51 protein-coding genes and 1 pseudogene (1 of these 52 only partly in view) are annotated in these 57,671 nt (G+C 34.4%); 35 read left to right on the forward strand and 17 right to left on the reverse strand.

The annotated features are described in order from the left end of the window. Together AC3B6D_RS06175 and dcuC are read left to right on the forward strand one after the other, a co-directional pair. Positions 1-1,084 carry the 3' portion of an adenine deaminase C-terminal domain-containing protein gene (locus tag AC3B6D_RS06175; RefSeq protein ID WP_489775176.1) on the forward strand. 602 nt of this gene lie to the left of the window's left edge, so 1,084 of the gene's 1,686 nt are visible here — the last part of the coding sequence; the start codon falls outside the window, past its left edge; it ends in the stop codon at positions 1,082-1,084. A 32-nt stretch (positions 1,085-1,116) separates the two neighbouring features. Beyond that, entirely contained in the window at positions 1,117-2,526 is a 1,410-nt protein-coding gene (gene dcuC / locus AC3B6D_RS06180; protein ID WP_489775177.1) for a C4-dicarboxylate transporter DcuC, read from the forward strand. A 111-nt stretch (positions 2,527-2,637) separates the two neighbouring features. Here dcuC and AC3B6D_RS06185 read toward each other — a convergent pair whose 3' ends face one another. From AC3B6D_RS06185 to AC3B6D_RS06220, 8 genes are all read right to left on the reverse strand, one after another. Then, a complete protein-coding gene (locus tag AC3B6D_RS06185; protein ID WP_489775178.1) occupies positions 2,638-3,720 on the reverse strand; it encodes a M42 family metallopeptidase in 1,083 nt (360 codons plus the stop codon). Positions 3,721-3,735: 15 nt separating this feature from the next. Beyond that, positions 3,736-4,578 (reverse strand): M55 family metallopeptidase, encoded by an 843-nt coding sequence (locus AC3B6D_RS06190; RefSeq protein WP_489775179.1) that lies wholly within the window; start codon positions 4,576-4,578, stop codon positions 3,736-3,738. Between the two features lie 28 nt (positions 4,579-4,606). Beyond that, positions 4,607-6,211: a peptide ABC transporter substrate-binding protein gene (locus AC3B6D_RS06195; protein WP_489775180.1), complete on the reverse strand. Its 1,605-nt coding sequence runs from the start codon at positions 6,209-6,211 to the stop codon at positions 4,607-4,609. Between the two features lie 356 nt (positions 6,212-6,567). Next, entirely contained in the window at positions 6,568-7,002 is a 435-nt protein-coding gene (locus tag AC3B6D_RS06200; protein WP_489775181.1) for a hypothetical protein, read from the reverse strand. Between the two features lie 40 nt (positions 7,003-7,042). Further along, positions 7,043-8,173: a peptide ABC transporter substrate-binding protein gene (locus AC3B6D_RS06205; protein WP_489775182.1), complete on the reverse strand. Its 1,131-nt coding sequence runs from the start codon at positions 8,171-8,173 to the stop codon at positions 7,043-7,045. A 215-nt stretch (positions 8,174-8,388) separates the two neighbouring features. Next, positions 8,389-9,507 (reverse strand): iron-containing alcohol dehydrogenase, encoded by a 1,119-nt coding sequence (locus AC3B6D_RS06210; RefSeq protein WP_489775183.1) that lies wholly within the window; start codon positions 9,505-9,507, stop codon positions 8,389-8,391. 24 nt (positions 9,508-9,531) lie between these two features. After that, the gene (locus tag AC3B6D_RS06215; protein WP_489769588.1) at positions 9,532-11,175 is read right to left on the reverse strand and encodes an acetolactate synthase large subunit; all 1,644 of its coding nucleotides are present in this window, start codon (positions 11,173-11,175) and stop codon (positions 9,532-9,534) included. Positions 11,176-11,201: 26 nt separating this feature from the next. Further along, entirely contained in the window at positions 11,202-12,125 is a 924-nt protein-coding gene (locus AC3B6D_RS06220; protein WP_489775184.1) for an AEC family transporter, read from the reverse strand. 291 nt (positions 12,126-12,416) lie between these two features. On the opposite strand from AC3B6D_RS06220, the gene AC3B6D_RS06225 reads away from it, so the two are divergent. Next, positions 12,417-12,866, forward strand: coding sequence for a MarR family winged helix-turn-helix transcriptional regulator (locus AC3B6D_RS06225; RefSeq protein WP_489775185.1), 450 nt, complete (start codon positions 12,417-12,419; stop codon positions 12,864-12,866). Between the two features lie 84 nt (positions 12,867-12,950). Here the strand turns inward: AC3B6D_RS06225 and AC3B6D_RS06230 are convergent, their stop codons facing one another. Continuing rightward, positions 12,951-13,910: a LacI family DNA-binding transcriptional regulator gene (locus AC3B6D_RS06230; protein WP_489775186.1), complete on the reverse strand. Its 960-nt coding sequence runs from the start codon at positions 13,908-13,910 to the stop codon at positions 12,951-12,953. Positions 13,911-14,238: 328 nt separating this feature from the next. On the opposite strand from AC3B6D_RS06230, the gene AC3B6D_RS06235 reads away from it, so the two are divergent. The 15 genes from AC3B6D_RS06235 to AC3B6D_RS06305 all read left to right on the forward strand — a co-directional run bounded on the left by AC3B6D_RS06235 (position 14,239) and on the right by AC3B6D_RS06305 (position 27,871). After that, positions 14,239-14,994, forward strand: coding sequence for a sugar phosphate isomerase/epimerase family protein (locus tag AC3B6D_RS06235; protein ID WP_489775187.1), 756 nt, complete (start codon positions 14,239-14,241; stop codon positions 14,992-14,994). Then, the gene (locus AC3B6D_RS06240) at positions 14,991-16,286 is read left to right on the forward strand and encodes a gluconate:proton symporter (RefSeq protein WP_489775189.1); all 1,296 of its coding nucleotides are present in this window, start codon (positions 14,991-14,993) and stop codon (positions 16,284-16,286) included. The genes AC3B6D_RS06235 and AC3B6D_RS06240 overlap by 4 nt, the downstream gene beginning before the upstream one ends. Positions 16,287-16,309: 23 nt before the next feature. Further along, positions 16,310-17,272 (forward strand): sugar kinase, encoded by a 963-nt coding sequence (locus AC3B6D_RS06245; protein ID WP_489775190.1) that lies wholly within the window; start codon positions 16,310-16,312, stop codon positions 17,270-17,272. Beyond that, positions 17,272-17,895: an orotidine 5'-phosphate decarboxylase / HUMPS family protein gene (locus AC3B6D_RS06250; protein ID WP_489775191.1), complete on the forward strand. Its 624-nt coding sequence runs from the start codon at positions 17,272-17,274 to the stop codon at positions 17,893-17,895. Before AC3B6D_RS06245 ends, AC3B6D_RS06250 begins: the two co-directional genes overlap by 1 nt. Beyond that, complete coding sequence (hxlB, locus tag AC3B6D_RS06255; RefSeq protein ID WP_489775192.1) at positions 17,892-18,434, forward strand: 6-phospho-3-hexuloisomerase; 543 nt, start codon at positions 17,892-17,894, stop codon at positions 18,432-18,434. Before AC3B6D_RS06250 ends, hxlB begins: the two co-directional genes overlap by 4 nt. A 19-nt stretch (positions 18,435-18,453) precedes the next feature. After that, complete coding sequence (locus AC3B6D_RS06260; RefSeq protein WP_489775314.1) at positions 18,454-19,101, forward strand: bifunctional 4-hydroxy-2-oxoglutarate aldolase/2-dehydro-3-deoxy-phosphogluconate aldolase; 648 nt, start codon at positions 18,454-18,456, stop codon at positions 19,099-19,101. Positions 19,102-19,341: 240 nt separating this feature from the next. Further along, positions 19,342-20,184, forward strand: a complete 843-nt coding sequence (locus AC3B6D_RS06265) for a class II aldolase (protein ID WP_489775193.1) — start codon at positions 19,342-19,344, stop codon at positions 20,182-20,184. Beyond that, positions 20,185-22,080: a BglG family transcription antiterminator gene (locus tag AC3B6D_RS06270; protein WP_489775194.1), complete on the forward strand. Its 1,896-nt coding sequence runs from the start codon at positions 20,185-20,187 to the stop codon at positions 22,078-22,080. It begins immediately after the preceding gene. Between the two features lie 16 nt (positions 22,081-22,096). Beyond that, positions 22,097-22,513 carry a PTS sugar transporter subunit IIA gene (locus tag AC3B6D_RS06275; protein ID WP_489775195.1) on the forward strand — a complete coding sequence of 139 codons (417 nt, stop codon included), beginning with the start codon at positions 22,097-22,099 and terminating at the stop codon, positions 22,511-22,513. A gap of 14 nt (positions 22,514-22,527) precedes the next feature. Further along, entirely contained in the window at positions 22,528-23,007 is a 480-nt protein-coding gene (locus AC3B6D_RS06280) for a PTS sugar transporter subunit IIB (protein WP_489775196.1), read from the forward strand. A gap of 113 nt (positions 23,008-23,120) precedes the next feature. Continuing rightward, positions 23,121-23,936 carry a PTS mannose/fructose/sorbose/N-acetylgalactosamine transporter subunit IIC gene (locus tag AC3B6D_RS06285; RefSeq protein ID WP_489775197.1) on the forward strand — a complete coding sequence of 272 codons (816 nt, stop codon included), beginning with the start codon at positions 23,121-23,123 and terminating at the stop codon, positions 23,934-23,936. Continuing rightward, complete coding sequence (locus tag AC3B6D_RS06290) at positions 23,929-24,777, forward strand: PTS system mannose/fructose/sorbose family transporter subunit IID (protein WP_489775198.1); 849 nt, start codon at positions 23,929-23,931, stop codon at positions 24,775-24,777. Before AC3B6D_RS06285 ends, AC3B6D_RS06290 begins: the two co-directional genes overlap by 8 nt. A gap of 25 nt (positions 24,778-24,802) precedes the next feature. After that, entirely contained in the window at positions 24,803-25,846 is a 1,044-nt protein-coding gene (locus tag AC3B6D_RS06295; protein ID WP_489775199.1) for a zinc-dependent alcohol dehydrogenase, read from the forward strand. 9 nt (positions 25,847-25,855) lie between these two features. Further along, complete coding sequence (locus tag AC3B6D_RS06300) at positions 25,856-27,316, forward strand: xylulokinase (RefSeq protein WP_489775200.1); 1,461 nt, start codon at positions 25,856-25,858, stop codon at positions 27,314-27,316. A 15-nt stretch (positions 27,317-27,331) separates the two neighbouring features. Continuing rightward, the gene (locus tag AC3B6D_RS06305) at positions 27,332-27,871 is read left to right on the forward strand and encodes a DUF4428 domain-containing protein (protein ID WP_489775201.1); all 540 of its coding nucleotides are present in this window, start codon (positions 27,332-27,334) and stop codon (positions 27,869-27,871) included. A gap of 144 nt (positions 27,872-28,015) precedes the next feature. Here AC3B6D_RS06305 and AC3B6D_RS06310 read toward each other — a convergent pair whose 3' ends face one another. The 6 genes from AC3B6D_RS06310 to AC3B6D_RS06335 form a co-directional block, all read right to left on the reverse strand. Then, complete coding sequence (locus AC3B6D_RS06310) at positions 28,016-28,876, reverse strand: DUF8462 domain-containing protein (RefSeq protein ID WP_489775202.1); 861 nt, start codon at positions 28,874-28,876, stop codon at positions 28,016-28,018. 96 nt (positions 28,877-28,972) lie between these two features. After that, positions 28,973-29,134, reverse strand: coding sequence for a hypothetical protein (locus AC3B6D_RS06315; protein ID WP_489775203.1), 162 nt, complete (start codon positions 29,132-29,134; stop codon positions 28,973-28,975). A gap of 185 nt (positions 29,135-29,319) precedes the next feature. Beyond that, positions 29,320-30,321 (reverse strand): choloylglycine hydrolase family protein, encoded by a 1,002-nt coding sequence (locus AC3B6D_RS06320; protein WP_489769599.1) that lies wholly within the window; start codon positions 30,319-30,321, stop codon positions 29,320-29,322. Positions 30,322-30,463: 142 nt separating this feature from the next. Continuing rightward, positions 30,464-31,753, reverse strand: a complete 1,290-nt coding sequence (locus AC3B6D_RS06325) for a PTS sugar transporter subunit IIC (protein WP_489775204.1) — start codon at positions 31,751-31,753, stop codon at positions 30,464-30,466. After that, positions 31,750-33,159 carry a 6-phospho-beta-glucosidase gene (locus AC3B6D_RS06330; protein ID WP_489775315.1) on the reverse strand — a complete coding sequence of 470 codons (1,410 nt, stop codon included), beginning with the start codon at positions 33,157-33,159 and terminating at the stop codon, positions 31,750-31,752. The genes AC3B6D_RS06325 and AC3B6D_RS06330 overlap by 4 nt, the downstream gene beginning before the upstream one ends. Beyond that, positions 33,159-34,001, reverse strand: coding sequence for a MurR/RpiR family transcriptional regulator (locus tag AC3B6D_RS06335; protein WP_489775205.1), 843 nt, complete (start codon positions 33,999-34,001; stop codon positions 33,159-33,161). Before AC3B6D_RS06335 ends, AC3B6D_RS06330 begins: the two co-directional genes overlap by 1 nt. A 1,192-nt stretch (positions 34,002-35,193) precedes the next feature. Here AC3B6D_RS06335 and AC3B6D_RS06340 point away from each other — a divergent pair. The 9 genes and pseudogenes from AC3B6D_RS06340 to AC3B6D_RS06380 all read left to right on the forward strand — a co-directional run bounded on the left by AC3B6D_RS06340 (position 35,194) and on the right by AC3B6D_RS06380 (position 47,444). Beyond that, complete coding sequence (locus AC3B6D_RS06340; protein WP_489775206.1) at positions 35,194-35,505, forward strand: transposase; 312 nt, start codon at positions 35,194-35,196, stop codon at positions 35,503-35,505. A 198-nt stretch (positions 35,506-35,703) separates the two neighbouring features. Continuing rightward, positions 35,704-35,895: a hypothetical protein gene (locus AC3B6D_RS06345; RefSeq protein ID WP_489775207.1), complete on the forward strand. Its 192-nt coding sequence runs from the start codon at positions 35,704-35,706 to the stop codon at positions 35,893-35,895. A gap of 173 nt (positions 35,896-36,068) precedes the next feature. Further along, the gene (locus AC3B6D_RS06350) at positions 36,069-37,871 is read left to right on the forward strand and encodes an AIPR family protein (RefSeq protein WP_489775208.1); all 1,803 of its coding nucleotides are present in this window, start codon (positions 36,069-36,071) and stop codon (positions 37,869-37,871) included. A gap of 395 nt (positions 37,872-38,266) precedes the next feature. Further along, positions 38,267-39,466 (forward strand): SIR2 family protein, encoded by a 1,200-nt coding sequence (locus AC3B6D_RS06355; RefSeq protein WP_489775209.1) that lies wholly within the window; start codon positions 38,267-38,269, stop codon positions 39,464-39,466. Beyond that, positions 39,447-41,357, forward strand: a complete 1,911-nt coding sequence (locus AC3B6D_RS06360; protein ID WP_489775210.1) for an ATP-binding protein — start codon at positions 39,447-39,449, stop codon at positions 41,355-41,357. The genes AC3B6D_RS06355 and AC3B6D_RS06360 overlap by 20 nt, the downstream gene beginning before the upstream one ends. Before the next feature lie 88 nt (positions 41,358-41,445). After that, positions 41,446-42,222 (forward strand): annotated as a pseudogene (locus AC3B6D_RS06365) (IS982 family transposase); the annotation flags it as partial. 130 nt (positions 42,223-42,352) lie between these two features. Beyond that, positions 42,353-43,129 (forward strand): DNA methyltransferase family protein, encoded by a 777-nt coding sequence (locus AC3B6D_RS06370; protein WP_489775211.1) that lies wholly within the window; start codon positions 42,353-42,355, stop codon positions 43,127-43,129. Further along, on the forward strand, positions 43,122-44,120 hold the full coding sequence (locus AC3B6D_RS06375) for an Eco57I restriction-modification methylase domain-containing protein (RefSeq protein ID WP_489775212.1): 999 nt from the start codon (positions 43,122-43,124) through the stop codon (positions 44,118-44,120). Before AC3B6D_RS06370 ends, AC3B6D_RS06375 begins: the two co-directional genes overlap by 8 nt. Then, the gene (locus AC3B6D_RS06380; protein ID WP_489775213.1) at positions 44,121-47,444 is read left to right on the forward strand and encodes a DEAD/DEAH box helicase family protein; all 3,324 of its coding nucleotides are present in this window, start codon (positions 44,121-44,123) and stop codon (positions 47,442-47,444) included. It abuts the gene before it with no gap. 686 nt (positions 47,445-48,130) lie between these two features. On the opposite strand, the gene AC3B6D_RS06385 is transcribed toward AC3B6D_RS06380, so the two are convergent. Then, positions 48,131-49,321, reverse strand: coding sequence for an AIPR family protein (locus tag AC3B6D_RS06385; RefSeq protein ID WP_489775214.1), 1,191 nt, complete (start codon positions 49,319-49,321; stop codon positions 48,131-48,133). 135 nt (positions 49,322-49,456) lie between these two features. Between AC3B6D_RS06385 and AC3B6D_RS06390 the strand changes: the two genes are divergently transcribed. Next, positions 49,457-49,708, forward strand: a complete 252-nt coding sequence (locus tag AC3B6D_RS06390; RefSeq protein WP_489775215.1) for a helix-turn-helix domain-containing protein — start codon at positions 49,457-49,459, stop codon at positions 49,706-49,708. 22 nt (positions 49,709-49,730) lie between these two features. On the opposite strand, the gene AC3B6D_RS06395 is transcribed toward AC3B6D_RS06390, so the two are convergent. Then, on the reverse strand, positions 49,731-50,567 hold the full coding sequence (locus AC3B6D_RS06395; protein WP_489775216.1) for a hypothetical protein: 837 nt from the start codon (positions 50,565-50,567) through the stop codon (positions 49,731-49,733). A 353-nt stretch (positions 50,568-50,920) separates the two neighbouring features. On the opposite strand from AC3B6D_RS06395, the gene AC3B6D_RS06400 reads away from it, so the two are divergent. The 7 genes from AC3B6D_RS06400 (at position 50,921) to AC3B6D_RS06430 (ending at position 57,636) form a co-directional block, all read left to right on the forward strand. Beyond that, entirely contained in the window at positions 50,921-51,379 is a 459-nt protein-coding gene (locus AC3B6D_RS06400) for a NanQ anomerase/TabA/YiaL family protein (RefSeq protein ID WP_489769607.1), read from the forward strand. A gap of 2 nt (positions 51,380-51,381) precedes the next feature. Beyond that, entirely contained in the window at positions 51,382-52,614 is a 1,233-nt protein-coding gene (locus AC3B6D_RS06405; protein WP_489758248.1) for an MFS transporter, read from the forward strand. 22 nt (positions 52,615-52,636) lie between these two features. Continuing rightward, positions 52,637-53,104 (forward strand): YhcH/YjgK/YiaL family protein, encoded by a 468-nt coding sequence (locus AC3B6D_RS06410; protein ID WP_489769609.1) that lies wholly within the window; start codon positions 52,637-52,639, stop codon positions 53,102-53,104. Between the two features lie 203 nt (positions 53,105-53,307). Then, a complete protein-coding gene (locus AC3B6D_RS06415; RefSeq protein ID WP_489775217.1) occupies positions 53,308-53,760 on the forward strand; it encodes a PTS sugar transporter subunit IIA in 453 nt (150 codons plus the stop codon). Between the two features lie 21 nt (positions 53,761-53,781). After that, on the forward strand, positions 53,782-55,182 hold the full coding sequence (locus tag AC3B6D_RS06420) for a PTS galactitol transporter subunit IIC (RefSeq protein ID WP_489758251.1): 1,401 nt from the start codon (positions 53,782-53,784) through the stop codon (positions 55,180-55,182). A gap of 24 nt (positions 55,183-55,206) precedes the next feature. Further along, positions 55,207-55,503, forward strand: a complete 297-nt coding sequence (locus tag AC3B6D_RS06425) for a PTS sugar transporter subunit IIB (protein ID WP_489758252.1) — start codon at positions 55,207-55,209, stop codon at positions 55,501-55,503. 33 nt (positions 55,504-55,536) lie between these two features. Continuing rightward, positions 55,537-57,636 carry a BglG family transcription antiterminator gene (locus AC3B6D_RS06430; protein ID WP_489775218.1) on the forward strand — a complete coding sequence of 700 codons (2,100 nt, stop codon included), beginning with the start codon at positions 55,537-55,539 and terminating at the stop codon, positions 57,634-57,636. Positions 57,637-57,671 lie beyond the last annotated feature (35 nt).

Consider the following 57,671-nt stretch of genomic DNA (forward strand, 5'->3'; position numbering starts at 1 on the left):
CTTTATTGCCGGTGGGATTACATCGGATCATACTCAGCAGACACCCACGGGGATGTTACAGCGCATTGCTAACGGAATGTTTGTGGAGATTCAGGCCAAGTCGTTGAAGCCGGAGATCATTCAAACGATTATTGATCAGCAACTGTACGAACATGTTTGTTTTGTAACCGATGATGTAATGGCTGATGATTTACGCGAAGGCCATTTAAATAAATTGGTGGCACAAGCAATTAGTTATGGTCTCAGTCCAGAAATGGCTATTTATATGGCAACTTATACACCTGCTCGTCGCATGGGACTATGGGATCGAGGTGCGATTGCCCCGGGCCGGGTGGCCGATTTAATCGTTTTAGACGACTTAGCAACTTTTAAAATTAATTCAGTGTATAAAAATGGTCGCTTGGTTCAAGATATTAAACCCCAACCAGTGCATTTTAGTGAACAATTAAGCCATTCAGTACAAGCTAGTCCCTTAACGGTCAAGGATTTAGATTTAACAGTTGCCCAAGAAAATGGGCAAGTAACGGCCAATGTCATTGCAATTGAACCAACCAGTACCTTTACCAAATGTGAACCCACTACCCTCACAGTCAAAAACCATCACGTACAATGGCAAGCGGCTGGTTTAGCTTTATTAGTAGTCCAAGAGCGTTATGGGCACCATTATCCATTACAATTTGCTCTGATCAAAGGTGCTATTAATCACCCCGGCGCAATTGGAACCACATGGGCACATGATCACCACAATTTATTAGTTTTGGGCACTGATTTAAAAGATATGGTCGTAGCACAAAATCAATTAGTACAACAGCAAGGCGGTTATGTAGTAGCTAAAAATCAGCAGATCATTGCTAACGCGCCACTACCAATTGGTGGGGTGGTATCTAATGCTCCGATTCCAGAACTGGGGCAACAATTAGCGGAGGTGCGTCAAGGAATGCAAAGCTTAGGCTATCATCATTTTAATGAAATTATGTCTTTGTCGACGTTATCGCTCTTGGTTTCACCGGCATTAAAGATTTCTGATCAAGGAATGTTCGATGTTAAATCACAACAACCAGTACCGTTATTTCCAGCTGAATGATTGATATTTAGTTTTTATGGGGGATAGACTTAATGCAAACTATTCTAATCTTGTTAATTAGTTTAATCGCAGTCAGTATTTTAGTTTATATGTTGATTAAGAAGAACGATATTAAAATGACACTATTATTGTTGGGGCTAATTTTGATGTATGTTGCCCTTATATTGGGACAAAAAGTCAAAGTTACTGTGCCAACGGGAAATGTGTGGCTCAATCCGTTTCAATCATTAGCTGATCAATTTAGTAACACTTTGGTGGGTCCAGGATTTGTGATTTTGTTATTGGGTGGCTATAGTTCTTATATGAACCAAATCCAAGCTAATCAAGTAACTGTTGATGCCTTAAGTAAGCCCATTAAAAAGATTAAATCTGTGTATATCTTAGTGCCAATTGTCTTTTTATTAGGCACCCTCATGTCCTTAGTTATTCCCAGTGCTGCTAATTTAGCCATTATTCTGTTAGCAACTTTATATCCAGTTTTAAGAACTGCGGGCATGTCCAGGTTTAGCGCGGCGGCTGTGATTGCTACTTCTGCGACCATTGTCCCCACGCCCTTAGGGGCCGATAATGTGGCTGTAGCAGCTCAGTTGCACTTACCGGTTAGTACCTATGTCTTTAAGTACCATGCTATTATCTCTATTCCGACTATTTTAGCGATGGCAGTCGTGCATTACTTTTGGCAAAAATATCAGGATAAAAAGTATCCAGAAAATTTATCTTATTCAGCGGAATTGGCGCAAAGATCAGACCCCAATCAGGTCAAAGAGGTTCAACAAGTTCCAGATTATTCTGGGGGCTGGCGCTTGATTTATGGAATCTTACCATTATTGCCAATTATTTTATTATTAGTTGTCTTTTTTATCAATTTAGGACTGAAACACCAATTGACTTTAAGTGTTCAGGTCGTCTCAATTATGAGTTTTATAATTGCGGTCTTTGTTGAATTTTGTAAAAAGCGGCAAATAAAAAGTGTGCTCAAGGAAACTAATGCGTTCTTTAATGGGATGGGCAACGTAATGGGTGTGGTAGCTCTGTTAGTATCAGCACAGGTCTTTGTCCAAGGTTTGACTTCTATGGGCTTAATCAATCTGATCCAAACGATGATGCACCATTTAACAGGAGCTGGTTTTATCCTGCCAGTCATTATGGTTATTTTTACAGCAGTAATTGTTTTACTAAGTGGCAGTGGTATGGCCTTAATCTTTGCGATGATTCCCTTAATTGTGCCATTAGCTAAAGCCGCTGGGATTGCGCCAATGGCATTATCGGTACCGATGCAATTAGCAGGCAATTTGTTTCGAGCAGTTTCGCCCGTAGCGGCAGTAGTCTTGATTGTTGCAGGTGAAACTCAGTTGGCACCTTTACAAATTATTAGACGCACTTGGGTACCAATGATTTTTGGTGTAATAATGATGTTGATTTTGTCGTTAATCATCTTGTAAAGCAATAATTGGAACAATTACAAATAAAAAATATCCATTAATTGAAGCTCATTAGTATTAACTAACTCAGAACATTCAATCATGGATATTTTTTTAGAGGTATCTTACAATTTATTCGCCCTTAAAACTGTTAATCGTTGGTTCGTCAATTGATTCAATAATCTTGACGGCTAGTTTAACGGCGTTTTCAAAATCATCAAGATTTGCCCAGTTGAAAGCTGTGTGTTCATAGCGCACTGGAATGCCAATGACAATAGTTGGAGCTCCGCGATAGTATAAAATCGGAGCGCCATTAACACCGCCGCCGGTCCGGACCGAACGAGTATGCGGAATATGATTTTTGGTAGCTAAATCATCAGCGTATTGTTCAAATAATGGATTAGCAATAAAGGATGTATCCATATCACGGAGCATTGGTCCGCGTTTGAGACCAGTTTGCGCTAACCAATCAGGCGTAAAAGTATCATCACATGGACAACCTTCAAAGACAATTGACAAGTCAGGGTCAATGTTACGCACAGTAACTTCAGCTCCGCGCGTTCCAACTTCTTCTTGAGTTGACAAAGCCATGGTTAAATCAACATTTAAATCTTGATCAGCTAAATCAGATAAAGTGGCAACTAAAGCAGCGGCACCAACGCGATTATCAAAGTCTTTGCCGAAGAACATGCGGGTGGTGTCAAAGTATTCGCAATCAGCATCCACCACAATCGGACAACCAGTGTTAATTTTGAAGTCATTAATAGTTTCTTCACGACTAGTGGAACCAACATCAACCGATAAGTCGGCAATTTGGGGCACAGCGTTACGTTCGGCGTCAGTCATAAAATGTGGTGGCTTAGTGGCTACGACACCTTTAATATATTGACCGTCTTGATTGCGAACCCGCACCCGCATGGCTGGAATATTAGTTGGAGCCCAACCGCCTAACGGTACGAATTTAATTAAGCCGTTTGGTCGGATGGCTTGAACAATAAAACCGACCGAATCGGCATGTGCATCCATTTGAATCATTGGGCGTTTGCCAGTATTTTGCTGGCGACTGACGTAACTATTAAACATTCCGTCAATTTTGGTTTGCCCAAAGGGTTTAGTTTGTTCTTGAAAATATTTAGCGACTTCCATTTCAAAACCAGAAGCACCATTTAAATTGGAAAAATGTTTAATTAGTTCAATTTCTTGATTTTCTTTCATTTACACTACTCCTAATTAGTCTTGAGTACCAGCTAACATAACAATGGCAATAATTTCATTTAACAGAGCTTTCATGGATGGGCATTGAACTTCCACTGTGCGCCCATCAACGCGTGTTACATCTTGCATTTGTTCAACGGCATCTGCCTTAGCAGTATTAGCTAATTGAATCTTTAGAGTTAAAGGTGTGCTTAATGGTTGCACAGCAGTATAAGGCGCCGGATTGTCAATTACTTCTTTGGCACCATTGATAATATCAGCTTTAACTTGTTTGCGCGGATAACTCATCGCGGAGAAGCGATTTAAGGATTTTTTTGTAACAACTACTTTAGGAGTTGGACACATTTTTTCGTCAACGAGTTGTTCTTTAAGTGCCGAGTCACCAATGACTAAAGTTACCGGAACACCCAATTCGTTAGCATAAGCGACATTAATAGTCGTTTCGTTTTGATATTGACCATTAATCCAGACATTATAAGCAGAACGGGCACTGTAACTATGATCCATATTGCCGTGTAATTTACCAATACCCGAGTGGTAACCAACAAAGAAAATTTGGTCAAAGGAATCATCCAAGCCACTCATCATATAATCTTCACGCGGATAACCACTAATTAAAGAGATCCGGTCGTCAATATCTGATAAATAGTCATAATCTAAGTTCGTACCTCTGGCGTGCGAATCAGAAATCAAAATTTCATCAATTTGACTGTTGTTCGTTGCTTGTTGAATGCCTTGAAGAGTCCAAGCAACTTGTTCGTTGTAAAGCTTCCGGAACTTGGAAGTATCGTGATCGTCCATGTTCCAATCAGTAATACCTGCTAAACCTTCGACATCAGTAGAAATATAAATTTTCATAATTGAATTTACTCCTAATAGTTATTTTTTATTTCATGTAGGCATTTTTATAATATGGGAAGCCCATGGGACCCATGACAACATTCTTTAATTTTGGATTAATTAAATAGACCATTGAGACATAATACATAGGAACGACGGGCGCTTTTTGAACCACCATCTTATTAGCAGCTTGCAAACTATCCCAGCGTTGTTGTGGTTGTGTAGCATATTGTCCGTTAGCATTGTCGACTAACTGATCGTATTGACTATCGCTGAATTTGCCTTCATTGTTCTTGTTGCCGGTCTTTAAGAGGTTCAAAAAGTCAGTAGGGTCATTAAAGGTTGGTGTCCAACCATTAATGACGGCATCAAAATCTCCGGATTGACTGGATGATAACCGACTATTAAATGGGACTGATTTGACTGAAACTTTGAGACCAGGTAGATGCGTCTGCAGTTGTGACTGTAAGAATTCATCGACTTTTTTAGTTTGATCATCGTTGCTAGAAAGAATAGTGAAATTAGCCGATTTGAGTCCCAATTCGCTCAACCCACTTTGCCAGAGTTGCTTAGCTTGTTTAACATCATATTGGTTTAATTGCCCTGCTTCTTTGGAGAAATCTTTACCAGTCTGTTCGTTTTTAAAACCTGTTGGCACAAAGCCGGAAGCTGGAACTGATTTATCTTGTAAAACTTTGCCGGTCAGTTGTTGGCGATCAATAGCCATGGACATGGCTTGGCGAATTTTTTCATTACTAAATAATTTGCGTTTAGTATTGAATTCCAGATACATAGTTCCCGGAAGTTTACGAACATATAATGATTTGCTCTTAGCGTGATTTTTAATCTCCTGCCCGGTTAAAGGCACCATTGCCAATTCTTTGGATTCAAATTGGTAAGCACCGGTATCCTGACTTTTAATAACGGAGACTTTGATTTTGTTCAAGTGGACGTGCTTTTTATCCCAATAATGGGGATTCTTGACATAGGACCAAGTGTCACTAGTGCCATCCCAATCTTTTAAGACAAACGGTCCATCATATAAAGTATGTTTGGCATCGGTACCGTATTTCTTACCTTGAGCTTGAACATACGGTTTATACAATGGGAACGAAGCACTCATCGCTAAAACGGATGGGAAGTACGGCACGGCTTGATTTAACTGAATTTGCAGTTGATACTTACCAGTGGCTTTGATGCCGAGGTTACTCGGGGCTAACTTACCACTATTAACTTCTTTATAGTTTTTAACGTTTTCCAAAAAATAAGATTGCTGTGATTTAGTTTTGGGATCAACAGTCCGTTGCCAACCATAAACAAAGTCTTGCGCGGTCACAGGCTTGCCGTTGCTCCAGTGACCATTATGTCTCATGTTAATCGTATAAGTAGTTTGATTGTTTGACAATTTCGGCTTACTCGTGGCTAATGCTGGAATAATTTCACCTTTTTTATTGAAATTATATAAGCCCTCATTGACTTGCTCGGCAACTTCGGCAGATTCATTATCCATCGCCAGTGAAACATCGGCAGTGCTTAACTCTGCGGAAGTCCCAATGGAAATGTCTTTTTTGTTGGTGGCATTATTATGACCACAACCAACAAGGCTTAGGCTACTAAGTAAGGTCAAACCCATTAAATAGATTTTCTTCATGAACATCCCTCCTTAAATAATTTAGAAATTAATTTTATTCTAATTCGACATTAATTTAATTGCAAACTAAAATTAAAAATAAATGTAAAAAGTTTTTAAAAATTAAATTCAGAAATTTAAAAAAAATAATAATAATTTGGCTAATAATTTTTTGACTAAGTGACTGAATATTCATGCCTAGACGACCTTGGCTAAGCATTATACTTCATAAAAAAACTGCGTTTCAGCTAATCGGATTGTATAATCAACAATCTTGATTGTGTGCTAAAACGCAGTTAAATTAATTGAAAATAGTCTTTATTATTAATATCTTTTGGTCAATTGGTAATTTTATTTTAATTAACCAATGAATTTAATTAGTTCATGATGGCATTTTTGTAATATGGAAAGCCCATAGGTCCCATCACAATACCTTTGAGTTTGGGGTTAATCAAATAAACAAGAGATAGGTAATACAAGGGAACGACTGGCGCTTTTTGAACAACTAGTTTGTTGGCGGCTTGCAGATTATTCCAACGTTGTTGTGGCTGCGTAGCATATTGATTATTAGCAGTCTTGACTAACTGATCATATTGGCTGTCGCTAAATTTGCCTTCATTATTTTTGTTACCTGTTGTTAAAAGATTTAAGAAATCTGTCGGATCGGCAAAAGTTGGTGTCCAGCCATTGATGACGGCGTCGTAATTGCCAGCTTCACAAGAGGCTAGGCGACTGTTAAACGGGACTGGTTTGACGTTAACTTTGAGTTTGGGTAAGTGGGTTTGTAATTGTGACTGCAAAAATTCGTCCACTTTCTTAGTCTGATCATCGTTACTAGATGTAATAGTAAAACTAGCCGATTTCAATCCCAGTTCGCTGAGTCCACTTTGCCATAATTGGTTGCGCTTGCTTGACGTTATATTGGGTTAATTGTCCAGCCTGTTTGGCAAAATCTTGATGAGTTTGCGAATTTTTGAAACCGGTAGGAACGAACCCTGTGGCTGGTACTGATTTGTCTTGTAAAACTTTGCTCGTCAATTGTTGGCGATCAATGGCCATGGATAGAGCTTGGCGAATTTTTTCGTTGCTAAAAAGTTTACGCTTATTGTTGAATTCTAAATATTGCGTGCCGGGTAACTTACGAACATATAAGGCTTTACTTTGAGCGTGATTTTTAATTTCTTGACCAGTTAAAGGTACCATGGCTAATTCTTTAGATTCAAATTGGTAAGCACCAGTATCTTGACTCTTGATCACAGAGACTTTAATTTTGTCCAAGTGGACGTGCTTTTGATCCCAATAATGCGGATTTTTGACATAAGACCAAGTATCGCTGGTGCCGTCCCAGTCTTGGAGAGTGAAGGGACCATTATATAAAGTATGTTTGGAACTGGTCCCATATTTTTTACCTTGGGCTTGGACATATGGTTTGTAAAGAGGGAAGGAGGCGCTCATGGCTAAAACTGATGGAAAATATGGTACGGCGTGTTCTAGTTGAATTTGCAGTTGATACTTGCCAGTAGCTTTAATGCCAAAATTTTGTGGACTCATTTTGCCGGAATTAATTGCTTGATAATTTTTAACATTTTCTAAAAAGTAAGATTGCAGTGATTTGGTTTTGGGATTGACAGTTCGTTGCCAGCCATAAACAAAATCTTGGGCGGTGACAGGTTTACCATTACTCCAGTGGGCGTTATGGCGCATGTTAATGGTATAAGTAGTTTGATTGTTCGATAATTTAGGCATTCCGGTGGCCAGTGCGGGGATAATTTTGCCTTTTTTATTGAAGTTGTAAAGTCCCTCATTGACTTGTTCGGCCACTTCGGCAGATTCATTATCCATGGCTAATGAAACGTCGGCGGTACTTAATTCAGCTGATGTTCCAATGGCGATTTCTTTTTTAGCATCTGCATTCTTATGACCACAACCGACTAATCCAAAACTGGTGAGTAAAGTAAGGCCAATTAAAGCTATTTTTTTCATAAGTAGCACTCCTTTAACTTTAAATTAACGCAATTCTAATTTAAAGTTAATCAAAAAGCAAGGAGTTGGTCGCAAAAACTTTGATATAACAATGTTGATCATTGCAGCCTAAAATTAAAATGTTTTTAAATGAATTTTAATTATTAGCTAATAAGATCAAAAAATGCTCGGAAATCATGTTAGATTGCCGAGCATTGCTGAAATTAATTAGAAAATTAAAGTAATTGAGTATAAATATCACAGACATCTTGTTGAGTTAAAGTGATGGGGGAATTAATCATTAATCGTTGTTGATTGTCCATCACTGATTGGGCAAACTCTTGGCAAGTTTGTTCAGTCATGCCAATTTGACTTAAACTTTGATTGGGTAAAATTTGGTCAATTAGTTTTTCTAGTTCAGAGAGCGTAGCTTTAGGAGCAACAGGTAAAACCGTTGTTAAAATATTTTCTAAAGCAGATAAATCAGCTCCCAATTCTTGATATTTTCTGAAGGTGCCACTAAATACTAAATAATTGGATTGGCCATGAGCGATATGATAAGTTGCTCCGATCGGGTATGCTAGAGCATGAACGGGGCCGCAACCAGCATTGCCGAAGGCTACACCGGCCATAGTACTGGCTTCTAAAAAGTCTAAGAGTAATTGACCTTGAGGTGTTTGCCCGACTTGTTGTTGGATAATAATTTGATTGTAGCCTTGAATAATTGTTGTCATAGCCTGCACAGAAAACAGTTTACTAAAGCTAGTAGCTTTGGGTGACAAGTAAGATTCAATTGCGTGGACTAACGCATCAATGGAACTAGTAGCGAACACTTTATAAGGCATAGTTTTCGCTAATTGCGGCACTAGATAAACTTGATCGGCATACATTTGCGGATAGGCTAAGCCAACTTTAGTTTGTTTAGCTAAAAAGTTGAAGACGGCAACATTGGTAACTTCGCTGCCGGTACCAGTGGTCGTTGGCACAATAATCAATTGCCGCTTTTTAGTTAAATTAGCGCCGTTTGCAGCAATTTGCTGCATATTAACTCCAGCACCGTAAACCAGTAATTTAGCGTTATCAATCACGGAACCACCGCCAATAGCAAGAATGCGATCATAATCTTTGGTATTGACTTGTTGTAATAGTTGATCGGCCGCTTGATCAGTGGGTTCACCCTGAATATAATTTTCGAGATAAACCACGTCGAGTGGAAGTTGATCGAGGTCCAAATGGGGTTCAATAATATACTGATTAGTTAAGAGCAAATCATGTTGACCCACTTGTAATTCTTGAAATAAAGTTGGTAAATCAGGCACACTAGTAATTGCGGGTTTGATACTAAATTCATTCATAAAACTTTGCCTACTTTCTGTTTATTAAAGAGAAATCGTAACTTGACCAAGTTTGTCAATTAACTTCATATTTTCGGAGTAATCAACGGGACAAACAATAACATTGACTTGTTGATTATTTAAGCTAGCTTGCAAGGTTTGTACTAAATCTTGCCGGCTTTGGACTAGATGAGCATTGGCACCAAATGATTGGGCGTAACTAATCAAATCGGGATTTTTAAAATCAACCTCGGAGTGATGACCTAATTCCATATCCATCTTCCATTTGATTAGGCCGTAAGATTGATCAACCCAGACTAAGTTGGTCATTGGGACTTGATAACGTACGGCAGTTTCGAGTTCTTGCGAGTTCATCAAAAAGCTACCATCGCCCATAACCGCTAAAATATTTTGGTCAGGACAAGCAAGTTTGGCACCAATAGCTCCTGGTAAAGTCCAAGACATTGTCGATAAACCATTATCAATTAACACAGAGTTTGGCGTGTAACTTTGATAGAGACGGGCCATCCACATTTTGACAGCACCAGTATCTACTAACACAATGCCTTGGTCATCGACGGCTTCACGAGTAGCAGTGACAATTTGTTGGGGAGTGAGGGGAACTTGACTTTCTTGTTGACCAAAAGTTAATTCAGCTTGCACAGCTTCTTTGATCGTAGTTTTTAAGGCAGGTACTTGAAAGTTAGTGAGCTCAGCCTGTAATAACGGAACAGTAGCTTTTAAATTACCGATTAAATTTTGACTAACGGTATAATGCGCATCAGTATCTTCTTGAAAATCATTCAAATGAATAATCTGTTTGTCACCCTGTGGATTAATCCGGCTAGGATCAAATTCTGATAGTTCATAACCAATCGTAATGATAACGTCGGCTTGATCGTAAGCAAAGTTTTCATAGTCGTGGCGCATGAAACCAATGACACCGAGAGCTGATGGTAAACGATCATCAATGGCTCCTTTTCCCATAAAAGTGGTGGCTGCTGGTAAATTAGTTTGTTTGATGAAATCATTGACGACTTGACTAGCGTGATCGCGAATGACCCCCATGCCAATTAAGGCAATCGGATGTTGAGCTGCTTTGATAATAGCAGCAGCGGCCTTTAAATCGGTTGTTTGTGGGATAGTTTGATTAGCGGGAGTGGAAGCAGCTAGGGGAATATTAGGCACGGCCTTTTGCGGTTCAATATCCTGGGGAATGCCCACATAAACGGGACCAGGACGACCATTGACAGCTTGATTAAAGGCTTTGTTGATGATTTCTGGAGCGGCCTGAGCTTCATAGATGTTTTCGGACCACTTGGTCACTGGCTGAAACATAGTTCTTAAGTCAATCACTTGGTGTGATTCTTTATAAATTCGATTCAAACCACCTTGGGCAGTGATTGCAATCAGTGGTGTCGAGTTGGTCTGGGCATCAGCAACACCTAAAAGTAAGTTAATTGCGCCCGGTCCCAAGGTAGCGGTAGCAACGCCTGGTTGCCCTGTTAAGCGGCCGTAGACGTCAGCCATAAATGAAGCACCTTGTTCATGGCGAACCAAAATAAATTGAATTTTATCTGAATCATGGATGGCATCGACGATGCGAATATTTTCTTCACCCGGGATACCAAAAACATATTTGACGCCCCGATCTTCTAAAACTTGAACGATTTGTTGTGCAATATTCATTGGAATAAACTCCTTTATTGATTAAATTAAATGCCTAAAAATACGATAATAAAACCTAAGGTGATGACTGATAAAACGGTACTTAAGAACAGTGTTGAAGCCATCTCGCGCTCGGCTAAGTGATATTGGTTAGCAAAGATTGTACAAATAGCAGCGGTGGGGATGCCCAGGGAAACTAGAGATTCTTTTAATGTCTGCGGTGCTACTTGGCACCATTTCATGAGTAGATACATAATTACGGGGATAATCACGATTTTAGTTAACGTGTTGCCCCAAACCGGTAATGATAGTTTAGGTTTTTTCTCAAAGAGCACAATTCCTGAAGAAAAGAGTGCTAAACCACCAGTAGCTTGACCTAAGACAGAGAAGCAACGTTCCCAATCAGGGGAAATAGTGAGGCCACACATGACTAAGATAAACGCCAAAATTGGGGCCCAGACCACTGGTTTTTTAAAGGCATTTTTTAAGTTAGTGCCTAAGCTGATCTTTTGATTAGAATCACTTGAAAGTAAAATTACGGTTAACGGCACTTGAATAATGTTCATGACTAAACCACCAATTGAAACTAAAAGGGCGCTTTTGTCTGGAAATAAAGCTCCCAAAACAGTGGGGCCCACGAAGGGAATTGCCGGTCCAGTAATAGCTAAAGTTCTCAGTGCTGCAAGTGAGAGGCTATTTTTAAACAAGTAGCGTAATACTAATAGGACAATTACATAACCGCCAACCATTCCGATAAAAATCCATAATGCAACTTGCACATTTTGCAATAAAATGTGGCCATTAGTGGCTACAATGCCGCCAAATAGGCTGAGCGGCAAAGTATAACTCATGACTAATTTGTTAATTTCAGTCGCACTATTACCGTTAAAATCTTGGCGAAAGCCGGCATAATAGCCCAGCATTAAAGTGACAACTACAGGTAATAAGGCGCTAATTAAAGTAGAAATCACTAAGGTCATCTCCTTTTGTTTGTAAAAGTTAAGTAGTGAACGTTCACAATGCAACAATAGTTCTTTGTGAAAAAATTGTCAATCACTTTTTGCAAAAAATATTTAATTTAATTAGTGAAATAGTATTCAAAAAAATTGCCAATTACTTGTAACAAAAGTGGTTAGCTAAATTCACATTTGGCCGTAATTTTTTCTTTAAAAAATTTCAAATTAAGTGAGTCATTTCAAAAATCTGTCAATAAATCGTGAAAAATCTGGTAAACTAAATTTAAAGGTAGGTAATTAAAAAAGATGACTGATAAATTTTATCCGGGAGATTTCGCACAATATTTTTCTGTGATTCACCGGGCATTTTTACGAGATACACATGCGGCCTATCAACAATTACATTTGAATGCCACGAGTGCTTATATTTTAGTTTTGTTATGTAAAATAGGCTCCCAAAGTCAAAATGATATTGCCAAAACATTATTGATTAGTAAGGGCCAAATTACCCGGGAAATACAACGTCTAAAAGCGCTGGAATATGTAACACAAGAAGTTTCCGATCAAAACCATACGCGAAATATTATTTCGATAACTAAAGCAGGACAGCAGGTTTTGTCACAGGTACAAGTGATTCGAAATGATTGGTGGCAGCAACAAATTAATCAAAACCAAATTACGGAACAATCGCTGTTTGAACCCACCTTGAAGCAAATTACCCAAAAATTAATTGCACGTTCACAAAAAGAAAAGTAATTAAAAAAGTCAACTTCAAAAGCTTGCCATAATTGGTAGACGTTTGAAGTTGGCTTTTTTGATTGAGTGATATTGATAAATGATTTATGAAATTTTTGTAGGTACTACTACTTTTTGACTAGATAAGCTTTGATTATTAAGTAATTTTAATAACATTTCTGCAGAAATACCCCCCATTAAAAATGGATTTTGTGTAATTAATTTAGTATATGGATTGATTGAATGTGCTGTTTTAGTATCAGCAAAGCCTGTTGCGGTTACCTTGGCATTATCAATATATCCATCAGCAATTAATAAAGGAATGAATTCAAGGTACCATCTTTCTTTGAGAGCAAAAATTAATGTTTTTTCATTACTCTTAATAAGATTATTTTTAATTTGATTGTAGATATTTTGTCTATTATAAGTTTCTTCAGGAATTTCGATAACGTTAATATTTTGAGTAACAGATTTAATACCTAGAAAACGCTCACGGCGTGTAGACACTGAATCAATATATGAGGACAATACCAAAATACGTTGAAATCCTTTTTTTTGAAATAGTAAAGTTGCTTTACGAGCGCTCTCATAATTATCAGAAATTACTTGAGGCCATCTGCTCGTATCTAAATTGCGATCAACAATTACAATAGGAATATCTGGCTGGATCTGTGAATTCATATAGTTCAAGGTACTATTATTCGGTTGGAAAATTAATCCATCAAAGCTATATTGATTAATTGTTTTAACTATTTTTTGTTCTTTTTTTAAATCAGCATTACTATCAAACAAAACAGCAATATAGCCGCTAGCTTCTAGAAAAGAACTAACACCCTTAAATAATTCTGTAGAAAAATAATCATCAATATTTGCGACAATAACAGCAATCATCATGCTGGAATGTGTAACCATTTGTCGGGCAGCGGCGTTAGGAATGTAATTAAGTTTTTCAATTGCCGACTTAATTTTTGCAGCAGTTTTTATGGACATTTTATCAAAATTCTTATTTAAGTAACGAGATACTGTAGTTGTAGAAACTCCAGCTAAATTTGCTACATCCTTCATATTAGTTTTTTTCTGTTTAGGGATATGGATCATGGTTATCCTCCGTATTGATCAAATATTAATAATTATAAGAATATTGTTCTTATATGTAAAATAAAATAAGTAATTTAAAATAAAAAAGCGTTTGCAATATTTTGGGAAAACGTTTAACATAAGAACCGTAGCAAGCGAGCTCATTTGCGTATTTATATAAAGTTTAGGTACTAACTTATAAATAACTAACATGATCAATTAGTTATAAATCTTAAATTATTTATATTTAGGAAAACGTTAAACCTAAAAACTTGAGACTAGTTGTTGTTTTAAATAATTGTCAGGGGGTTATCAGATGACATTAATTTTAAATACTTGGATTTTTGAAAGAGACGTTCAAACTGGGACAAATCAAGTAGAACTGGTTGATCGTGTTAAAAGATTAGGTGCAGATGGTATTGAGGTAAGACGAGAATACTTTGACCATTTAGACGAGCAGTTGCCTTTAGTTGGACAGAAATCTCACGATTTAGGGTTGATTATTAATTATAGTGTACCTGATGAAATTTTTTTAGAAAATGGCTCACTAAATCCTAAATTGGATCAATATTTTGTAGAAGGTAAAATATTAGGAATTTCGAAAATTAAATTTAATATCGGGCATTATGAAAAGTTTAAAGGTGATCTAAAAGATGCATTGAGTCAATTTCCATTAAATGAAATTGAGATGAATGTTGAAAATGATCAAACTTTAGTTAGCGGTACTTTACAGCCAATTAAAAATTTTATGTCAGCTGTTAATGAAGTCAAGTTAACAAAAATTGGCTATGTTTATGATTTGGGAAATTGGGCTTTTACGCATGGAGATGTAATTGAAAGTGCTAATCAATTAGCTAAATATACTAACTATATTCACTTGAAAAATATTATTAGTGACTATGGTGAATTGAGTACTTCAGACGATTTAGAAAACGGAATTTTTGATTGGCGAAAAATCATTAAACGTTTGCCTGGTGATGTAATGTTTGCACTCGAATATCCTATGAATACAGATCAAGAAATTCGTCAACAAATGAAATTAGTTCAAAAAGAAATCGGTGATCTTAAATGAGTTCGACTATTATTTCTATCTTATTGTTAATTTCATTTGTAGCGTTCATCATTTATATTCTAAAAGGTGGTAATTTAGTCATTGGTTTCTTTGTCATGGCTATTCTATGGGCCATTATCGGACTAGTACCATTTAATGTTGCCATTAAAAAGATTTTCGCAGAACCAGCGTTAAATTATGGTCCGACTATCATTTATATTGTTTTTGGTTCTTGGTTTGGTCGGGTTTTAGTTGATAGTGGTATTGCACCTGCTATTTCCAGGGCAACCAATAGAGTAGGCAAGAAAAGGCCATTGATTGCCGCTATTTTAGTAATTGTTGTAACCGCTTTTATATTTATCAGTGCCTATGGTGTTGGTTCGGTAATTGCGCTCGGTGTTATTTTATTACCAATTCTATTGTCAGTTGGAGTGCCGCGTGATATTGCTTTAACCGCTTTTGCTTTGGCAATAGGCGCACCTATGTATATTAATGTCGTTTTATATAACCAAATTAAGGCCTTTTTTCCGCACGCTATTTACGGTGGAAAATATTTACAATTTGGTTGGATAGCTGCTTTAGTACAATTAGCATTTGTGATTTTGTTTTTAATCTTAATGCGTAAAAAGTTTAATCCTAAGGAAGCTCAGCAGAATTTAGAAATTATTGGTGCAAGTTTTGAACAAGATGATGAACACTCAGAAAAAGTTCCTTACGTTTCATATATTGTTCCAATAATTCCGGTAGCGATGAATATGATATTTAAGTGGGATGCTGTTCCATCTTTGGTTTTATCAGTGATTATTGCGATGCTTTTAACTGGCAAATTCAAAGGATACAAAAAAACTGTAAACTTTATTAATTCAACTGTAAGTCAAGCAATTAGTGATATTGCAGGTTTAGTTATTTTTCTAATGTCATTAACAATGTTTACAGGAGCCGCGACAATCAATGCTAAACACTTTGAACCATTATTTAATGCGATATTGCCACATAGTCACTTGATTTTAGCACTAGCATTAGGAATTTTAGCACCATTATCTTTGTTTAGAGGTCCACTACATGTATGGGGAGCAGGAGCAGCTACTGCTGCTGTTTTGTCTGGAACTGGTTTATTTAAAGATGCATTTTTATTACCATTACTCTATGTGCCAACTTTAATGGCAGTTTCTACCGATATTACTCAATCTTGGAATGTTTGGGGACTAGATTATATGAAAGTAGAATCAAAAGATTTTCTAAAATATGGTGTTCCAATAATGTGGATAGTGTCAATCATCAACGAAGTCTTAGTTTATGTATTTTTTGGATAAGATTTAAAAAAATGGAGATAAAAATGAGTGAATTTATTACTATAGGTGAACCATTAATAATTTTTGCATCTAAAGATTTGGATCTTTCTTTAACTGATGCTGTTAATTTTAACAAAATTATGGGTGGTGCTGAATTAAATGTAGCTATTGGTGTTACACGTTTAGGTCACAGTTCAGAATATATTTCACAGGTAGGAGCAGATCCCTTTGGTAAATTTATTAAGAAAACAATTTTAAGTCATAATGTAGGTACTACTTATATTTGTGAAGATCCTGAACATTTTACTGGTCATCAATTAAAACAGTTAGTTTCTAAGGGTGATCCGGACACTTTTAATTATCGAAAGGCTTCTGCTGCTTGCTACTTAAATGAACATATGATTGATCAAGTAGATTTAACAGGAGTAAAAATTGCCCATATGTCTGGAATTTTTCCAGCTATTTCTGAAACTGCTGAAAAAACTTTTCGCAAATTATTTAAACGCTTAATTGACAAAAATATTTTAACTACTTTTGATCCAAATTTAAGACCAACTTTATGGTCCTCTAGAGATAAAATGATTGAAACTATTAATGAATTAGCTGGGATGGCAGACATTGTTTTACCAGGTATTAATGAAGGAAAAATATTAGTTGGAACTGATGATCCGAATAAAATTGCTGATTTTTATTTGCAACAACCACGTACTAAAACTGTAATGGTAAAATTGGGGTCAGATGGTGCTTTTATAAAAACAAGAGAAGGCGAAAGTTATACAGTTAATGGATTTAAAGTTGATCATGTTGTTGATACTGTTGGTGCTGGTGATGGTTTTGCTTTGGGAGTTATTACTGCTTTATTAGAAGGTAAAGACATGCATGCAGCGGTGGTCCGCGGTAATGCTGTTGGCGCTTTGCAGGTACAAACACCAGGTGATAATGATGGTTATCCTACTTCAGAAGGCTTAAAAAAATTTTATCAACAGCAAGGAGTTAGTGAAAATTAATGAGGTTACAAGTAGCTTTGGATCGAATTTCATTAGCAGAAGCTCTTAAATTAGCTGGTAAATTGGATGGAAAAGTAGATGTTATTGAATTAGGAACATCTATTATTAAAGATTATGGATTACAGTTTTTACAAGCTATAAATTTTAGTTTAAAGGATTCCCAATTACTATTAGATTTAAAAACTTTTGACGAAGGTCAATATGAATTTTATCAAGGCTATAAAACTTCTGCAGATATCTTAACAGTAATGGGCAGTGCACCAATAGAAACAATTAAAAAGGTTTATACAATTTCTCAATGTCAGCAAAAAGAAGTTGTAATTGATTTGATGGAAACTAGTTCTGATAAAATTTTGCAGTTGCTTAAATTTGATAAAGCTATTTTTAATGTTCATTACTCTAAAGATAAAGGTAAATTTGTTGATATAACTGATACTTTGTCAAGCTTTCATAGGAAATATCCACAAATTCGAAGAATCGCTGTTGCTGGCGGCATTGATTTACAACAAGCAAATAAATTAGCCAAACAAAATATATCCGAAATTATAGTGGTTGGGTCTAAAATTGTTCAAGCTGTTGATCCAATACAAGCCACCAAGGAATTTTTGGAGGTAATTAAATGAAATTAATTCAAGATGTTTTATCCGAAATTACACAGGTCATGGATTTGGTTGATGAAAAACAGTTACAAGAGGTTGAAGAAGCGATTCAAAAGGATAAACGAATTTTTGTCTTAGGTGCCGGGCGCTCAGGATTGATAGCAAAAAGTTTTGCAATGAGGTTAATGCATCTTGGTTATCAAGTTTATGTAGTTGGAGAAACTATTACTCCTTCAATTCAGATGAATGATGTTTTAATTTCTGTTTCAGGGTCAGGACAGACTAAGAGCGTGGTAGAGTTAAGCAAAAGGGCTAGGAAAGATGACGTAAAGCTCGTGGCTGTAACAAGCGATGATAGTTCGGAGTTGGGACAAATAGCAGATGTAGCTTTGATTGTTCCTGGTGCGACCAAATCGGGATCAGGTTTTAAATCTATTCAATTATTAAGCACGTTATTTGATCAAAGTGTGCATATTACGCTAGATGTTTTGTGTTTAATGTTGAGTAAGCGCGATGGTGTTTCAAGCAATGATGCAAAAATAATTCATAGTAATTTAGAATAAATTAAGGAAGATAAAATTGATACAAAAATTAGATATTTTAGAAAATATTCAACAAGCAGGAATTATAGCGGTCGTAAGAGGCAACACTTCCCAACAAGCTACTAAAACAGCTGTTGCTTGTATTAAAGGTGGAGTTAAGGCAATTGAACTGACTTTTACAGTTCCACAAGCAGGTGATGTTATTCAACATCTTAATCAAGAATTTATTCGAGATAATGATGTGGTAATTGGAGCGGGAACGGTTTTGGATGCAATAACTGCACGAATTGCGATGATGAATGGTGCAAAATTTATCGTTAGCCCAACATTTGATAAGCAAGTAGCGTTAATTTGTAATGAGTATCAAATTCCTTATTTACCTGGATGTATGACACCGACGGAAGTTGATACTGCCCTGCGATATGGTTCAGATATAGTAAAAGTTTTTCCGGGGAGTATTGTTAGTTCAGCATTTGTTAAGGCTATTAAAGCGCCTTTACCATATTCTAATATTATGCCTACCGGTGGTGTTAATTTAAAAAATATGAAAGATTGGTTTGATAAGGGAGTTGCTGTAATAGGTGCTGGTAGTGATTTAACAGGTTCGGCTAAAAATAATGATTTTGTTGGTGTAACTGAAAGAGCCAGAAAATATCGTGATTTATATCAACAAATTTTCAATATTTAAAAAATATTTATTATAATTGAAGCTAAAAAAGTGCTTTGTGAATGTTTTTTCATAAAGCACTTTTTGTATTAAATTAATTTATCAAGATCAAAAGTTTAGTAAATGATCAGATAATTTTGTAATCTTAACTAGATTTAGTTGCACTAAATTAGTGAAGAAAATTAGTAATCTAAAAAATGATAGCGGTTTAAGATACTAGTGTAAGTACTTAAATAATTAAAAAGAGAGGAAACGGATTTTATGAAGATTGTGAATGGATACACTTTAATGAAATATGCTAAAGACAATGGTTACGTTTTACCAGCTTTTAATACAACGGATTATGAAATGACTTTAGCAATTATAAAATCATTTGATGAAATGAAAATAGGTGGATATATAGAAATTTCTTCAAATAATTTACGCTTATCAAGTCCTAAAATTATTAGTAAACTTACCAATTTAATTATGGAAAGAGAAAATGTTGATACACCAATTGCTCTGCACTTAGATCATAGTCGTAGCTTTGAAGATGTTAAAAAATGTATTGATGCTGGTTTTACTTCAATTATGATGGATGCTTCTAGATTATCTTATGAAGAAAATATTAAAGAGGTTAGACGAGCTGTTAACTATGCACATTACTTTGGAATACCGGTTGAAGCTGAATTAGGTGGTATTAAGGGTAAAGAGGATGACCATGTTGAAGATAAGAATGCCAAAACACATGTAGAAGATGTTTTAGATTTTGTTGAAAAAACTAAATGTGATTCTCTGGCTGTTTCTGTGGGCAATGTTCATGGATTAGAATTAACGCCAAATTTGGATTTTGATTTAATGAATCAAATAGCAAAAGTTTCACCTGTCCCTTTAGTTCTACATGGTGGGTCCGGTATTCCATTTGATAAAGTTCGGAAAGCTAAGCAATATAATCTAATTAAGGTAAATTATGGTTCAGATTTGCGTAAAAGTTATATTAAAACTTTTGGTGAAGCATATGACAAAAATCATAATGAGTTTAATTTGATTCAAGTGGCATCAAATGGAATTGACAATGTTGTCACTACAGCTAAAAATATTATTAAGCAGGTGAATTTAGTTTAGTTGATAGAGGCGAAAGTGGTGCTGAATCTACGACAAAGAAAAATATTATTAGAATTTTATGAACATCAAAGCCAATTTGTAACGGCTAATGATATTGCTAAGAAGTTTGACGTTAGTCGACGAACAGCACAGTCTGAAATCAAAATTATTAAAGAAAATATTGCGCAGGAGTCATTTGCGGTTTTGAAATCTGTAACGTCTAAAGGTACGAAATTATTAGTATTTGATGATCGAAAATTTCAAGATAAATATCAAATAACAACGCATGATTATAAAAATGTTTCTGGTCGTATGTGGAAATTGTGTTTTATCTTATTGGATAAGAAACAACCAGTCAGTAAAGAGTATTTGGCAGAACAGTTATATGTTTCTACATCAACCTTAGTAACTGACCTTAATCGATTGGAAAAAATATTTGTGACCTATCATTTACAGATAAAACGTAATTCTAAGGGCGTACAACTTGTGGGATCAGAGCGTAATAAGCGCAATTGTATTATGCATTTAGGAGTTTTAGATAAAACTAATTCTCATCAATCCGTGCAATATCTTCATTCTGAGGTAGAAAAAACAGTTGTTAATACTTTGATGAATAATCATTATAATGTTTCTGAAAGTATGTTACAAGATTTACTAGTTCATGCAGAATTAGCAGTAATCCGATCTAAACAAGGATTTTACTTGGAACAAATAACTATGGATTCACAGGATGATTTACAAAAGGAATATCATATTTCTACAGAAATATTTAAAATTTTAAGTCAGCGTTTTGGTTTTCATCAAAAAGAAAGCGAGATTATTGATTTAGGAATTAGATTACGTGGTATTATTTCACAAGATAATAATCAAGATGTTTCTCAATTTGTAAAGCAGTTTATGAATCAAGTTTTAACTAAGGTGGAGACGGAATTTAATATCAATTTTACACAAAATTTTGAATTAAAATATTCTTTGTCATTACACATCATGTCCTTATTAACTAGGGTACGTTACAATATTCAGAATGATAATAAACTACTGGATGAAATTAAACGTTCGTTTCCGTTAGCTTTTGATATTGCTGCTTATGTAGTCATGTTATTGCAAAAACAAATTGATAATAGAATCATTGAAGGTGAGATTGCCTATTTAGCCGTTTATTTTAATCAATTTTTGGTTCAGGGTGAAAATATTAAAAATAAATCAAAACTTTTGATTGTTACTTCTTTGAAAAAAAGTGAGAGCATTTTGTTGAGACAACGTTTTGCAATGTGGTTTCCTAATGAACTTAAAGTCGTTGATATTGTTAATCCAGAACAGTTAAAGTCTATTGATTTAACAATATATGATGTTATTTTTTCTACAGAACAGTCTGACTTAATGGATAAAATAGGAGCAATTTTGATTAGTTATTATCCTAAAGAATCTGAATATTCTAAAATTAAATTAGCAATTGATGGTTTTCAAAATACTGAGCAGTTACTTTCTCTTTTCAGTTCAGAGCGCTTTGTAGTTGGAAGCTTTAAAAGTAAAGAGGAAGTGCTTAAAAAGTTATTTGAAATTTCACAACCTATTACACAAAATCAAAGTAAAGATTTTGAGCGAGCGGTTTGTCTAAGAGAAGATTTAGGTAGCAGTTATTTTGGTAACCATGTAGCTTTTCCTCATCCTGTTAGTCCCGTTTCATTGCCAACTTTTGTTTCTGTAATAGTTACAACTAATGACTTGGTTTGGGACGAGGACGGTGACACAATTAGATTGGTTATGCTATTTGTAATGGAAAAAAATAACGCCAAAGCTTTTCAGGTTTGGAATTATTTTGGAAAAATTATTAATAGTACCGAATTCATTGATAGGGTAGTTGCTAATCCAAATTTTACAACCTTTAAAAATGAATTTATACAACTTTTGAAATAGAGAGGGTTTTTAATGTATGTATTTTTTATTAGTTTCTCATGGAAATTTTGCCAAGAGCTTGCTAGGTAGTATTGAAATGATCATTGGAAAGCAACAAGATGTTAGTGCATATGGGTTAATGCCTCAAATGCATCCAGATGATTTAAAAATGCAAATTGAAAAAAAATTACTTGAATTACAAAAGAGTAAGCAAAAAGTTATTTGTTTTACAGATTTATTTAGTGGAACACCGTTTAATACTGTGGTTTCCTTAATGCAACAGTATGATATTGAACATATAACGGGAATGAACTTACCATTAATGCTAGATGCTTTTATGACTAGAAATACTAAAAAAGAAGAAGTTTCACGCAAAGAATTGTGTAATAAATTAGTTTCAGAAGCTAGTTCAACTGTAATTGATGTTAGAAAATATTTAAATGAAAATTCTTAGAAAGAAGTGATAGTATGAAAAATATTATTTATTCACGAGTTGATGATCGATTATTGCATGGTGAGGTGGTTACGGCATGGGTTCCATCTAAAAGTATTAACCATATTGTAATTATTGATGATGAAATTGCATCGGATCAATTTCAAAAGAGAATTTTGAAAGCGCTGTCCCCAACTAACGTTAAAGTTAGTGTGGCTAGTGTAGATTCTAGTGCTAATTATTTACAAAAAGATTTTAATTCTAAAGAGCGGATTTTACTTTTAACTAAATCACCAAATATTTATGCACAATTGATTGAAAAAGGTGTCGCTTTAAAGCAAGTTAACCTTGGAGGAATGGGCCTACATGGAGATCGAAAGCCATTTGTTAAAAATGTTGCATGTGATGAAACGGAGATTGAGTCTATTAAACAAATGATGCAGCAAGGGGTTCATGTGTTTTATCAATTAGTACCTGATCAAAAATTAATTGAAATAGATAATCTATTAAAATAATCATAATAAAAAAATTAAGTTTTGATTGTTGGATTACTTTCTCATATTTGTTTTAGATGATTATTACAATTTAATCCCTAATTAAAACTTATAAATTTCGGGGAGCGAATTTTATGACAATTTGGCAGGCTTTTTTATGTGGCTTTGTTTACTATATTGCAATTGGTAATTTGCCATTTGTAGGATTGTGGACATTACAGCGACCTTTAGTTTGCGGTCTAGTAACTGGTATTATTTTAGGACATCCTTTACAGGGAGCAATGGTTGGTGGATCGATTAATTTAGTTTATTTAGGCTTTATTTCTGCGGGCGGTTCAATGCCTGCTGATATGGCTCTATCCGGTATTTTAGGAACTGCATTTGCGATTACTGGTCACTTAGATTCAAAAACTGCTTTATCAATTGCAGTACCAATTGGCTTGTTAGGAACAATAATTTGGTATGCACGTATGACATATGGTTCTGTTTTTGCTCATGTTGCAGATCATTATATTGAAAAGGAACAATATAACAAGATTTGGCGTGCTAATGTACTTTATCCACAATTGATTACTGCAATTATTACTATTATTCCTTGTGGATTGGCTGCTTATTTTGGTGCTAGTTATATTAAAGGATTTGTAGCAGCTTTAAGTGGCACAATTTTGACTATTTTTAAAATTATTGGTGGTTTAATGCCTGCTTTGGGAGTTGGATTAACTTTACAATATATTTTTAAGGGTGATGCACGAGTCTTCTTGTTCTTAGGTTTTATTATTGCAACTTATTCTAAATTAAATCTATTACCACTAGGTATTATTGCCTTATTGATTGCTATTATTTATGTTCAATTAGATAGTGATAAAAAAGATGATCATACTCTAAAAGCTGCTACATCTAGTGATAATGATTTGGATGATGATTTTGGAGAGGATGATGATTTTGGCTAAAGAGCAATTAGATACTAATAAACCTCAAACAATTTTAACTAAAAAAGATTTATTTAAATCTTGGTTAATTTGGGAAAATTTTCCACAAACATGCTATAACTACGAAAGAATGATGGGTCAGGCTATTGCTCATGTTTTTGTTCCTGTTGCAAAGAAACTTTATAAAAACGATCCAGCTAAGAAAAAAGACATGATGAAACGGGAAATTGAATTTTTTAATGTTCATGTTGAATTTGGCTCAGTAATTATTGGAATGATCATTGCTATGGAAGAGCAGAAAGCTCAGGGTAAAGATATTCCAGGAGAATTTATTACTAGTTTAAAAACTTCTATGATGGGCCCCTTATCTGGTGTTGGTGATACTATTTATCAAGGTGTTTTGATACCAATTTTATTGGCAATTTGTATTGATATCACGTCTAAAGGAACTATTTGGGGTTCAGTTTTATATTTTGTATTAATGTTAGCGATTTCTTGGGGCTTTAGTTATATTAATTTTCGTTTTGGTTATCATGCAGGTGCTGAAGCGGTCATGGAGTTTTTGGAAAATGGTGTACTTGATAAAGTTCTAAAAGGTGCAGAAATTATGGGCTGTTTTGTCATGGGTGGTTTAATAACTAATTATGTGAACGTTAAAGTACCTTTGAAGATTGTTACTTCCACACAGACCTTTAGTATTCAAAAACAATTTTTGGATGTTTTAGTTCCTAATATTTTGCCATTTGGTTTTACATTGTTAGTACTGTATCTGTTAAAGCGTGGTTGGAACTCAATAAAAATAATTTTATTAGTTATTGTTGTGGCCATTATTGGTGGTTTGTTCGGTATTTTAGGTATTTAAGATTTAAGGAAGGAAATGTTATACGATGAAAGCTATTTTAGAGCTAGGTCCTAAAAATGTAGTATTGAAAGATTTTGATGTTCCCAAAATTAAAGATGATGAAGTTTTGATGAAAGTTCGTGCAAATGGTTTATGTCAAAATGATGTTCGCGATTATACCGGGGATACTAAATGGACTTATCCGCGGATTGGCGGTCATGAATTTGGTGGTGAAGTGGCACAGGTTGGTAAAGACATCGATCCTGAACAATTTCAAATAGGTGATCATGTAGTTAAATATATTTTGCCTAATTGTGGTCAATGTTACTACTGTAAAATAAATCGGCCTAATTTATGTACTAAAATTTACTCTTCTCCAACTTTTCATAATGATCATGGAATTTCTGGATTCTTAGGTATGTCAGAATATATTAAGGTTAAAGCAGAAGATTTATTTAAATATCCTAAAGAAACATCTTTTTTGGAAATGGCATTAACAGAGCCAGTTGGCTGTGTAATTAATAGTGTTGAACGTGCTAATTTATTATTGGGGCAAGATGTTCTAGTAATTGGTGCAGGTGTAATGGGGCTTTTGCATGTTATGATTGCTAAAGCTTCAGGGACGAGAGTAATTGTTAGCGAAATGAATCCTGAAAGAAGAAAATTAGCTTTACAATTGGGTGCAGATGCTGCTTTTGATCCTAGTGAAGGTGATGCAGTTCAAAAGATTAGATCTTGTACTCAAGGACGAGGAGCTGATGTTGTCTTTAATACAACTGCTATTCCGCAAGTTTCACAACAAGCAATTGAAATGACGGCTAATGGTGGACAGACGTTTATGTTTAGTTCAATGCATCCTAATGATCTTGTTGCCATTGATATGGGAGCTGTACATTCTCATGAAAAATTTATTAAAGGTACAGTTAGCCCAACTAGACACACTTATTTTCAGGCAACACAAATGATTGCCAAAAGGTTAATTGATGTTAGACCTTTGATCGGTCATGTTTTTCCAAAGGAACGATATGAAGATGCTTTTAAGGACGCATTGCAACCAGATACGTTGAAGACGATTATTACTTTTGACTAGGTAGAGATTATGAAAATTGAGCAATTGTTTGTTGGTATTGATGTTGGAACTTCTTCAATGAAGTTTACAGCTTTAAACCAAGATGGTAGATCTATTTACGAAAAAAGTTACACTTATACTATTTTAGTTAACAAAAATGGTTGGAAAGAAATAGCACCAATTACTTGGAAAAGGTTATTGAACCAGGGGTTAAGCGATTTAACAACTAATGTTGCAGTAGAGAATATTAAAAGTATTGGTATCACTGGTCAAATGCATACTACAGTATTTTTAGATCAGCAAGGTTATTCAGTTAGAAATAGTATTATGTGGAATGATTCAAGAACTAAAGAATTGATTCCGTGGATTCGCAATACCTTGAAACAAAAGACTCAAAATAGTGTTGCTATTAGTACCATTTCTACAGGAAGTCCTTTAGCTAATTTATTATGGATTAAGGAAAACGAACCGCAAAATTTCAAAAAAATTGCTACATTTTGTTTTCCTATTGATTATCTAGTTTTTCAATTAACTGGTAAATTGGGAACAGATTATTGTGATGCTTCTACTTCTTCGATGTATAGTTTTGAAGAAAATAATTGGGATAAACAAATTTTACGGACATTTGATTTGCCTATAAAACTTTTTCTTAAAATTCATTCTGCAACACATATAGTTGGCTCAATTGTAACAAATTTTCAGAAAAAATATGGTTTGTCGAATGATGTGGTTGTAGTTACTGGCACAGGTGATAACGCTTCAACGGCAGTTGCAAATCAGTTGTTTAAAAATCAGCAACCATTGCTTTCTTTAGGAACTTCTGGAGTTTTAATAGTACCCACGCAAAATAATCAATTAAAAGCTGTAGGAAAAAATATTGCTTTTGCAATTAAAGATCAGCAACCAGAAATTATCACTCAGGGAACATTGCAAGCTGGAGCTCAGCTGAATCAATGGTGGCTCAGTCAAATATTGGAGACTGATCAATTTCAATTGGAGCAGAATCGAATTAATCGTAAATTACTTGGTAACAATTCAGTTATGTTTTTTCCACATCTGAACGGTGAGAAAACTTTATTTGCAAATCCAAAATTACACGGAGCATTTGTGGGATTGAGTTTAGAAACTAGTCGTGAACAAATGTATTTGGCAGTTTTGGAAGGTGTGGCTTTTGGAATTATGCAGTTGTTTGAGCAAATGAGAAATCTCAAAGACCCTGATTATTTTGTAGCTGTAGGTGGAGGAGCTCGGAGTGAACTTTGGTGTCAAATTTTTGCAGACATTTTAAATTATCCAATAAAGGTTTACTCGCATTCTCGTGAAGCAGTTGATGGAGCGGCGATGCTAGCGGCTATGGCAGTTAATCATGAATTTGTAAGCTTAGACACTGATTCTCATGTTTTTTATCCTGAAAGTTGTTTGGTTGTAAAGTATCAGAAAAAGTATCAACAGTATAAAAAAGTGGTTCAATTAATGCTAAAACTGTATTAGAAAGAGTTGAAATGTATGTCACAATGTATTGTGTGTAACAGAAAATTAGGCTTGAAAAGATTCAAAACAGTTGATGGTAAAATATGTGCTACATGTTATAAAATGGCTAGTCATAATTACAAGAATACAGTAGTAAATATGAACTTAACAGAATTAAAGCAAGTTGTAACTAAAGTCCGCCATAAAAATGATTTATTCTTAAATAGTGATTTTCATATTAATAGGCGTATTAATCAATTTATCTTATTTGATGATAGCAACCAATTGATTTGTTTACCCAATAATGTCAAATATTCTAAGGACTACTTGATGCCAGAAATATATAGATTTAGTGACTTGCTTAATGCTAAAGTTAGTCGAAAAGCTCAATTTAAAAAACACAAAGAGCTAAATTCTATTAGCGTGGATATTTATTTAAATTCTAATCATGAGAGAATAAAACGGCAAATTATTCTGATTAAAAAACCAATCCACATTGAAAGTGCAACATTTCATCAAATGGATAAAATAGCTCAGAAAATTGTTGTGGAATTATTGAAAGTAATTCCCGACTAATTTTTAATAATTTAAACTAAAAACTCTCTTCAATGAAATTGTCTTTAGTTACAGCTAAGACAATTATTGAAAGAGAGTTTTTATATTTGGAAAAAGTGATTAAATTATGATACTTCCTTACTTTTATAAAATTGGGTAGTCTAATTACAGCAAATGACTGTCGTTATAATGATGGATAAAATCTTTGAAAAAAGGTAGCGAAAAGGAGACTGTTCCGCGTTCAGGAATTGTGATTAGTTGTGAATCTTTTAACCGTGCCCGATAAACAGAAAGATAATTTTTGGGCTTATCGAGCATTTTTTGAATAAAGCTAATTGGTACAATTTTTTGTGGATACTGAGCCATAGTTTGTAAAAATTTTTGATCAGTAGGAGACAATTCAGTGTAGAGCTTTTCATAGGAATTACGGAAAAGATCTTGTTTAGTGGCAGATAGAGTTTGATCAATAACTGTTTGATTAATAACGTCTTTACTGAAGCGCCAAGCATAATAACCAACTGTTTGAAACGCGTAAGGATATCCGCCAGCACTTTTAGCCAGTAATTCTAGATCCAGCGGGTCAATTAATTTATTTTCTTGTTGAAAAGTTATCTGATATTTATTGATAACTGCATCCTGGTCTAATTGACTGAGGTAAATGCGATTACTTCTCAATAAAAAGGTTAAGACTTGATCGTTTTGCAATTTGGATAGACGATTAGGTAGTCCAGTCATTAATAAAGCTAAATTATATTCTTCATCAATCAACATTTGGTACATGGAAGCAAATGCGCGAACATCGGAACTAACTTCCATTTCATCAATTTCGATTAAGACAAAAATGTTCCTTTTCTTAAGAGAACTCAGCATTTGTTCTAAAATTCCTTTATAGTCAATTACTGGCGTTGAGCTGTTACTTTTAAATGTAATACCAAACATACTAAAATTTAATTCTGCAGAAAAATGTTTCAAAACTTGTTTCCAATTAATACCCTCAATTTTTTGTAAACCCAGAATTAATTGCATTATTAAATTATCCTGGCTGAGAGTTAATCTGAGACAATACCAGTTTTTTAGTAACTTTAAATTTTGTTCAACATTAAGTAAAAAAACAGTTTTGCCTTATCCGCGAACACCATAGACCAAGGAAGTTTGGTATTTGCCATCTTGACTAGTTAGTCCAGCCAAATAATCATGTAGGATGCTTTCTTGGTTTAAAAGGATTGTGGGTAAACGGCCAAAACTAGGAAAAAATGGATTTTGAGATATTTGGGTATTACTCAAGCTTAAAACCTCCAATTTTATACTTTCTTTATACTTCTAATTTACATTTTATACTTCTTTTATGCTTGCGAAAAGAATAGTATTAAAATAAAAGGTATTTAACTTGGATGTACATTTTGTCCTATTAAAAATTGACCAAAAAAATAACCTGCAGCCATCTTAGCCACAGGTTATTTGGTTTGACGTTAATTTAGATAAGCAATATCTTCATCATCTTGAACTTTGAAAGTCCGATAATCAGTTTCTTGCAACAGTTCCGGTGTTAAACGAACGCAATTAATGCGTTGATTGCCATAAGTGGAGTAGTAGTAACTGCGTGATTCTGCACAGATGTAAGCACTGTAACAAGTGTAATCAAAGGTATCATCAGTGGTTACCACAATTCCGCGCGGAATGCTGACAGGTTCTAACATATGATGAGCGAGGCTGACACCGGCAGCTTCATCAGCAGCTTGTTCGACATTTTGCTTCATAAAAGCAGTCCGGACAAAGCGACTGACAGGTGTGTAGTCACCAGGTAAACCAAAAGTACCAGAACCTTGACTAAATGGCTTGAGAGTCTTGCCTAAGAAGTCCACATCTTCATGTTGCTTAGGCGTGACAGATAAGTAATTACGTAAGTTAGTTTCATGCCAGTGGTAATCAGGACTATTAGTCATGACACCAATTGAATTATCAATCAAATGCACGCCGTCAGCTTGAGGTTCGACGATTAAACTAGCGCCGGTCGTATCGGAGAAGATATAGTGCAGTGGTGACACAACTTTTAAAGTTGGATTGGCATCATTTAAAATGGTAATTTGTTCTTGGAATAATTGTTTGATATCAGCTAAGTTAGCAGCTTGTGACAAAATAACAGAAATCACTTTGTCAGGGGAAACGCCCCAAGTACTAGCAGCAGCTTCGTCGTGATAGCTACAATAACCAGGAAAATAAAGGGTGCCACCCATCACGCCTTGATCATTAACACCATCAAAGGTAATTGGTGCTTGATTCTCTAAAGTCCCCATACCTAAGAAGGCATGCTTACTAGTAACCTGTTGGTCACTGCTGTAAGCCGAAGCAAACGTTTTGTTCTGCGGAACGAAGACGACTTCTTGAGCCATCTCCATCATAAAGTCCATGGTGCGCGAAAAGAAGTGTTTCTTATCTTTAGTTTCCATGGTAAAACTACTACAACCGATCATGTTATCACTCCATATTCAATTAGTTGGTAAGCATTATAAGCGTGTCAAAGCGGGAATGCAATCGTTCTGGAGAAAATTATTTGAAGTGATGAAGGTTAATAATTTTGATGTTTGAAATTAATCAACTATTCAAGTTGAAAGATTAATTTTGTTCTTGTTTAGCGAGCAGATCCAAATCAACTTTGCGAATAAATGGATAGTAAACAATTGTTGAAAAGATAATGATAATTAATTGCCATAGAGCTGTTTTCCAGCCACCAATTAAAAAGCCTGAGATGATGGGCGGCGTGGTCCAAGGAACCATCACTCCAGAAAACAACGGTAAGACTCCCCATGCCATTAACCAATAGCTGGCGGCACCAACAATCATTGGAAAGGCAATAAAGGGAATAATGAGATATAGATTTAAGACAATCGGTGTTCCAAAGATGACGGGCTCATCAATATTGAAGACGTTAGGTAAGATAGATAATTTACCTAATTCTTTGAGCATGCTTGACTTGGCAAAAAAGGTCATATAAATGACCATGCCGACGACGATCCCGGCTCCCGTCATGCAGAGATAATTATCCCAAAATTGCTGGGTAAAAATGTGACCACCATTCGCAATCGTTAACTTTTTGCCAGCATCGAGTAATGCTTGGTTGGCCGACATATTAGATTGGAGAATGGGAGCCAAAATAGCGCCACAAATTGCACCACCGTGCACGCCACACCACCAAAGTAAAGACATGACCATCGACATGATTAAGACACCACCAAAAGAATCGGTGACGCCTTGCAGGGGCGTTTGAATAACAGAATAAATAATTTCAGTAAAACTGATGTTGGCAGTAAATTTAAAGATCGCGTAAACAATACCGGCAACGATTAAAACAACACCTGATGGAATTAGGGAAATAAATGAATTAGAAACTGCTGGTGGAACACCCGCTGGCATTTTTATTTGCCAATTTTTGCGGATACAAAAGCTGTACAACCAGCCAGCCGCTAAACCAACGATGATAGCAGTTATCATACCTTGACCAGCAGTCCAATCTTTGGAAATAGCATTGGTAACCACGACGCCTTTAGCAGCCTTAATTTTGAAAGGCATGAGTAAAATAAAAGCTCCTAAGGCGCTTAAACTGCCGGCAAAGGCGGTTTCAATTTTGTCATTTTTTAAATAAACATAGGTAATTCCGGTTACCGCAAAGAAAGACATAAGGGCAAACGAACTAGAATAAATTTGATTGAAGACGTTAGCTAAACCACAGTTGGTGATGGCTTTGGCAACTGCTGGAATAGGAATGTTGGCTAATAACAGAAAAAGTGAGCCGACAATTAGAAACGGTAAAACAAACATCATGCCATCTTTGAGAGCCTGAATAGCTTTAGTATTAGTAAACTTTACGACAAGGGGAACTAACTTTTCATTGAGAAATTTTTTCATTTTTGCGCCTCATTTTTAACTCCAAGACAAGCACCATTGGTGGCAATGATATTTTTGTACCAATAAAATGATTGCTTTTTATAGCGCTTGAAAGTTTGGGCATCGACATAAATAAAGCCGTAACGTTTTTCGATTTCTCCAGTCGATGCACTAATTAAATCAATCGCAGACCAAGGGGTGTAACCGAGCACGGCAACACCGTCCAGTTCAATGGCTTTGAGCATTTGGGTGATGTGCTGTTGTAAATAGTTGATGCGATAGTCATCATTAATTTGGCCGTCAACTAATTGATCATAAGCACCAAAACCATTTTCTACGATGAATAAAGGTTTTTGATAACGTTCATAAACCACATTTAAGATATAGCGTAAACCAATCGGATCAATGGCCCAGCCCCAATCACTTTTGGGGACATTGGGATTAGCAACTTCGGTAAAATCATTGGTAGCATTAAATTGGGCAGTAGTTGATTTGTAATAACTAAAACCAATATAGTCCACAGTTCCGTGCTGAATTGCAGCTAAATCTTGTTCCGTAATATCTAAGTTGAAATGTTTACGCTCCCATAATTTGGTAACGTAAGCAGGGTAAGAACCACGAACTTGTACGTCACTAAAGAAAAAGCGCCGATCCATCGCTTTGACACTGGCCATAACGTCTTGGGGCTGACAAGAATACGGGTAAATGGGTCCAAAGTGGAGCATACATCCGATTTGCAACTGTGGATTGATTTTTTTTGCGGCTTGAACAGCTAAAGCACTAGCAACAAATTGATAATGACTGATTTGATACATGGTTTCTTCGGCATTTTCATCAGCTTGATATAAGACACCGGCACCAGTCCAAGCGTTGAAGGGATTATCAATATCAATCAGATTGTTAATTTCGTTAAAGGTCATCCAGTATTGAACCTTGTTAGCGTAACGGTTGAAACAAGTGGTAGCGTAGTGGACAAAAAAGTGAATCAGTTTACGATTACGCCAGCCGCCGTACTCTTTAGCTAAATGGTAGGGCATTTCAAAATGCGAGAGGGTAACCACTGGCTCAATACCATATTTATGGCATTCGTCAAAAACGTGGTCGTAAAACTCTAGCCCCATTTCATTAGGATATTGTTCATCGCCTTGCGGAAAAATGCGTGACCAAGCAATACTTAGCCGAAAACATTTAAATCCCATTTCGGCCATTAGTTTAATGTCTTCCTTATAATGATGGTAAAAATCAATTGCTTGGTGGTTAGGATAGATTGCGTTATCTAAGACACCAGCAGTGATTTGACGAGGATGCTTGACGTCGCCTTTAGTCATGACATCAGTGACACTAACTCCTTTGCCCGCTACATTCCAAGCACCTTCGTATTGGTTGGCAGCAACGGCACCACCCCATAAAAAATTATTTTGCAAAATTATTTTCCTTCCTTTGACTGATCAACTTGGTGTGAGATACATTGGACTGATTGATAATTGGCTAACATTTTAAAAGAAACCAGAACATCAAAGAGATACTGTAAGGCGGCCACGTAGACCACGTTACTTAAATCCAGTGTTCCTTTGGTAGTCATAATGACAATTGTTTCATCACAAAATTGGCAAATTGCGCGTTGTGTGCTATCACAAACAACTATGGTGCGATAATTTTGTTGGCGCAATTGTTGAGCAACTTGATACATTTGCTCATTGTTGCCCGTGTGTGTCAAAATAAAAGCGACTATTGGTTTTTGATTAGCTTGAGCCGTATTAGTGTGCATCGGATTGGGTGCATTATAGGCATTGGCATTGCAACCAACTTCTTCTAATTCCCAACAAAAACTCCGCGCTAATTCATAATTTAAACCTTGGCCATAAATTTCAATACGTTCAGCTTGTTGAACCAGCTTAATGACGCGTAAGATAGTTTGGGCGTCTAATAAACTGTTGGTATATTCAATGGCGCGTTGATGAATTTGCTCCACGCGTTGAAAGACGTCCGTGATAGATACACTAGTATCTAGTGGTTTGACATCTAAGTCTTCTCGTAATTTGATAATATTGGGCAGTTCCGAAGCAAAATGATACTTGAATTGAGAATAGCCACTAAACCCCGCCTTTTGACATAAACGAACCACGGTTGCTGCACTGGTATAACTAGCCTTGGCTAGTTGGTTGATGTTTAATTCCAATATTTTTGTAGGATTTTGGATAATATACTCTAAGACTACTTGTTCCTGTGCTGTTAAATTAACAATCGCTTGCATCTCATCTAAGATCATAAAATTTCAAGTTCCTTTCCAGTCGACATGGAAGAGAGGTTATAGCTTTAATACAACCTCACAAGTATTATAAGAGGGTAAAAATAGCGATTCAATGCTTATTGATTATATTGGTAATCGTTTTCAAAAAAGCACGATTTTTATTTTAAAATTGGAAGAGAATTTCAAAAATAGGCTGAGACACAAAAAGATTAGTCGATGAATGTAACCTAATCTCTTGGCCTCAGTCTTTTGGGCAATAAAGAATTAAACTAAAATGTTGGTTTTGATGTTGAAAAATCAATTGATTGGCTGGTTAACAAGAAAGTAATAATTAAAATGGAGGGATTAATGCACCAAAGCATACACAATAAAAAAGCTAGTCATTAAGATTAGCTTTCGGTTAGTCACCACAATCCTAACTAAGTATGTTCAGTATTATTTTCAAATTGGATTAGAGACTAGTTATAGATTATAGATTTGTTTAAATAAAATAATTTGTGGATTGATACAAGATTTATTCGACGTCTCGAATAAATGGTATGAACTCACGACGAAACTTTTTCTGTTGCTAAATCTTTAAGGGTACAAAAACTAATACCATTCCTCCGCAAGGTATGTAAATTTTACACCATTTATTATATAAGTTCTTTTAGTTTAAAGCAATTGAAAAATTGTTTTAATACCATTCACTCCACAGGAAATAAAAAATTGACATTTTTTCTAATATTGTTAAAATTGGATTGTAAACTTTTGATAGTAAATTAAATTGCTCTGTTATTCAGAATTTGTTCTTATTTTTATTAATTTTAATTTTTAAATAACAGATGTCATATATCTTCTAGTTTGCAATCTTTAATTCAAGATTGCATTAATATTTTAACCCCGCTCTACAAAGAGTTTGTGACCATTACTATTCAAAAACGGCGCAATGTTCATTTGGATAAACTATCTGACGTACAATTAATAGCTTTAATGTGTTTACAGGTAAAAATTGGGGTGTTTAATCAACGGTTTGATTTACCAGAAAGATCTCGGTTTAATCGTCTAACTCAAAGGTGTGGTGATTTATTTCGATACATTAGAACTGGACTCATTAATCAGAAAATCAGACCACAATACACGATTATCGATAGTTTACCAATGTCTGTTTGTTAGCCAGTCCGCAATTTTCGTGCCAAAATTTTTGATAGCTTGGCAGCTAAAGGATACGATGCCATTAAGAAATTATATTATTATGGGTTTAAAGAAGGGTAGTTCTGAAATTACAGATCAAAGTATTGTCGTTGCTTATACCATTACTGCGGAAAACTGGCACGATATCAAAATGGTTCCTGAATTATTAAATCAGTATTATCCTTGTCCGAATTTTTTAGCTGATCTGAGTTATTTAAGTCAGAAACTGAAACAAACACTATCCCAAAAAGGCATTAATTTTTTGACACCTCTTAGAAAAAATATGAAACAAAAATCTGATAAAGTTAGTCAGCGATTACTGAATAAACGACGGAGAAAAATTAACTAGCACCACGCGTAATGAATTAATATTGTTGGAACGTGAAAATTCATCTTATTGTTCCAACCTCACTAATCGTTAAGTAATTTACCGTATTTTTAATTTGATATTTTTTATAAAATTAAAAGTTCTACTACAAATTAATGAGATTTAGGTTATTATATAATTGATAAAGTAATTTATTCGATTATGGGAGGGATAGAGTAAATGAATTTTTATGATTTGTTTAAGAGATATAAGCTAGAAATCATTGTGGAAATTGTGATTGTTGTTTTGTTTTTGATTTGTGGCTTGGCGGAGATGTTAAATTTTAATATTGTTTTAAGTGATGGTACCTTTGTGACAGCAGCATTATCAGAGATCATAGTCATTACACGATTTATAATTTCTACAAATTAAAATTATAAGGTAGTAATGATAATTAAAATAAAAATTGATTGATCGGAGAGTTTATTCTCAAAGATAAATCATTACCTTGAATATTAGGTTGAATCTATTAAAAACCTTAATTTAGATTGTTGAATTTAATTTGACAGGTAAAGAAAAATTAGTAAGTAAAGGAGCATTGAAAGTTGAATAAAACAGTTATTTCACATCCTATTATAAGTGCGTATTTAAAAGATTTTATTTCTACAAATGAAATTTCCAAGTCACAGGCAAAGGATCAACATCATATTTTTGAGCAATATATAAATGATCTTTTTCTATCTATATATTCTAATGATCCCATTGCAAAATACTCTGATATGGAAACTGGAACTGCTTTTGGAATTGATGGTATAGCAATTTTTGTATCTGAACATTTGGTTACAAGTATTAAAGACGTTGATACTATTGTTGATGGTGTTAAAAAATTTGATGTTAACTTTTTATTTGATCAATCAAAAACTTCGAACAAATTTAATCGTCAAGAAATTTCAGATTTTTTGACAGGAATTGTACGATTTTTTAATTTTGACAAGTGTGAAATTAAAGAATTAAAAGAATTTTGGAATGTAGCAAAGTATATATATACTAAAAGTTCCAAGTTTAAGAAACAGCCTACTATTAGTATGAAATTTGTCTGCTTATCCCCAAATGCAATTGATTTATCAGACATAAATATGAAATCAGAAATAGAAATTGGAGTTAAACGACTGAAGGATATGGCATTATTCAGTAATGTTAAAGAACCTGATTTTCTAGGTATTAAAGACATAATGGAACTAAATGAAAAAAATAACTCTGGATTGCATGTAACAATTCCTTTGTCTAAACAGCCTGTTCCATATCCTAACAATAATAATGATAAAATTAAAAATGGGTATTATGGATTAATTAGACTTGATGAGTTTATTAATTTGTTAACGGATAATATTAATGGTGAGCGTATATTAAGAAAGGGGATATTTAATGATAATATTAGGGATTATTTAGGATCATTTGAAAAGGTAGAGGTAAATTCCTCTATGAAAGATCAGCTTATTGGAAATGAAAGCTTTTTGTTTGGTTTTTTAAATAACGGTATAACAGTAATTGCAGATGAAATCAATTTGAATGCTGAGGAATTGTCATTAACTAATTATCAAATTGTTAATGGTTGTCAAACTAGTAATGTTATCTTTGAATGCTTGGATTCTATTAATAATATTAAGGACATATATATACCGATAAGAATTATATCTACTGAAGATGAAGATACTAAACATGCTATTGTTAAGGCTACGAATAGCCAAACTCAATTAAAACCTGAACAATTAGCAGCACTATCTCCAATTCAAAAAGCTATTGAACAATATTACAATACCAAAAATAGAACTAGTAATTGTCCTTTATATTATGAAAGAAGAACAGAACAATATAGAAATGATAATATTGCAAAGGCAAAAATAATCAATATTCCTTTTCAAAGAAAAGCAGTTTCTGCTATGTTTTTTGATTTACCACACGAAGTTTCTGGTCAATATGGAAAAGTTGTTGAAAAAACTGGAAATAGATTATTTGAAGAATCACATTTGCAATTTTTAAATTCATATTATGTAAGTGGATTAGCTTGGTATAAAGTTGAGAAATTTTTTAAAAATGATGAAATTGGTAAGAAGTATAAAAGAGCTAGATGGCATATATTAATGTTACTTAAGTATTTGTGTTGTCCGTTAGATCAAATTTCCACTGAAATTAATTGTAAGTCGGAAGAAAATAGTAAATTAATTGAAAAGGTTTTGCTAAAAAGGAATAATAATAACGAATATTTTAAAAAAGCTATAAAAATTATTGAACTAAGCTTGAAAGCTACTCAAGAACAAATTTTATCTGACAGAAAGGTTTTTGAAAGAAAGGAGACAACAACCAAAGTGATTGATTATATAAAAGAAAATAAAGATCAAATCATATAATTCTATATTATGTCTTGCGCGTGGTGATAGTTAATTTTTTACAAGTATTTACAAATAAACATTGTTTCAATCTAATTTTGAATTCTGCTAAACAGTGAGCACGATTACGCTCAATATCTAACATTTAGTTCCGTTGAGAAAAGCTGTCTTAATTTTTATGCGGCGTTGATTCAACAATGTGTGACTAAATTTGTCAGATTTTTAATTCATGTTTTTTTCTAATTGGGTCCAAAAGTTAATGCCTTTTTAATATAACTAGTTTAATATAGAACCTTTTTTGATTGGCATCAAGCGTAAGTAATTGTATTTTAGGCTTTAAATGTAATATTGAAATATGTATAGTTTATAATTCAATATTTATATTGAAATAATCTTTTTGAAAGATGATGAAAAAAATGACATTTTCTGATAATCAAAATTTGTTGGATCAAATAGACGGGAAAAATATAAATTTTTTAATCGGTGCAGGAGCTAGTGCGGACTATTTGGATACTTTGCAGATTAAAAATAATGAAGATGAAGATATCAGCATTGAAGAGGTTTATAATAATCCAGAAAAATATTTTGGTGATAAAAACAATTACGAATTTACAAATATAAAAAGTTTGTTAAAACTTTTATTTTATGAAAAGTCCATAAAAAAAGGTCTTGTTACTTCAAACAGAAATGGTGATAAAAGTTGTGAAGAAGTTTCAAACTATTACAACAAGTTTATAGTTAACGTTCTAAAATTGATAAACAGAAATGGTTTTGAGCGACATAAGAGAGCTAATATATTTACTACCAATTATGATACTTTTTTTGAAAAAGCTTTTGATAGTGTTTCCATGAAGTATCCGCTATCAGCTTTTAATGATGGATCACGTGGATTTATCACTAAAGAAGTAAATTATGAAAATTATTATATAAATACAACTCATAGCGGAGCAAATGATATATTTACAAGAGAAATACCAACAATTAACTTATATAAGTTGCACGGATCGTTATCTTGGAAGTTAGAAAAAACACAAGAAAATCATGAAGTTGTGGTCTCTGATTTTAATAATTCAATAGTAAGTAGGCTCACAAATAAATCAAAAAAATATAAAGAAATTTTTGAATTAACTGGTGTACTGCAAGATACTACGATAGAAAACATAAAAAAAACACTTGATAAAATAAATCAAGACAAGGATAAAAAAGAGGTACTTCAAGATTTTATAAATGAATATGAAAAATTATTGATTGTTAATCCTACAAAACAAAAATTTGAAGAAACAGTATTTGATAATCAATACTATCAATTTCTTAGGGCTTTCGAAAATGAATTGCAAAAACCGAATACAGTTTTGATTACTTTTGGTTTTTCATTTCAGGATCAGCACATTTTGGATTTAATTAGACGAGCGGCATTTAATCCTTCACTTCAGATTTTTGTTATTACGTACAGCAAAGATGATATCCTTATTGTAAATCAAAAATTATTGGGCATCGCAAAATCTATATTGCAAAATAGAAAGAATATAAATGAAAATAATTTTGTCCATGGTGATTTTGATACTTTGAATAATATTTTGGAAACTGGTGAATACTTTGAATTTAAAAAAAATTGACAATTTAACTACTGTAGGGTATGTGATAAAAATAGAAGGAAATTATGTAAAAGCTCGTATGATACATAATACTAATGATTTGACTTACTATGAAAATGGTAAAACTTATAGAGGAATTGGGATAGGAGAATATGTCGGTATTCCACGTGGACCTTATAAATTAGTTGGTAAGGTTACACGAGAATATGTTGATGATATTGAAAAAGATTATTCTAGTCAAACTTTTTCGTCCAATAGATTCATCAGAGAGATAGATATCTCAATTATCGGTTTTTTTAGAAAGAATAAATTTAATTTTGGATATTCAATTTTTCCTAAAATTTTTTCTGAAATCACTTTATTGACATCAACTGAGATTTTACAAGTATTAACTGGTAATAATTCTTCTTCTGATACTATTAACAAACTTACTGTAGGAAAAACTATTCCTGAAGGTATAAATTATTCCATTAATTGGCCCAATTTTTTTAACACACATTTTGCTATCTTTGGGAATACGGGAAGTGGGAAATCTAATACATTAGCAAAATTGTATACAGAATTATTTAAAACTGCGGAAGATAACGAATGGAACATTGATAAATCAAATTTCATTTTTATAGATTTTAACGGTGAATATACTGGAGATAAGTCCTTTACTCAAAGTAAAAATGTAATAGAGTTAAATACTAGGAATAAAAAAGTTAAGAGTTCTTCGGTCAATAAGATATATTTACCAAAATCTGAATTTTGGGATGTTGAAATGCTATCTGTTTTATTTTTAGCTACTAAGCAAACTCAAGAACCTTTTTTACGAACAACATTGAATTTTTATAAGCCACAGGAAATAAATAAAGAAAAAATAATAGGCTACTTAAAATTAGCTTTTTATCAAACTTTTTGTATGACTAAACAAGATCCACGGACTTTGGACTTATTGAATTTTATTCTAAAAAAGTTAAATTTATTAATAAATGAAAAATGTGAAGTATACTGTTGGTTAAAGGCTTCATGGCAGTCTAAGCAAGAAACATACTATTTTAAATATGGAAATGATTCAAAGCTAAAATATTTCAATAATGATGATACAAAAGTTGATTTTGAAAATAAGGTTGAATCTGCAATAAATAATGCTGTATTAGATGGTTCTGATATGAATCTTAAACCGTTGAATATTTTAACCGTACTGGTTAATTTAGAAATGATTTATCAATTAGCATATGGTAAAGCACAATTTGATTTTGTTTCACCACTACTCAACAGAATACAAGCAAAATCAGATATGTTTGACAAGTTATTAAAAATTACTGATGACGACACTGATAATATTCTGAATTCTGACTCTCACTCTCATTGTACAGTAGTTTCTTTTAAAAATGTTAATAAGGATGCAAAGGATACAATACCACTGCTATTAGCGAGATATATTTATAGGAAACAAAGAGATAGTGTAGATAAAGAAGAAATTACTCAAACTACTCATTTAGTAATTGACGAAGCACACAATATTTTATCTGTTAATAATCATAGAGAAGAAGATAAATGGCGAGATTATCGCTTGGATGTTTTTGAAGAAATTGTAAAAGAAGGTAGAAAGTTTGGCTTTTACTTAACCATAGCTAGTCAGCGTCCTGCCGATATATCTGCAACAATAGTTTCACAAATGCATAATTATATAATCCATAGATTAGTTAATGACAATGATTTAAAAATGCTGGATAATACGTTGAATTCTCTAGATGCTGTTTCTAAATCACAAATTCCAACTTTAGCACCTGGAGCAGCAATTTTTACGGGAACAAGTTTTCCTTTACCAATAATTGTGCAAGTTGATCAATTGAATAGAGATCAAGCTCCAAAAAGCTCAAATGCCGACTTAGTAAGCATATGGGAGGTAAAAAGAGATAAGTGAGTACGCGTGGTGCTAGTTAAAAATTAGTTGAAATAAAAAGCCTGACTAGGCTACACTTTAAGTTACCTCTAACAAGAAAGTGATAGCAATGTCAGACTTACTTAAGTGTAACCAAGAATCTTCTAGCTTACAATCTTTAATTCAAGATTGGATTAATATTTTAACGCCGCTTTACAAATACTTAGTACCATTTGTAATTCAAAACCTATGCGACGTTCATTTAGCTAAACTATCTGACGTACAATTACTAGCTTTAATGTGTTTTCAGGTCCAAATTGGGATGTCTAATCAACGTAGTTTTTATCGTTTATTAAGTCTGTTGAATTTGTTTGATTTACCAGAAAGATCCCGATTTAATCGCCTAACCCAAAGGTGTGGCTATTTATTTCAATACATGAGAATTGGAATCGTGAACCAGAAAATTAAACCACAATATTCGATCATTGATAGTTTACCAATGCCTTTTTGTCAGCCAGTTCGCAACTTTCGTGCCAAAATTTTTAAGAATCAAAGGCTACAATGCCACCAAGAAGTTACGTTATTATGGTTTCAAGGGTAGTTTTTTAATTGCGGATCAAGGTGTTGCCGTTGCTTATACCATTACTGCAGCAAACTGGCATGATATCAAAATGGTTACTAAGTTATTAATCAATATTCTTGTCCGAACGTTTTAGATGATCTGGGTTATTTAAGTCAGAAACTGAAATAAACATTAGCTCAAACAGACATTAATCTTTGGACACCAGTCAGAAAAAATATGAAACAAAAATCTGATAAAGCTAGTCAGCTATTACTGAATAAACGATGCGGAAAAATTGAGACAGTCTTTGCCCAATGGAACCAAATGTTTGATACCGAACGTAATTGAGCCCGTTGTTTAGCAGAATTTAAAAGTCAATTTGAACAATGCTTATTTGTAGATACCTAGAGAAAAATTAACTAGCACCACACGTAAGTGAGTATAAAAAGTGTATTTATGAAAGGCCTTGGCTTTCTTGTGGAATTTATTCTGTAAACGATATAATATAGCTAAATTAAAAATAATAAGGAAAATCAAAATGGCGCTAGCAGATAACGATGAAAGTTTGCTTTTTAATGATCAAGCTATTAATCAAGAAAAGCATGATACAAGTGAAGACACGCAGCTGATTAAATCCAAAGAGCGCGTGCAACATCATGGTGAGGTATTTACTCCTAATTGGATGGTTAAGAAAATGCTATCTGAGCCCACCATTCAAGAAAAATTGCACGATTTACATGCAACGTTCTTAGAGCCAAGCGTTGGTGAGGGAGCATTTCTGAAAGAAATCCTTCAGCAAAAATTGGATTATGTTGATAGTATTTCTGATGAGAATAATTGGCGTGAGAATACTTTGTGGGCAGTGATGAGTATTTATGGGATTGAACTATTACCTGATAATTTAGAAATAGCACGACAAACAATGCTTGAGATTGTTACACAGCGATTTCAAGCATTTGTACAAAAAAAATTGAGTACGAGAACAGATTTTTATAAGTCAATTAAATTTGTGATAGGGCACAATATTGTTCAGGGCAATACCTTAACTTATTTAACTGATCAAAATGAGCTAATCGAGTTTAATGAGTGGCAGCAAATTGGAGATGGAGTTAAGCGAATACCGTTTACTTATAAATCATTTTTTGATGATAGTGATGAACAATTGAGCTTGTTTGACGAAAAAGATATTAAGGATACTGAATTTGCTGTGTGCGAGGTTACTAAAGTTTACAAGGAAGAAAAAAATGAGTAATGATAATAAATTTAAGTTTGATGTTGTAATTGGAAATCCGCCTTATCAAGAAGAAACTGATGGGGCTGGAAAGCAAGCTAGACCGCTTTATAATCTATTTGTGGAGCAGGTAGAAAATATGCAAATAGGTATCATATCAATTATTATGCCATCTCGTTGGTTTGCGGGAGGAATGGGACTGGATAAATTTAGAAATCAAATGATGAGTGATCATCATATAAAAAAATTAGTTGATTATCCTAACGCAAAAGAAGTATTTCCTAATACGAGTATTGGTGGGGGCGTTTGTTATTTTGTGCGTAATTTAAAGTATTATGGAAAATGTAAGTTTGTTAATGTGTCAAATGGAAAAGAAAATATAGTTATGCGAGCATTAGACGAATTTCCAGTTTTAGTAAGATATAATGAAGCTGTTTCTATAATAGAAAAGGTTATTAATAAGACCACAGAAAATGTGTCAAAAATAATGAGTTCATTGATGCCGTTTGGACTTAACACTAACTACAGAGGTAATGATAATAAAGATATAATAAATAACCTAACTTTGTATTCCAGTGGGAAAAATGTAACGTACGTTTCGGAAAAAGATATCACGAAGGGAAATGAATATATAAAACATTATAATATCCTAATTAGTAAAACAGGATCAGAACATGCAGGTGAAGCTGATAAAGATGGTAGATTTAAAGTTATTCCTTCATCAATGAAAGTAATTGGTCCGAACGAAGTTTGTACGCATTCATATTTTTTAGCTGGAAATTTTGATTCTAAACAAAAAGCTGACAACTTATTGAGTTATTTGAAAACTAAATTTGTAAGATTTTTAGTTCTTCAATCTATGAGTGGAATTGGCTTATCAAAACAGGTTTTTATGTTTGTACCAAATCAGAATTTTAATAGGTCTTGGAATGATCAAAATCTTTATAAAAAATACGAACTTTCAAAAGAAGAAATTTCATTTATTGAATCTATGATGAAGGAGATGGACTAAATGGTTTCTTCTAAAATTAAAGTTACCGAACAAATTATTCCAATGATTTATGCTTACACCACACCAGGTATCCCAGATCATAAAGGTTGGACTAAAATTGGCTATACTGCTAAACAAAGTGTAAAAGATCGGATCGCGCAGCAAACGCATACTGCTGACGTTCAAACCAAATTGGAATGGCAAGATAATGCCAGGTATACTAATGGGTCTGACGAAACATTTACTGATCATGAATTTCACGATTACTTAACTACCAAACGTCATATTGAACGTAGATCAAAAACTGAATGGTTCAAAATTGATGGTGATACGTCACATGAATATTTTCATAAATTTGCTGCTAAAGATTATTCTGATTTACAGCGGAAAATTAGTAATCAAGGGATGCAATATGTGCTTCGAGATGAGCAATCAGATGCAGTTAAGAAAACTAGTGGTTATTTTACTAATCATGGTGAAGGTAGCGAGTTTTTATGGAATGCAAAGCCACGTTTTGGTAAAACTTTGACTACTTATGACTTAGTGCGTCAAATGAATTTGCGTAATGTCTTGATTGTAACCAATCGCCCAAGTGTTGCCAATTCTTGGTACGATGATTTTGATAAGTTTATTGGTTGGCAGACCGACTATTATTTTGTTAGTGAGAATGATGCTCTTAAAAATAAGGGCGCATTTAATCGCCAAGAATTTTTAGATGAAATTGAACGTACCGGCGAAGATGCCGGTCAAATTGTATTCGAAAGTTTACAAAGTCTAAAGGGTTCGGAATATTTTGGTGGAAATTACGATAAGTTAAAATGGATTTCAAAAATAAAATGGGACTTATTAGTAATTGATGAAGCTCATGAAGGCGTTGATACCTATAAGACTGATCGTGCTTTCGATAAGATAAATACAAAATATACTTTGTATTTATCAGGAACGCCATTTAAAGCAATTGCGGATGGTAAATTTGCTGATGAGCAAATTTATAATTGGTCATATGCTGATGAACAAGCTGCTAAAAAAAAATGGGATGAAGAATTAAATCTTGGTAATGATAAGGAAGGTAGTAATCCTTATGAAGTCATGCCACGACTAAATATGTTCACTTATCAAATGTCCCAAATTATGATCGATAAGGCAAAACACGGGATACAGGTAGATGATGAAGTAGTAGATCCGGCGTTTGACTTGAATGAATTCTTTAGAGTTAGGGCTAATGGTGAATTTGTTTATGACAAAGCAGTCGATCATTTTCTTGATGCACTAACAACTCAAGAGAAGTTTCCATTTTCAACTGAAGAATTACGGTATGAGTTGAAGCATACGTTTTGGTTATTGCATCGAGTTGATAGTGCTAAGGCACTTGCTAAAAAATTAGAAGCACATCCAGTTTTTGGTGAATATAAAATTATCTTGGCAGCTGGCGATGGCAAGTTAGATGACGAAGAAGAAAATAAAAAATCCTTTGATAAAGTTCAAAAGGCAATTAAAGAGTATGATAAAACAATTACTTTAAGTGTTGGTCAATTGACGACTGGCGTCACTATCAAAGAGTGGAGCGGTGTCATGATGCTCTCAAGTATGAAGAGTCCAGCTGAATATATGCAGGCAGCTTTTAGGGCACAAAATTCATGTACTTTTCATGACAATGGTCATTTGTATCAAAAAGAAAATGCCTATGTCTTTGATTTTGATCCAACAAGAACGTTGACAATTTTTGATGAATTTGCGAATAATTTGTTACTTAAAACCAGTGCTGGTAAAGGAACTGTCCAGGAACATGAAGATAATATTCGGCGACTATTGAATTTTTTCCCAGTAATTGGTGAAGATGACAATGGTGAGATGGTATTGCTTGATGCTGAACAGGTAATGACAATTCCACGGAACCTTAAGTCGCAAGAAGTTGTTCGTCACGGCTTTATGAGCAATTATTTATTTACCAATATTTCTGCAATTTTCAATGCACCAGCAGAAGTTCGTGAAATTTTGGATGGTATGCCACGAGCTAAAGAAGAAAATAATATGAAACGTGATTCAACCGTCGATGATGCAGATAAAGTTCCAGTTAATGCTGACGGTGAGGTTGAAATCTCAGAAGAACAAGTGATTGGTAAATCTAAAGAATTATTTGGCAATAAGATTTTTGATGATGTTGAACTTCCTAATACTTTTACCAAAGATGACAGTGCTGAAAAGTATGTTGAGCAGGTTGAGCAGGCTGTGACAACTCAAGTAACTGATCCAGTTGTGAATACAGTCAGGAAATCATATGATTTATCCAAAAAAGAAGCTAATCAACTAACTAAGGATAGGAAAAAGGAATTCAAAGCTACTTTGCATAAGCATGCCGATGAATTTAATACTCAAAAACGAATTATTGATACTGAATTTAAAAAGAGAATTGATAACGTTGAAACTCCAGAAGAAAAGCAGCAAGTGGAAAAAGATTATTCTGCTCAAATGGAGCAAGCAAAACAAGATTTCACAGCAAGTGTTGATCAAGATACTCAAAGACAAATTCAAAATACACCAACTGATGTAATTAAACGTGTAGAAGAGCATGAAGAAGAACAAAAGAAGCACGATGTTGAGGATGACGTCAGATCACACTTACGTGGCTTTTCAAGAACAATTCCTAGTTTTTTGATGGCTTATGGTGATGAAAACTTGAACTTGCAAAATTTTGATGATTATGTTGATGATGATGTTTTTAAAGATGTAACTAGCATTACAGTAAAGCAATTTCAATTTTTGCGTGATGGTGGTAATTATCAAGATAGTGAAACTGGAGAAACTAAGCGTTTTGAAGGTCATTTGTTTGATGAAGTTGTTTTTAATGAATCTGTAAAAGAGTTTTTAGACTTGAAGAAGAAGCTAAGTAATTACTTTGATGAAAAGAACGAAGAGGATATTTTTGATTACATTCCACCACAGAAAACCAATCAAATTTTCACTCCTAAGGCAGTTGTTGAGCATATGGTTGATGATTTAGAAGCTAATAATCCTGGAATTTTTGATGATCCAAGTAAAACTTTTGCTGATCTGTATATGAAGTCGGGACTGTATATTACTGAAATTGTTAAACGACTTTATCGTAGCAGCAAAATGAAAGAATTGTATCCAAATAATCATGATCGGCTTAAACATATCATTGAAAATCAAGTTTTTGGCTTAGCCCCAACAAAGATTATTTATTCAATTGCAACCAATTATATTTTTGGATTTGACAAATCAGGTAATAGTGACATTTCCAGAGCCAATTTTAAGCAGATTGATGCTGCTGAATATGCTAAAAATGGTACTTTGCAAGGTATGGTAGAAAAAGAATTCGGATAAGTGTATTTATTTTTAATAAAAAAATCAGATTTAAAAAGTTCTATTTGAAGATTGTTGATAAATCAACGATTGTTGTTTGAATTTGTTGTCGTCTTTTTTAGAGAAAACCGTTCAAAATAGTGTTTCGGATTTTGAATTAATCTGGTGGGTAAGATAATTTATGTAAGTAATAAGTTGGATAGCCCAACAACTGCTGATAATTTTGTTTTAAAGCATTTTACACGATGGTGGCTGAAATACTATATATCTGAGTAACTGACTCTTGCAAGCATTCAAGAGCAAATAACGATAAATATTTTAAGTGTATAGCAATAAAGCTAAGTAAGTTAATTGGCGATGATTATAATATGAAGCATCATAAAATACTAAGCTTTTTTATCTTTAATAATTGATGATAGATATATTTAAAATTAATATTTTGATCTTTAATTCAAGAATTAAATTTGTGATTAATTATCTAAGGCATTGTTTTTCCTTCTTTCAATAGTTTTTGACAACTAAATTATAATATAGGAAGGCAATGTTCTTTTTGTGCTTCAAGATAAATTGATCTATGTAAAAAAAGGTGCTGATGAATTACTCATCAGCACTCAATATTATAGAACCTCATTTTTTAATAGTATTACGTGTGAAAATAAATATTGGTTTTAAATTTGCAAATTAACACCATGTTATAAAATTTTAAATTATTTCTTTAAATTATTTAAAGAAATTTCAAGCCTTGCTGTGTTAACTGCATCAAAATTTTGTGACCACAAGGATGAACTTTTTCCGGAACTTTGTGGGTTATTGCCTAGTGAACGCATCATTTCTATAGTGTTATTTACTAGCTTTGATTTGGTCTTTTCCCAAACATCAATTGGGTCTAGACTCCACTGTGGTTTGCCATTTTCATCTGTTGTTACTAAAGCTCTAAATGCGGCTAAGATAGGGAAGATTAATCCTTGAGAGATTGTATAGTCTATTTTTTCATTATAAAATTTACTGCCAATATTCTTCTTATTAAGATCAACACCTTTAATTCGACCAAAAGCACCATTCTTTGTGACTTGAAGATATGCTTTAGGCATTTCTTCTTCGATTTTGTCGTAAAGTTTGGTTATTTCTGGTAATAATGGCGCTAATTTTTTATAAGGATTGTCTTTGTTAGGATATTCGTTTAAATAGTCTTTTAATACTGCTGATTTACCACTATATGCAGCAATTGGCTGAGTTGTTGTACTACTATTATATTTGAAAATATTGAATACATATAATAAACGGACAAAATCAATTGAGTCTATCGGGTTTTCCTCGTTTTCTCTATAAGCGACTAATTGTGCGTAAGGTTCATTTTTTATAGCATCTTTGATAAATTCGAATTTGTCTGCTAATTCTGCTATTGCCTTATCTGAAACTTGAACACTGGTATTTCTGGCAGATGCTAGTTCATCAATATTTGTAACATTAGTCATAATTTCTAGGTGAACATATTCAACGTCGTCATTATTCATTTCATCTCTATGACTAGTAATGGCATTATATGTGTGACCACCATCTAATACTCCATACAGTGTGTTGTCATGCTCAGATCCATTACCAATATTGAGCCTTAATATTTTATTTAATTTGTCCCAGGTCACTTCTTTTGCTGCAATTAGTAAGCCACGATTATTAACAAAAAATGAGTTGCTATTTTCAGATAAGGCATTTACTATTATTTTGTAAACCTTTTTATGAGTATTGACATCTCGAGGATTAACTTCTGTTGGAATACCTTCAGGCAAGTCATTAACGTTAACAAAGAAATGATAAATGACTCGATTATCATTTTTGTAAGGACTATCCATTCTGACACCTTTTACATATGGAATATTAAATACTTGTTCGTCATTCATTTTATTTTCTCCTTTTCTTTTTGACTACGTTTTAATAGTATAAAAATTGACGAATATATTAAAGGAACCATGGTGCTTATTTTGACAATTAGAAATAATTTGTATGATTATAAACTACGCTGTGTAGGAGATAATTTGAGAAAAATAAGAAAAAGTATGGGGAATATGAGCATTGAACAATTTTCAGAAGTGGTTAACTTGTCTTCAAAAACAATTAGTAATTATGAACTTGGTAAAAATATGATATCTATTGAAAGCTTAATCAGTATATATGAAGGAATTTTGAATTACCAAGATCAAGATAATGATGAATCAGCCCCAACTTTTTCAACTTTAACCGAGTTATTTGATGCAGTTATAACTGATGTATATAATAATGACGATTAATTAATTCATTTTAAAATCTTTTTTATTCTCTTCCCCGATCATCCGCAAAACTTTCATCTTGCTGTTGTTGGGCTAATTGGTTAGAACGATAATAATGCATATCCGTCCACATTCCTGCACCACTAGCTGCAAATAAGACGGGCGTTTGCTGGCCATCAATGTTTTCATTCATCATGTAGTAATATGTTCCATCACCAGCACTTTGGTACCAGCCACGTAAGTCAACAATTGGCGAAAGTGGTGCAGTATCAAAATTCGCGGTTTGTGGATCAATAGTAGATAAAGCAACCCAATTTTGCATGCGATTTTGTTGATCCGCATTTAAAGAACTTGTGCCCGTATTTAAAATTGCTTGGTCGTCAGCGGGGCGCACGCTGCCATCGTAAGCATAACTATCCTGACCATCGACACTAATCTTATTGCCTGTAAAAGTAATGGATTTAACAGCATCAGAATCTTCATCATAACCGTACCAAGTTCCCTGCATACTTGCTGGAAAATCGACTTTTTTAAATTCACTGTCACCCGTAGTTGATTGAGATTGCGTTTTGGCAGTTGACGTTTGTTCATTTTGTGCAGTTGCTGCTTGAGGTTGTTCAGGATTAGGATTAGTCGTCCATAAATTGGCAGCAATTTTGGCTAATTGCTGTCCGTGAATGTTCTTGGTTGTTATGATTTGCCATTGACTACCTGAAGCTAACAACTTTCCCGGTACCTTGTGACCGTTAGTAGCATATAGGGTCGTCGTTTTAGCAGTTGTAGTCAGTTTGGCGGCTGTTAGTGGTTGTTTATGCAATTGGCTGCCGCCAATACTTAATACGGTAGCACTAAGTAACATATAAATTGTTCTTTTCTTCATCTTAAATCCTCCTTAAATTATAAATAGCACTTTGTGTAATTAATTTCAAATGAAATTAGCAGTGCTCTGCAGAATCTGAATAATTGATAATTTTTTCACAATAAAGTATTGCTTTTTAAAACCAAAGCGATTACAATTTCTGTGTAAAGTTAGTTAACCGTTTTAGTAAAAAAAGAATAATTAATAATTATTTATTAGTTGCTATTTATTAACTTACTACACAAAAAAGTGAATTTAATTAATATTAAACGATTAACTAAAAATAATTAAGACAAACCGGTAGCTTAATTTGCTTTACATTAAATAAGTTAAACGCTTAACTTTAGCTTGATTAAAAGGAGGTAAGTGTTGCCGTGTTATTAACAAAACTCAGCGATTATCAAGCCTGCGACTATCAAAAATTAGCTAGGGCCATTCAGTTTTTACAAGCAACAGATTTGACAAAGACGCCGTTAGGAAAAAGCCACCAACAAGGGGAGAGCTTTTATTGTCAAACATTGGAATATACGACTCAAAAAATTACTGATTTTGATTTTGAAATTCATCAGCAGCGCTTGGATCTGCATTATTTAGTCGAAGGTACTGAAGAGATTGACATTGCGACGGATACCAATGTGCGGTTATTAGGTGCTTATAATGCACAACGGGATTTGCAATATGTTCAGCCACCGACAAATTATCAAAAAATAATTTTACATGCTGGTGATTTAGTTTTAATTGGGATGCATGAACCACACCGCACCAACGGTTTAGTTCATGAACCAACACACGTACGCAAAATTGTTTTAAAACTTGGCAGTGAGGAGGAATAAAAATGGCTGAGTCTGCAACTGGTAAATGGAATGCCAAGCAGATTTTAATTCTAGCAGGTATCTGGTTCGCTTTTTTAATTAGTTTTATTACGCGGCTATCATGGTCAACAATTATGCCGGCGGTGATTGATTCGTTACATTTCACAGTGCAACAAGGTAATTCATACGTTACGGCCTTTTATATTGGCTATGCAATTACGGTTTTGCCGGGAGGGATGCTAGCTGATAAATTTGGTTATCGTAAATTGTTATTGACTGCGGTGGCAGGAAATTTGGTAGTGATGTTTGCCATGGTCTTTATGCGCGGTTATTGGGACGGGCTGATTTTACGTTTTGTCTTAGGTTTAGTTAGTGGTCCTGATTTATCAGCGTGTTTAGGTATTATTACAGAGTGGTTTGATGGTAAGAAACGTGCCACGGCCACTGGAATTTTCAATACTTGCACCTCGTTTGGTTTAACCGTCATCAATCTATATGCGCCCACTGTTTTAGTTCATTATGGTTGGCGGGCAGCTCTAGCAGTCACAGCCTTGTTTCCGTTAGCAGCATTAATTTTTTCCTATTTTACTTTAAAAGGAACACCACCATTTCCGCAACAATTTAAGGTGAAAACTAAAACTGGTCAAGTGAAAGAAGAATCAGCTCTGATGCGTTTGAAACACGCCATTAATAATCGCAGCGTTTGGTTATTAGCGTTGACCGGCTTATTTGCTACAGGCGCCAAGTGGGGCGTGACTAATTGGGCTAATTTATTTATTGTGAAAAGTTTAAAGTTTAGTTTGGTGAAAGCCGGTACTGCCATGTCCATCTTTGGGATTACTTCGGTGATTTCAATGGTCGTAGCGGGGTGGATTTCTGATCATTCTAAACTATCGCGCCATCTTTGGGCAGCAATTTTTATGGCAATTTTCACACCCACGATTATTGGTTTTGCTTTAACGCCACACGGCAACTTAGCCTTGTTGTACTTTTGGACGGGTGCAATGGGCGTCGGAGCGTTTATGTTTAGCACGATCACCAATAATCTGTCCGTGGAAGTGGCCCCCGCCGATCAACGTGGGACGGTTTCAGGCTTCATCAACGTCTTTAATCAAGTTGGTTCTTTTATTGCGCCCGTGATCTTAGGCCAAATCTTGGCGGTTACAGGTAGTTATGTGACTTCGTATTTAATCATTGCCGCGTTTCCGTTAGTTGCGGTAGTAGCACTTTTATTTGTACGCGAAGAAAAAGAATAAAAGAATAGAGGAGAGAATAATTATGGAATTTGGAGCAAGTAAACAACATCAATTTAATACGACCGTTCAAAAACGGATTCAAACAGCTTTAGATTGGCTAGATGCGCGTTCAACCAAGGAATTGTTAGCTGAACCGTTGGGTAAAAAGCAAATTGCACCGGGCGTCGAATTACGATTTCAAGAATATGACACCCGAGACTATCAGACGATGAACTACGAAACCCATCGGGAACATATTGATATTCACTACATGATTACGGGTGCTGAATGGGTGCGTTTTAGTGATGCGGGAACTGCTAAACCAGTCAGTCCTTATGATCCTAAAGAAGAGATTCAATTTTTTAGACATCCTAAGACGCATGGTAAAGCTTTATTGACTGAACGACATTATGCAATCTTTTATCCGTCGGATTTGCATGCTGCTCATGGGATGGTTGCTAACAAAGTAGGACATAATCATAAATTGTGTGTCAAAATTGCTATTAATTAAGCATTTTAGTTAATCGCTTAACTAAAAAATCAATGAAGCATTATTGGATTACAATAATTTGTAATTTAATAATGTTTTTTTGTGTGATGGTGCAGTACTTGCACCAAGATTTCGGATGATTTGCACTATTAAAGCGCTTTTATGAATGGTTAAATAAAACGTGAACAGAAATAGCAGCCAAAGAGAAAGGGGGGAAGTAAAAGTTGAATCTTTTGAGTTCTCAGTTAGTATTTGCGCAAGTTGAAGCAAAAACTTCATCTGAAATCATTCAATATTTGGCACAACAGCTGCAAATGTTTGGCAAAGTACAACCAAATTTTTCTCAGGCAGTTCAAGACCGAGAGCTTAAGCAACCGACGGGGTTACCTAGCGGTAAAATTGCGGTTGCTATCCCACATACAGACGTTGAATACGTCAAGCAACCGGCGTTAGCTTTTGCGACCTTAAGGCGGCCTGTCAAGTTTCATAATATGGCCGTTACTGAACAACTGCTGGATGTGCAAGTTGTGGTGATGCTGGCCTTGAAAAACCCGCATAGTCAGGTACAGATGTTACAAAAGCTGATGACTTTGTTTCAAAATCAAGTTTTATTAGAACAACTAGTTCAAATTCAAGACCAGCAACTTTTGTTTCAACAGCTTGTGGCAAATTTTTAGTTAATAATTGAGGAGATAGGTATGAAACCGATAATTAATTTCATTATGTATATTGTTGGACTGGGGCCAACGGTTTTGATTCCCATTATTATGTTGATTTTTGGTTTGTGCGTGCGGGTACCTTTTACTAAAGCTTTACGTGGTGGCTTAATGGTCGGTATTGGTTTTATCGGCTTAAATGCCACGGTTTCGATTTTGACCAGTGTCATGAATCCCGCCATTAAACATATGATTGCCGTGATGCATTTAAATTTACAAGTCATTGATGTTGGGTGGCCGTCTGCTTCAGCGATTGCTTACGGAACAGCAGTCGGAGTCAGTATGATTCCTCTCGGAATTGCGATCAATTTGATAATGCTAGTTACGAAAACCACTTCAACTATTGATGTCGATATTTGGGATTTTTGGCATTTTGCTTTTAGTGGTTCTTTGGTTTACGCTTTAACTAAAGATATTGTTTTGAGTTTGTTCTTGGCGAGCGTCAATATGATTGTCATTATGGTCATTGCTGATCGTACCGCTCCGTTATCTGAAAAATATTTAGGGTTACCGGGAATTTCTATTCCACATGGTTATGCCGGTTCCTTTGTTCCAATCGCCATCGTTTTTAATTGGATTTTAGATAAAATTCCGGGAATTAATAAGATCCATCTAGATGCCAAAGACTTTAACAAAAAGTTTGGCTCTTGGGGTGAACCAACCTTATTGGGCTTTATTATTGGACTGGTGATTGGTATTTTGGCTTATGGTTTTATTCCGGGCATGACGCTTGCTACTAAGTTAGGCAAAATTATGTTAATGGGGGTTACTCTTTCCGCCGTCATGATCATTACGCCAAAAATGGCAGCGCTATTATTACAAGGCGTCGTGCCTGTTTCTAATGCGATTCAGTCTTTTACGCAGAAAAAATTTTCCGGTAAACGCAAAATCTATATTGGAATGGACACGGCAGTGGGCATTGGTAGTCCGGTTGTTTTGGCCTGCGCGACTTTAATGATTCCAGTAGCATTGTTGTTTGCTTTTATCTTACCAGGCAATCAGTTCTTGCCAACCATTGGCTTAGTTGGTTTTGTCTTTATGTTCCCGTTAATTGTTTCGATTACACACGGGGATTTTTTCCGGTCCTTTATTATCGGCGCAATTAACGTGGTGATTGGTTTATGGATTGGGACGAATTTAGCACCATTGATTACGAAATGTGCTCGGGCGGCGCACTTTGCTATTCCCAAGGGTTCGTCATTAATCTCCAGTATTGATTATGGTTCCAATCCATTTCCGTGGTTATTTGTTCAAATTGCACCCTTCAAGTTCATTGCTTATGTCATCGGAATTGTCCTTATTGTTGGTTTATGTTGGTGGAATCGTTCGAAAATCATTGCTGAAGAAAAAGCACTTGATCAAACAGAAACACCTACCAAATAATTTAGTTGAAGGAGTGTCTTTATTATGAAGAAAATTTTAGTAGCTTGCGGCGCTGGCGTGGTTACAAGTACGGCAGCCATGAATAAGTTAGAAGAAGAATTGGCTAATCGTGGTATTTCCAAGGATGATTATACTTTAGGTCAAGCTTCTGTGGCCCAAGTAGAGTCCATGGCTAGCGACTATGATTTAGCAATTACGACCACGCAATATGATAATGATGCTGTTAAAATTCCAGTAATTAACGGTTTGCCATTATTAACCAATATCGGTGTGGATAGCGTCATTGATGATATTATTGCTAAATTAGATTTAGGAAAATAACAATCGAAGTAAAACTTTTAAAGGATGATGGATGTGATTACTGGAGAGGTTGCAGCCACAGCGACAGGTTATCATAAATTATTGAATTATTTGCTGGTATCTTCAGGCTACGTTAGCTTAACAGAAATTATGACAATGTTTAATGTCTCGCGCAGAACAGCCTTTAATTGGTTGGCAATCTTGAATCAGCAATTGCAAAGCCAACACCTTGAAGAAATTGTTAATGTTCCTCGCTATGGATACCGATTAACTGATCATACCAAGCAAGTTTTAAAGCAGAAATCCAGTGTTAAGTTGGATGAGCGGGGGATTCACTTTAGTTCCAAACAACGCCAGACATTAATTATTTGGACATTGTTGGATAATTCTAAAGGAGTGTCTATTAATCAGTTAACACAGCGCTTTGCTTGTTCGCGCAATACGATCATTAACGACTTTAAAGTCTTGAGAACGCGCTTTCCAAAATTAGAAATTGTCAGTACCCATCAAGGTCACCAAATTCATGGTAATGAACGAGCAGTGCGCTTAGTTGTTTATGAATTACTACAAAATAACGATGCCACACTTTTTCAGTGTATTCAGCAATTAAACTACCCATTTTCACAATTTGAGAAACAATTAACTATTTGTCAGACAGCTTTAAAAATTAGTTTTTCGGAAAATGCGTTGCAACAATTAATTTATTTATTAATGTTTACTAAATGGCGTTATCAACAAGGAAAAAAGTTAGCCACTGAGCCCGGACAAGCGTGGTTATCTAAAAATACAACCGGGATTTTGCCGGCTTGTCAGAAACTATTGGAAACTATCTGCCAAGAAACTGTAACTAATAATGAAGTAGTCTTTTTAAGCAAAATCATGCTGTGCGCACAAGCAACCGCGGTTTGGTGTGTTAGCCCCAGATTATATGATAAATTAACACAAATTGCCCGGGAAATAATTTTTCGGTATAAACAATTAACCGGAAATCCGATTTCTGATCGACATTTTGTCGAAGTATTGTGTAACCACTTGTATGCGACTTATTTTCGAGTAATGTTTAGGATTCCATTTGTTTCGGATGAAATTGCAGATATCAAAAGAAATTATCCGCAGTTACTCAAATTAACTACAATTGCCTGTGCCCCGTTAGAACAATATTTAAAACAGGAACTGCCTGTTAATGAAATAGCATTGATTTGTTTATATTTTGGACCTCAAAGTGATGTCGTTTACCAAGACTGGTCGGTAAACAAAACGGATAAATATCAACTGGCCGCCTTGGCTGAGGTGTTAGTTGTGTGTTCCAGCGGTATTGGGACTTCTGTAATGCTTTATCATGAATTAATGCAAGCTTATCCGCTGATTAAATTTTCGCCACCACTCAAAATAGCAGATCTAAACAATATTTTTCAGGCTAATTATCAGGCTAAGTTAATTATTAGTGCGGCCCCATTAGGGCAAAGTTCTTACCCAGTCCCCGTTTTAACTGTTAAAGCAATCTTAACAGAGCATGATTATGGTCAAATTGAAAATTATTTACGCACACAAGTGCCACAAAAAATTGAGCACAATAGTAATGCTGTGAATCAACTGCTGACTATTATTAAGGAATACGCGGATGTAAAAGATGAGATGGGTTTACGTTCAAGTCTAGATAAGTTTATTTTACCAACTAATGATTTAGCCTTGACGGATACTTTGCCTTCTTTAGCTAGTCTTTTACCTGTGCAACATATTAAGTTGTTGCATCATTCGTGCAATATGCAGTGGCAAGCGGTATTACAATTAGGCTGCCAGTTATTAGAGCGCGATCAAATTATCAATAGTTTTTATTTTTCTGATATTACCAATTTGATCAATAAATACGGACCGTATATGTTGATTGCAGATCATGTTTTTTTAGCCCATGCAGCCCCCAGTTCTCATAGTCAAACAGTCGGTTTGGCATTGGTGGTACTAGATCAACCAATAAAGATTTGTGCCCAACAACAAACAGTTGCTATTAATTGCTTATTTGTTTTATCACCAGGGACAAATCATGAACATGAAAAAGCGCTAACTGAATTAATTGATGTTGTGAAAAATCAGCATTGTGTGGAGAGCCTAGTCAATGCTCAAACAAAGCAAGAGGTCAGAAATATTTTGATTTAGTTATTGAATGGATTAATTTTGAGCTTAATTAATAA

Source organism: Bombilactobacillus sp. ESL1097 (genome assembly GCF_058107205.1).

Coding starts and splice junctions, on each gene's coding strand:
- dcuC (WP_489775177.1), top strand. CDS start 1,117: ATGCAAACTATTCTAATCTTGTTAATTAGTTTAATCGCAGTCAGTATT.
- AC3B6D_RS06185 (WP_489775178.1), bottom strand. CDS start 3,720: ATGAAAGAAAATCAAGAAATTGAACTAATTAAACATTTTTCCAATTTA.
- AC3B6D_RS06190 (WP_489775179.1), bottom strand. CDS start 4,578: ATGAAAATTTATATTTCTACTGATGTCGAAGGTTTAGCAGGTATTACT.
- AC3B6D_RS06195 (WP_489775180.1), bottom strand. CDS start 6,211: ATGAAGAAAATCTATTTAATGGGTTTGACCTTACTTAGTAGCCTAAGC.
- AC3B6D_RS06205 (WP_489775182.1), bottom strand. CDS start 8,173: ATGAAAAAAATAGCTTTAATTGGCCTTACTTTACTCACCAGTTTTGGA.
- AC3B6D_RS06210 (WP_489775183.1), bottom strand. CDS start 9,507: ATGAATGAATTTAGTATCAAACCCGCAATTACTAGTGTGCCTGATTTA.
- AC3B6D_RS06215 (WP_489769588.1), bottom strand. CDS start 11,175: ATGAATATTGCACAACAAATCGTTCAAGTTTTAGAAGATCGGGGCGTC.
- AC3B6D_RS06225 (WP_489775185.1), top strand. CDS start 12,417: ATGACTGATAAATTTTATCCGGGAGATTTCGCACAATATTTTTCTGTG.
- AC3B6D_RS06230 (WP_489775186.1), bottom strand. CDS start 13,910: ATGAAGGATGTAGCAAATTTAGCTGGAGTTTCTACAACTACAGTATCT.
- AC3B6D_RS06235 (WP_489775187.1), top strand. CDS start 14,239: ATGACATTAATTTTAAATACTTGGATTTTTGAAAGAGACGTTCAAACT.
- AC3B6D_RS06240 (WP_489775189.1), top strand. CDS start 14,991: ATGAGTTCGACTATTATTTCTATCTTATTGTTAATTTCATTTGTAGCG.
- AC3B6D_RS06245 (WP_489775190.1), top strand. CDS start 16,310: ATGAGTGAATTTATTACTATAGGTGAACCATTAATAATTTTTGCATCT.
- AC3B6D_RS06250 (WP_489775191.1), top strand. CDS start 17,272: ATGAGGTTACAAGTAGCTTTGGATCGAATTTCATTAGCAGAAGCTCTT.
- hxlB (WP_489775192.1), top strand. CDS start 17,892: ATGAAATTAATTCAAGATGTTTTATCCGAAATTACACAGGTCATGGAT.
- AC3B6D_RS06265 (WP_489775193.1), top strand. CDS start 19,342: ATGAAGATTGTGAATGGATACACTTTAATGAAATATGCTAAAGACAAT.
- AC3B6D_RS06275 (WP_489775195.1), top strand. CDS start 22,097: ATGTATTTTTTATTAGTTTCTCATGGAAATTTTGCCAAGAGCTTGCTA.
- AC3B6D_RS06280 (WP_489775196.1), top strand. CDS start 22,528: ATGAAAAATATTATTTATTCACGAGTTGATGATCGATTATTGCATGGT.
- AC3B6D_RS06285 (WP_489775197.1), top strand. CDS start 23,121: ATGACAATTTGGCAGGCTTTTTTATGTGGCTTTGTTTACTATATTGCA.
- AC3B6D_RS06295 (WP_489775199.1), top strand. CDS start 24,803: ATGAAAGCTATTTTAGAGCTAGGTCCTAAAAATGTAGTATTGAAAGAT.
- AC3B6D_RS06300 (WP_489775200.1), top strand. CDS start 25,856: ATGAAAATTGAGCAATTGTTTGTTGGTATTGATGTTGGAACTTCTTCA.
- AC3B6D_RS06305 (WP_489775201.1), top strand. CDS start 27,332: ATGTCACAATGTATTGTGTGTAACAGAAAATTAGGCTTGAAAAGATTC.
- AC3B6D_RS06310 (WP_489775202.1), bottom strand. CDS start 28,876: ATGCAATTAATTCTGGGTTTACAAAAAATTGAGGGTATTAATTGGAAA.
- AC3B6D_RS06320 (WP_489769599.1), bottom strand. CDS start 30,321: ATGATCGGTTGTAGTAGTTTTACCATGGAAACTAAAGATAAGAAACAC.
- AC3B6D_RS06325 (WP_489775204.1), bottom strand. CDS start 31,753: ATGAAAAAATTTCTCAATGAAAAGTTAGTTCCCCTTGTCGTAAAGTTT.
- AC3B6D_RS06335 (WP_489775205.1), bottom strand. CDS start 34,001: ATGATCTTAGATGAGATGCAAGCGATTGTTAATTTAACAGCACAGGAA.
- AC3B6D_RS06340 (WP_489775206.1), top strand. CDS start 35,194: ATGCCATTAAGAAATTATATTATTATGGGTTTAAAGAAGGGTAGTTCT.
- AC3B6D_RS06345 (WP_489775207.1), top strand. CDS start 35,704: ATGAATTTTTATGATTTGTTTAAGAGATATAAGCTAGAAATCATTGTG.
- AC3B6D_RS06355 (WP_489775209.1), top strand. CDS start 38,267: ATGACATTTTCTGATAATCAAAATTTGTTGGATCAAATAGACGGGAAA.
- AC3B6D_RS06375 (WP_489775212.1), top strand. CDS start 43,122: ATGAGTAATGATAATAAATTTAAGTTTGATGTTGTAATTGGAAATCCG.
- AC3B6D_RS06380 (WP_489775213.1), top strand. CDS start 44,121: ATGGTTTCTTCTAAAATTAAAGTTACCGAACAAATTATTCCAATGATT.
- AC3B6D_RS06385 (WP_489775214.1), bottom strand. CDS start 49,321: ATGAATGACGAACAAGTATTTAATATTCCATATGTAAAAGGTGTCAGA.
- AC3B6D_RS06395 (WP_489775216.1), bottom strand. CDS start 50,567: ATGAAGAAAAGAACAATTTATATGTTACTTAGTGCTACCGTATTAAGT.
- AC3B6D_RS06405 (WP_489758248.1), top strand. CDS start 51,382: ATGGCTGAGTCTGCAACTGGTAAATGGAATGCCAAGCAGATTTTAATT.
- AC3B6D_RS06410 (WP_489769609.1), top strand. CDS start 52,637: ATGGAATTTGGAGCAAGTAAACAACATCAATTTAATACGACCGTTCAA.
- AC3B6D_RS06420 (WP_489758251.1), top strand. CDS start 53,782: ATGAAACCGATAATTAATTTCATTATGTATATTGTTGGACTGGGGCCA.
- AC3B6D_RS06425 (WP_489758252.1), top strand. CDS start 55,207: ATGAAGAAAATTTTAGTAGCTTGCGGCGCTGGCGTGGTTACAAGTACG.